Origin of the sequence: Chengkuizengella axinellae (assembly GCF_030730905.1) — a bacterium.
Lineage (GTDB): Bacteria > Bacillota > Bacilli > Paenibacillales > KCTC-33759 > Chengkuizengella > Chengkuizengella axinellae.
In genome coordinates this window covers 1-45,391 of the sequence record NZ_JAVAMP010000023.1, presented here as the reverse complement: position 1 = coordinate 45,391, position 45,391 = coordinate 1, and the positions used below count along the sequence as shown (strand labels likewise).

The 45,391-nt window shown below is 32.9% G+C and carries 42 protein-coding genes; 22 read left to right on the top strand and 20 right to left on the bottom strand.

Annotated elements, in window-relative coordinates:
- Window positions 1–623 precede the first annotated feature (623 nt).
- Window positions 624–1,442, top strand: coding sequence for a hypothetical protein (locus tag Q5Y73_RS23530; RefSeq protein ID WP_305994371.1), 819 nt, complete (start codon window positions 624–626; stop codon window positions 1,440–1,442).
- Window positions 1,443–1,663: 221 nt separating this feature from the next.
- On the top strand, window positions 1,664–2,746 hold the full coding sequence (locus Q5Y73_RS23525) for a hypothetical protein (protein ID WP_305994370.1): 1,083 nt from the start codon (window positions 1,664–1,666) through the stop codon (window positions 2,744–2,746).
- A gap of 690 nt (window positions 2,747–3,436) precedes the next feature.
- On the opposite strand, the gene Q5Y73_RS23520 is transcribed toward Q5Y73_RS23525, so the two are convergent.
- The 4 genes from Q5Y73_RS23520 to Q5Y73_RS23505 form a co-directional block, all read right to left on the bottom strand.
- Window positions 3,437–3,859: a hypothetical protein gene (locus Q5Y73_RS23520; RefSeq protein WP_305994369.1), complete on the bottom strand. Its 423-nt coding sequence runs from the start codon at window positions 3,857–3,859 to the stop codon at window positions 3,437–3,439.
- Window positions 3,840–4,313 carry a MerR family transcriptional regulator gene (locus Q5Y73_RS23515; protein WP_305994368.1) on the bottom strand — a complete coding sequence of 158 codons (474 nt, stop codon included), beginning with the start codon at window positions 4,311–4,313 and terminating at the stop codon, window positions 3,840–3,842. The genes Q5Y73_RS23520 and Q5Y73_RS23515 overlap by 20 nt, the downstream gene beginning before the upstream one ends.
- Before the next feature lie 202 nt (window positions 4,314–4,515).
- Window positions 4,516–5,052 carry a putative immunity protein gene (locus Q5Y73_RS23510; RefSeq protein ID WP_305994367.1) on the bottom strand — a complete coding sequence of 179 codons (537 nt, stop codon included), beginning with the start codon at window positions 5,050–5,052 and terminating at the stop codon, window positions 4,516–4,518.
- A gap of 284 nt (window positions 5,053–5,336) precedes the next feature.
- Window positions 5,337–6,749: an NAD-dependent succinate-semialdehyde dehydrogenase gene (locus tag Q5Y73_RS23505; RefSeq protein ID WP_305994375.1), complete on the bottom strand. Its 1,413-nt coding sequence runs from the start codon at window positions 6,747–6,749 to the stop codon at window positions 5,337–5,339.
- Window positions 6,750–6,947: 198 nt separating this feature from the next.
- Between Q5Y73_RS23505 and Q5Y73_RS23500 the strand changes: the two genes are divergently transcribed.
- From Q5Y73_RS23500 to Q5Y73_RS23490, 3 genes are all read left to right on the top strand, one after another.
- A complete protein-coding gene (locus tag Q5Y73_RS23500) occupies window positions 6,948–7,610 on the top strand; it encodes a hypothetical protein (RefSeq protein ID WP_305994366.1) in 663 nt (220 codons plus the stop codon).
- A gap of 264 nt (window positions 7,611–7,874) precedes the next feature.
- Window positions 7,875–8,873: a hypothetical protein gene (locus tag Q5Y73_RS23495; RefSeq protein ID WP_305994365.1), complete on the top strand. Its 999-nt coding sequence runs from the start codon at window positions 7,875–7,877 to the stop codon at window positions 8,871–8,873.
- Window positions 8,874–9,121: 248 nt separating this feature from the next.
- Window positions 9,122–10,180, top strand: a complete 1,059-nt coding sequence (locus tag Q5Y73_RS23490; RefSeq protein WP_305994364.1) for a Glu/Leu/Phe/Val dehydrogenase dimerization domain-containing protein — start codon at window positions 9,122–9,124, stop codon at window positions 10,178–10,180.
- Between the two features lie 48 nt (window positions 10,181–10,228).
- On the opposite strand, the gene Q5Y73_RS23485 is transcribed toward Q5Y73_RS23490, so the two are convergent.
- On the bottom strand, window positions 10,229–11,005 hold the full coding sequence (locus Q5Y73_RS23485) for an aminotransferase-like domain-containing protein (protein WP_503366725.1): 777 nt from the start codon (window positions 11,003–11,005) through the stop codon (window positions 10,229–10,231).
- Window positions 11,006–11,231: 226 nt separating this feature from the next.
- On the opposite strand from Q5Y73_RS23485, the gene Q5Y73_RS23480 reads away from it, so the two are divergent.
- On the top strand, window positions 11,232–12,623 hold the full coding sequence (locus Q5Y73_RS23480; RefSeq protein ID WP_371320269.1) for an LVIVD repeat-containing protein: 1,392 nt from the start codon (window positions 11,232–11,234) through the stop codon (window positions 12,621–12,623).
- Window positions 12,624–12,716: 93 nt separating this feature from the next.
- Here Q5Y73_RS23480 and Q5Y73_RS23475 read toward each other — a convergent pair whose 3' ends face one another.
- The 5 genes from Q5Y73_RS23475 to Q5Y73_RS23455 form a co-directional block, all read right to left on the bottom strand.
- Window positions 12,717–12,962: a helix-turn-helix domain-containing protein gene (locus tag Q5Y73_RS23475; RefSeq protein WP_305994363.1), complete on the bottom strand. Its 246-nt coding sequence runs from the start codon at window positions 12,960–12,962 to the stop codon at window positions 12,717–12,719.
- Window positions 12,911–13,273: a hypothetical protein gene (locus Q5Y73_RS23470; RefSeq protein WP_305994362.1), complete on the bottom strand. Its 363-nt coding sequence runs from the start codon at window positions 13,271–13,273 to the stop codon at window positions 12,911–12,913. Before Q5Y73_RS23470 ends, Q5Y73_RS23475 begins: the two co-directional genes overlap by 52 nt.
- A 206-nt stretch (window positions 13,274–13,479) precedes the next feature.
- The gene (locus tag Q5Y73_RS23465) at window positions 13,480–14,112 is read right to left on the bottom strand and encodes a hypothetical protein (RefSeq protein WP_305994361.1); all 633 of its coding nucleotides are present in this window, start codon (window positions 14,110–14,112) and stop codon (window positions 13,480–13,482) included.
- A 93-nt stretch (window positions 14,113–14,205) separates the two neighbouring features.
- Window positions 14,206–15,261: a matrixin family metalloprotease gene (locus Q5Y73_RS23460; protein ID WP_305994360.1), complete on the bottom strand. Its 1,056-nt coding sequence runs from the start codon at window positions 15,259–15,261 to the stop codon at window positions 14,206–14,208.
- Window positions 15,262–15,419: 158 nt separating this feature from the next.
- On the bottom strand, window positions 15,420–16,040 hold the full coding sequence (locus tag Q5Y73_RS23455) for a hypothetical protein (protein ID WP_305994359.1): 621 nt from the start codon (window positions 16,038–16,040) through the stop codon (window positions 15,420–15,422).
- 472 nt (window positions 16,041–16,512) lie between these two features.
- Here Q5Y73_RS23455 and Q5Y73_RS23450 point away from each other — a divergent pair, with 472 nt between their 5' ends.
- From Q5Y73_RS23450 to Q5Y73_RS23435, 4 genes are all read left to right on the top strand, one after another.
- Window positions 16,513–17,667, top strand: a complete 1,155-nt coding sequence (locus Q5Y73_RS23450; RefSeq protein ID WP_371320268.1) for a sensor histidine kinase — start codon at window positions 16,513–16,515, stop codon at window positions 17,665–17,667.
- 2 nt (window positions 17,668–17,669) lie between these two features.
- Window positions 17,670–18,335, top strand: coding sequence for a response regulator transcription factor (locus Q5Y73_RS23445; protein ID WP_305994372.1), 666 nt, complete (start codon window positions 17,670–17,672; stop codon window positions 18,333–18,335).
- A 65-nt stretch (window positions 18,336–18,400) separates the two neighbouring features.
- Window positions 18,401–18,622, top strand: a complete 222-nt coding sequence (locus Q5Y73_RS23440; protein ID WP_305994358.1) for an SHOCT domain-containing protein — start codon at window positions 18,401–18,403, stop codon at window positions 18,620–18,622.
- Between the two features lie 679 nt (window positions 18,623–19,301).
- The gene (locus Q5Y73_RS23435) at window positions 19,302–19,829 is read left to right on the top strand and encodes an NAD(P)H-dependent oxidoreductase (protein ID WP_305994357.1); all 528 of its coding nucleotides are present in this window, start codon (window positions 19,302–19,304) and stop codon (window positions 19,827–19,829) included.
- Between the two features lie 55 nt (window positions 19,830–19,884).
- Here the strand turns inward: Q5Y73_RS23435 and Q5Y73_RS23430 are convergent, their stop codons facing one another.
- Together Q5Y73_RS23430 and Q5Y73_RS23425 are read right to left on the bottom strand one after the other, a co-directional pair.
- Window positions 19,885–20,241 (bottom strand): winged helix-turn-helix transcriptional regulator, encoded by a 357-nt coding sequence (locus Q5Y73_RS23430; protein ID WP_305994356.1) that lies wholly within the window; start codon window positions 20,239–20,241, stop codon window positions 19,885–19,887.
- Between the two features lie 231 nt (window positions 20,242–20,472).
- Window positions 20,473–21,996, bottom strand: coding sequence for a multicopper oxidase family protein (locus tag Q5Y73_RS23425; protein WP_305994355.1), 1,524 nt, complete (start codon window positions 21,994–21,996; stop codon window positions 20,473–20,475).
- A 185-nt stretch (window positions 21,997–22,181) separates the two neighbouring features.
- Here Q5Y73_RS23425 and Q5Y73_RS23420 point away from each other — a divergent pair, with 185 nt between their 5' ends.
- On the top strand, window positions 22,182–22,715 hold the full coding sequence (locus Q5Y73_RS23420; RefSeq protein ID WP_305994354.1) for a hypothetical protein: 534 nt from the start codon (window positions 22,182–22,184) through the stop codon (window positions 22,713–22,715).
- Window positions 22,716–22,856: 141 nt separating this feature from the next.
- On the opposite strand, the gene Q5Y73_RS23415 is transcribed toward Q5Y73_RS23420, so the two are convergent.
- Entirely contained in the window at window positions 22,857–23,363 is a 507-nt protein-coding gene (locus Q5Y73_RS23415) for a QcrA and Rieske domain-containing protein (RefSeq protein WP_305994353.1), read from the bottom strand.
- Between the two features lie 245 nt (window positions 23,364–23,608).
- On the opposite strand from Q5Y73_RS23415, the gene Q5Y73_RS23410 reads away from it, so the two are divergent.
- Entirely contained in the window at window positions 23,609–24,244 is a 636-nt protein-coding gene (locus Q5Y73_RS23410; RefSeq protein WP_305994352.1) for a plastocyanin/azurin family copper-binding protein, read from the top strand.
- 78 nt (window positions 24,245–24,322) lie between these two features.
- Here the strand turns inward: Q5Y73_RS23410 and Q5Y73_RS23405 are convergent, their stop codons facing one another.
- Window positions 24,323–24,733 carry a rhodanese-like domain-containing protein gene (locus Q5Y73_RS23405; RefSeq protein WP_305994351.1) on the bottom strand — a complete coding sequence of 137 codons (411 nt, stop codon included), beginning with the start codon at window positions 24,731–24,733 and terminating at the stop codon, window positions 24,323–24,325.
- Window positions 24,734–24,986: 253 nt separating this feature from the next.
- Here Q5Y73_RS23405 and Q5Y73_RS23400 point away from each other — a divergent pair, with 253 nt between their 5' ends.
- The 4 genes from Q5Y73_RS23400 to Q5Y73_RS23385 all read left to right on the top strand — a co-directional run bounded on the left by Q5Y73_RS23400 (window position 24,987) and on the right by Q5Y73_RS23385 (window position 28,451).
- The gene (locus tag Q5Y73_RS23400; RefSeq protein WP_305994350.1) at window positions 24,987–26,480 is read left to right on the top strand and encodes a multicopper oxidase family protein; all 1,494 of its coding nucleotides are present in this window, start codon (window positions 24,987–24,989) and stop codon (window positions 26,478–26,480) included.
- 167 nt (window positions 26,481–26,647) lie between these two features.
- The gene (locus Q5Y73_RS23395; protein WP_305994349.1) at window positions 26,648–26,893 is read left to right on the top strand and encodes a DUF2933 domain-containing protein; all 246 of its coding nucleotides are present in this window, start codon (window positions 26,648–26,650) and stop codon (window positions 26,891–26,893) included.
- 23 nt (window positions 26,894–26,916) lie between these two features.
- Window positions 26,917–28,104 carry a F510_1955 family glycosylhydrolase gene (locus Q5Y73_RS23390; RefSeq protein ID WP_305994348.1) on the top strand — a complete coding sequence of 396 codons (1,188 nt, stop codon included), beginning with the start codon at window positions 26,917–26,919 and terminating at the stop codon, window positions 28,102–28,104.
- Window positions 28,105–28,280: 176 nt separating this feature from the next.
- On the top strand, window positions 28,281–28,451 hold the full coding sequence (locus tag Q5Y73_RS23385; RefSeq protein WP_305994347.1) for a hypothetical protein: 171 nt from the start codon (window positions 28,281–28,283) through the stop codon (window positions 28,449–28,451).
- Between the two features lie 167 nt (window positions 28,452–28,618).
- On the opposite strand, the gene Q5Y73_RS23380 is transcribed toward Q5Y73_RS23385, so the two are convergent.
- Together Q5Y73_RS23380 and Q5Y73_RS23375 are read right to left on the bottom strand one after the other, a co-directional pair.
- Window positions 28,619–28,792 (bottom strand): hypothetical protein, encoded by a 174-nt coding sequence (locus Q5Y73_RS23380; RefSeq protein ID WP_305994346.1) that lies wholly within the window; start codon window positions 28,790–28,792, stop codon window positions 28,619–28,621.
- A gap of 58 nt (window positions 28,793–28,850) precedes the next feature.
- Complete coding sequence (locus tag Q5Y73_RS23375; protein ID WP_305994345.1) at window positions 28,851–29,810, bottom strand: hypothetical protein; 960 nt, start codon at window positions 29,808–29,810, stop codon at window positions 28,851–28,853.
- 175 nt (window positions 29,811–29,985) lie between these two features.
- Between Q5Y73_RS23375 and Q5Y73_RS23370 the strand changes: the two genes are divergently transcribed.
- Window positions 29,986–30,753 (top strand): alpha/beta hydrolase, encoded by a 768-nt coding sequence (locus Q5Y73_RS23370; protein ID WP_305994344.1) that lies wholly within the window; start codon window positions 29,986–29,988, stop codon window positions 30,751–30,753.
- 60 nt (window positions 30,754–30,813) lie between these two features.
- Window positions 30,814–32,652 carry a glucosaminidase domain-containing protein gene (locus tag Q5Y73_RS23365; protein WP_305994343.1) on the top strand — a complete coding sequence of 613 codons (1,839 nt, stop codon included), beginning with the start codon at window positions 30,814–30,816 and terminating at the stop codon, window positions 32,650–32,652.
- Here Q5Y73_RS23365 and Q5Y73_RS23360 read toward each other — a convergent pair.
- Window positions 32,649–33,533: a LysR family transcriptional regulator gene (locus Q5Y73_RS23360; protein ID WP_305994342.1), complete on the bottom strand. Its 885-nt coding sequence runs from the start codon at window positions 33,531–33,533 to the stop codon at window positions 32,649–32,651. The genes Q5Y73_RS23365 and Q5Y73_RS23360 overlap by 4 nt on opposite strands.
- Before the next feature lie 110 nt (window positions 33,534–33,643).
- Here Q5Y73_RS23360 and Q5Y73_RS23355 point away from each other — a divergent pair, with 110 nt between their 5' ends.
- Window positions 33,644–34,924, top strand: a complete 1,281-nt coding sequence (locus tag Q5Y73_RS23355) for an adenylosuccinate synthase (protein ID WP_305994341.1) — start codon at window positions 33,644–33,646, stop codon at window positions 34,922–34,924.
- Window positions 34,925–34,989: 65 nt separating this feature from the next.
- On the opposite strand, the gene Q5Y73_RS23350 is transcribed toward Q5Y73_RS23355, so the two are convergent.
- Entirely contained in the window at window positions 34,990–35,451 is a 462-nt protein-coding gene (locus Q5Y73_RS23350; protein ID WP_305994340.1) for an SRPBCC family protein, read from the bottom strand.
- 349 nt (window positions 35,452–35,800) lie between these two features.
- Between Q5Y73_RS23350 and Q5Y73_RS23345 the strand changes: the two genes are divergently transcribed.
- The 3 genes from Q5Y73_RS23345 to Q5Y73_RS23335 all read left to right on the top strand — a co-directional run bounded on the left by Q5Y73_RS23345 (window position 35,801) and on the right by Q5Y73_RS23335 (window position 39,970).
- The gene (locus Q5Y73_RS23345; protein ID WP_305994339.1) at window positions 35,801–36,508 is read left to right on the top strand and encodes an ABC transporter ATP-binding protein; all 708 of its coding nucleotides are present in this window, start codon (window positions 35,801–35,803) and stop codon (window positions 36,506–36,508) included.
- Window positions 36,508–38,856 (top strand): ABC transporter permease, encoded by a 2,349-nt coding sequence (locus Q5Y73_RS23340; RefSeq protein WP_305994338.1) that lies wholly within the window; start codon window positions 36,508–36,510, stop codon window positions 38,854–38,856. Before Q5Y73_RS23345 ends, Q5Y73_RS23340 begins: the two co-directional genes overlap by 1 nt.
- A 130-nt stretch (window positions 38,857–38,986) precedes the next feature.
- On the top strand, window positions 38,987–39,970 hold the full coding sequence (locus Q5Y73_RS23335) for a sodium:calcium antiporter (protein WP_305994337.1): 984 nt from the start codon (window positions 38,987–38,989) through the stop codon (window positions 39,968–39,970).
- A 231-nt stretch (window positions 39,971–40,201) separates the two neighbouring features.
- Here Q5Y73_RS23335 and Q5Y73_RS23330 read toward each other — a convergent pair whose 3' ends face one another.
- Both Q5Y73_RS23330 and Q5Y73_RS23325 read right to left on the bottom strand, forming a co-directional pair.
- The gene (locus tag Q5Y73_RS23330) at window positions 40,202–42,694 is read right to left on the bottom strand and encodes a M4 family metallopeptidase (RefSeq protein ID WP_305994336.1); all 2,493 of its coding nucleotides are present in this window, start codon (window positions 42,692–42,694) and stop codon (window positions 40,202–40,204) included.
- Between the two features lie 410 nt (window positions 42,695–43,104).
- Window positions 43,105–45,012 carry a glycosyl hydrolase family 18 protein gene (locus Q5Y73_RS23325; RefSeq protein ID WP_305994335.1) on the bottom strand — a complete coding sequence of 636 codons (1,908 nt, stop codon included), beginning with the start codon at window positions 45,010–45,012 and terminating at the stop codon, window positions 43,105–43,107.
- Between the last annotated feature and the right edge of the window lie 379 nt (window positions 45,013–45,391).

Sequence of the window (45,391 nt, the reverse complement as noted above, 5' to 3'; positions counted from 1 at the left end):
TTGTGGAAGATTGGATAAGGAATAACACCTATCATTTTCGACGCCCTGTAGTAAGGGTTTCCCTCATGTGCATATCCAATAAAATAGGTTTGTAATATGAAATAACATGAAAATAAGCTAACTGAAAGGAGCCAGTCTATAGATCGTGCGAACATAAAAATAAAAGAATCAAAACAAAACAAAATAGTCTATTCCTCGTAGGTCAGAAACACTGAAATTTGTCATACGTTTTCCACTATATAGTGGGGATTAAAAATAATAGATTTGTATTAAGGGACAAAATATGGTTTCTTTTTCATTTAATATATTTAATTTTCTTATAATTGTGAAAATTAGTATTTATTACATAGGACTATACTAATTATAAAATCTGTAATATAATAGATACCTTAAAGTGGAATAAATGTATTTATTTGTAACAGTGGAATATCTTAGGCTAACTCTTCCATTTAATTAAAAAAAGAAGAGGAGGTGAATCGAGAAAAGAATTTCTCCTTTTTTTTTAGATTTTCAAAGATAACTAGAGATTAGTAAATTTGATAATCTACAAAATAATGGATTAGGTTTATTGGTTTACCTACTAAAAAACTGAAAATAATAATATAATATGAGGTGAATAATTCATGAAAAAAGCTTTAAGTTTGGTTGTTGCGATCGGTTTATTTCTTTCTATTACCAATGTCTATGCTATAAATAATTCTATAACTATACCAGATAAGATGGAACCAAATACAATCATTACTTTTGATGAGGATTTATCTATTCAAGTAGAAGATAGGCAGCCTATTCAACTTAAAGTTGGAATTGAATCCAATGATCCAATTGAACTTGGAATTGTATTATCTGACGAGGAGATAGCAGAATTAGAAGCTAAAGTTAAAAAAATTAAAGAAGAAGCTAAAGATTTGCCCCATTACAAAGTAGAAACTGTACTACCCACACCTTTTCCGGGAATGAAAGTGACCTATGGCTCTGACGGTAAAATCAGTCATATTTTAAACCCAGATGGCACCGAAGTCAGAGTCCCATTAAAAACCCACGATTATCCAGGAGTAGGTGAACGTGCGCAGATTGGAACATATGAATACGACGGTGACCAAAAAATTACAATAACTAGTGGTAGTGTTCTTGGAGAAGGGACATTTACAGTTTTTAGAGCTGGCGTAGGTGGCAGCAATGATGAAGGAAGAGGTTCTAGTGGTAAAATCTTAGAAGCAGGTGATGTTGCTACAAAATGGGAGTATGACAATCCAAATCACAATACTCCAATTGATGCTAGAGCATTAGACACGAATATTTTTAAAGTTGTGTATAAGAATGATATTGGAACTCTTCCCCATGCTGTTCTAGATATTTATTTCTGGGGTTATAATAACCAGTTCTTTGGATATATGTATGATGATTATTTATCTTTTCCAGGTAGATATTATTATGAATACTAAAAATGATCTTTAATAACTCTAAATGTGCAAAATAGTTTAATACTTCATCCGTAATTCTTCCATTAGAATTTGTAAATATATTTATTTAGAATTAAAACCTAAATACAAGTTATACTAATCTCGCATACAATATCTACCACATATTGTATGCGAAGTTCAACAAAAATTTTAAAGACTTAATTATTTAACCTACTATAAAAGATTGGAGAAAGACAAGGATTATGAAAAAAACACAACTGTTATTATTATCCATATTTATAATGATTAGTTTTGTTGTAGCTTGTGAAAAAGACAACGAAGAAGTTAGTAAAACTCAAATAAAAGAAGATAGTCATTCACAGGAAGAAAGCAATAAACAAGAGCAATTAGAAGAAGACTACATCTCAGCAACTGTAACTGGATATAATAACGGGGTAAACGCCGATAACGGCATGACTACTCAAATTTGGCACTTTGACCCAGACGGTGAAACAACAAAAAAAGTATTTGATTTTGAAACATCGGCGCAATACTCACTTGGATATTTTGATCGAAAAAATAATGTAGTGTATTATGTGAAACGAGTTCATACAGAAGATAGTTACGGTGACCAAATTTTTACTACCGATTTAAAAACGGGGATAGAGACTCAATTAACGGATCAACTCTTTGCAGTCAATCGTATCATTCCAGTGGAAGATCAAATCTTTATAGTCGCTGCAAGAAAAAATGAAAGAGAAGATAAACTCGGATCTATAGATAAAAAAACCAATGAAATTACTTTTTGGAGAAAGGACGAGGATAACTCTGTAGCTAGTATTGCTGTAGATAAAATAAATAAAAAGGTATTTATTAGTGCTTTTTCAATGGCGGATAGGGATGAAAGTTTTAAAACTCAAGGAAATGGTAATTATCAAATGGAGAAATATACAATATATCAAGTTGATTATGATTTACAAAATACTAAAGAAATATTTGCAGAAAACTGGCATATCAGATCCATCATGACAAATGGAGAGAAAATAACCGCATTAGCTGACAAGAAATACAATAATAGTAAAGAACCTTCCATGATATACGAATATAACATTAAAACAGGTGAATCAGCTTTAGATACATGGACTGCCCAACGATTAAGGTCACATAGTTCTGATTATTCCTCAGATGGAAAGAAAATATATGGAATTTCTATAGTAGATGAACATCGAGGGATAGCTGCGTATGATGTAGAATCGCAACAAATGGAATTGCTTGTTGATACGATAGAAGGAAACTTTATCAATAATATTCATGTTGTAAAAAATGAAATAAAAAAAGACAATTAAAAAGTTCAGAAATGAAATAAAGTTATTCCAATTCTAACTGCCAAATTGGGGTAAAATATTAAATTAGTTGATTATATTTTATCCCGAATTATTAAATGAATAATTATAATATAGAGTTGTTAAATTATTTTCTGAGAAGACTTAAACATAAATCCTTTAAAAAGCTTTAAAATATTATTATTGCTTCTTATTTTATCTTCTCATCCCTCCTTGTATGATCAATTCTTTCTTCTTTTTCTCTCCTCCAATTTTTTAAACGTTGGAACGACTGATACACATGCCCGAAGTGGTGCAATCATAAACATATAAAACTCGTAAGCTATTTGAATGTCATTACCAAACATCTATGATAGCAGGAACACTCATGCATAAGACCAAGCAACCTCTAATAGTTTGTTTGTCATCAAAGGATTAAATTTCATTTTATATGAATTGATCTTCCACAATATGGCCCCATTCATAAAGAAAGACGCTTCTCTGTTAGAGAAAAGCGCCATACGCTGAATACTAGTAAATCCCCTTTCCTCCCACTGGCTTCAAGGTGCTGATTCTCTCCATACCCACAATAATCTTTGCACACTTGATGGGCAGTTTCATTGCTCCACACTTCATAAACAAATGTATCGCATCTTATTTACAAATATCGTGACTTTATTTTTAGCCACATTCGACTTATCTGTTACTGTAGTGTTAACCATCGGCCTGTTTTTTCTTCATTGTTGTGCCTAGTATGATCAAGGCAACATAGATTACTATGGCAATCGAATCTATAATCGTATCCGTAAGAGCCAATACGTCAAGTAATGCCGTTACACCTAGAATGACCATCAGTCGCACGATCAGGATCGCCGAGATCATCCATACGGCAAAACGGATCTTCGATCGCTCACTTTGGAATGACATGTAAATGAATGCGATGCCGAAAACCAGATTTTCCGCCGTTATAATGTGCCAAACATACGTGAATACCACTCGAGAATCCATGGATATCGCCCTAATGTCGAGCATCGGCAGCACAGTGGAATGCCCGTTCCATGCATGCGTGACGGCAACCAGCATCGCAAGAACGCCAGCAATCAGATAATAAAAATTCCTAACCTTGATGTTGATCACAACCCTCCATAGAAATTCCCGGTTCATTCTCTCGGATATCCTTGTAAAGCTCGCGAACGAATTCTGCTAACCGTTGATCGCTTTCGTTATTAAAATCCCTTAACGTTTCGGCTGCTATATTGAGTAACCGACTGACCTTTACCAGATGGTTAATCTTTTTGCGTGTTTCTGCGTTCTTAGCATCGAGAAATGCAGCAACCTCTTCGCAGTAAGTGGAATCGATATTTTCCATCTTTCGGAAACGCAATTTCCCCTTGATTTCTTCAAGAGTAAAGTCCGCATACCGCATGATATGAATATTCATCAAGTCAATGAGGTCATCCCTCGAATACATGCGATACCGATTGTCTTTCCGAAACGGCGAGACGATCCCAATCCGATCATAATACCGAAGTGTATCTTTGGACATCCCAAGAATCTGCGAAACCTCTTGTATAGAATAAAGTTTTTCCATGAATCTAGAATAACATTTGAGTTGACTCCAATGTCAAGTGGTTTTCTGATTTCTTTATATAGTTTGAGTATTATTTTTAAAGATATTTTGATTGTATTATTAACAATAATATTTATCTTATTGTTAATAAACTTTATTACGTAATCTGGCCCCATTCATAAATATAGTCGCTTCTCTTATTCTTCTAAAGCAACTATTAATTTCATTCGTAGTCTAACATCAACTCATTTAATATTTTTAATTGTCTTTTCCTCTCTTTTGTTGCGGTCTCTTGTGAATTATTTGATAAAGAATTTATTAGCTTAACTACGTAGTCACTACAAACTAATGCATGTCCTCTCATATGCCCTGTTGCAATTGCTTGGGCAAATGAACGTGCAGCAAATTTACTTACTTCCGATTTAGACTCCTTCGCTAATTCATTTACGATAAATCCTACTTTTCGCAAATCGTATGCCCTTATACTCCCTTCTATACGTTTTTCAAGTGTCTCTATCCCTAACTTTATGCGCTCATCATTCTTCAGGTGATTATCGAGGTGAATTAAGTATTTACTTGCAATTTTTAAGGACCATTGTGCGAGACTTTTTTGTGACAATTTTTCAAGAGTTTCTTCAATCTTATTCCTTATTTCTTTGTTATCCACGATTTTTATTTTTGGCTTACTATATGTAAATTCTCTTTGATTTTCTTTTAATTTTTGCTCATGTTTGTTCCAAGCGTAATCATCTATTTTCATAAAAGCTTCACCCTTTCGAGATATTCCTATATAAACTTCCAATTGTTGAATCTCATCATGTTATTATTAACATAACACCCCCCTTTTGAACAATGCATATCGTATTATGAGGTCAGGTCAACCAGAAATAACTGGCTAATCTCATAATACGATATGGCCCGATTGTCTAATTTGAGAATCTAAAAAAACTCATGAATTACACACTAATTCATGAGTTTACATCAAACGTTCTTTTAAATCTTTCCTTTAAAACCATATTTATCACGTTCTACATACTGTAAAATTCACTTTATCCCTAAAGAAATATATTTGACCTCTAAAAATTCTTCAATTCCATAGTGACCGCCTTCTCTTCCTAATCCACTTTCTTTTACACCACCGAAAGGTGCCTGAGGTACAGCAGGCATTCCATCATTTAAGCCGATAACTCCATATTCCAGCTGTTCACTTACCCGAAGTGCTAGATTTATATTTTCAGTAAATACATAAGCTGCTAATCCGTATTGTGTATTATTCGCCCTATGAATAACTTCTTCCTCGGTTTTAAAAGAACTAACAGGTGCCAATGGCCCGAATGTCTCTTCAATCATACATAACATCTGATCTGTTGCATGGCTAACAATTGTTGGTTTAATAAAGTTTCCTTTCAGGTGCTCAATTTGCTGTTCACCATATATGATTTGTGCTCCAAGATCAGTCGCATTTTTAAGATGTTGATTTACTTTTTCTATAGCATCCGAATCAATTAAGGGACCAATATTTACACCTTCATCCATACCATTACCTATCTTTAGTTCATTCACTGCTGTTTTGAATTTCTCTATAAACTTGTCGTATATTGTTTCTTGTACGTATATTCTGTTTGCACAAACACAGGTTTGTCCAGTGTTTCTATATTTCGAAGCGATCACACTAGTGACAGCATCATCTAGATCTGCATCTTCGAATACGATAAAAGGGGCTTGCCCTCCAAGCTCCAAGGAAACTTTTTTTACGGTTTCTGAGGCTCCTTTCATTAGTAACTTTCCAATTTCTGTTGAACCTGTAAAGGAAATTTTACGAACACGAGAGTCTTTCAACCATGTTTCCCCTATTGTTTGAGGTTGTCCCGTTACAATATTAAATACACCTTTAGGTATACCGGCTTCATGAGCAAGTTCTGCTAACTTAATCGCTGTAAGTGGGGTTTGTTCTGCAGGTTTGATAATGACAGTGCAGCCAGCTGCTAATGCAGGTGCAACCTTTCTTGTGATCATAGCCGCAGGAAAATTCCATGGGGTTATTACTGCAACAACGCCAACAGGTTGTTTAATAACAAATAGCCTTTTATTCGAAACTGAAGCGGGAATGGTTTCACCATATATCCTTTTTGCTTCTTCTGAATACCATTCCACAAAACTATTAGCATAAATTGCCTCACCTAAAGCTTCATTGGTGGGTTTTCCTTGTTCTTCGGTCATAATAGCTGCTAATTCTTCTTTATGCATTTCTATTAATTGGTGCCATTTTTTTAATACTTGAGATCTTTCCACTGCCGTTCTTTGAGACCAAGTTTTAAATGCCGTATAAGCAGCATCAACAGCATAAGCTGCTTCTTTTGTTCCGCCGTTTGGTACAAACCCAATGACTTCATTAGTTGCGGGATTTATGACATTAAATTGTTCTTCTGTCTGTATCCAATCACCATTTATATAAATAGATTTTTTTATCAAGCCGTTCCCCTCCTTGTTTTTCCATATTATAACATGGACATTAGGACTGTTGGGTAAATGGATTATAGCAATTGAAAGTACTTTGGCTAATAACGTAAGTACAATCAAATTTTTTATGTTAAAATAGGAAGAATATAAGTTAAGCGCTTTCCTTGATAACAAAAAATAGAAGGAGTTTTTGATATGAAAGATTTTGATAAAGAGTTGTTCTTAAAGTATGTACCCTATATATATTTTGATAAAAATGAGCCTTTTTATCCTGATAGAGTGGGGATAAACATTTATACACAATCGGATGCTGAGTTGGCTGCTTCTCGTCGAATTTTTATGAATGAAGAGATTCAAATGGTTATTGAATATGCAATTTATTGGGATTTTGATATACAACATCTTTATGAGCTTGAGCATGTATTTGTTTATATTAATCATGAAGGGGAAGTCGTAGATTGTGAAGCTAGTTTTCATGGATTTCGAGTAAAAGGGTTGTTGAAGTCAAAGGCTAATTTATTTCAAACTCATATTCAGCTTTATTCACAGCCAGGCAAACACGCATTTTTTCCTAGACCTGAATATTTTGAATTGGTACCAGACTTATATCGAGCGACAAATGAAGAGGCAGGAAAGGATGGTTTGCTTGTAACTAAGAGATTTAGAGGAGTTTATAGTTCAACTGCAGAGATAGACGAGAAGGTTAAAGAGTATTTGCAGAATTATAGATTTATACCTTCAATGGAATTTGAAGTCTATACATGGGAAGAAGATATCTTTATATCTTCTGAGCAGTTATATAAAGAAATCCCTGAACGGATTCAAGCTTGGGTACATAAACTTACTGAAGAGGAATAGTTGTTTGATTTTAATCTATAAACAACTGTTTTAAATATGGTCATACACCATTTTTAGTATATTAGTGGATAAACATCTATACCATGTACATTTGAAGTGCATAGAATAATGTAGGAGTTTTAGTTTCTTATTTATTTAAACGCTGAACGAATAATTGAGATTATTTTTTAATTCATAGGGCACTCCAATATCCTTGGAATGCCTTATTTTTGTGCAACTTTTTAAACATAAATCCGTCTAAAGAACGAAGGGGGGATGGACAAAATGAAAAACATGATTTTTAGATTTGCATTACTTTTAATATTCCTTATTTCAGGATGTATGGAGCAGAGTTCAACAGACAAATTAATGGAGAAGACAAATCCGATGGGAATTAAAATAGGTTCGAACCAGATAGAGAAAGAATTGGAATCTAGTTCAGTAGAAATAATGATTGAGGGACCGAATCTAACTGAAATAACTATGGAAGCGAATCGGATTGAGAAAGAACGGGAATCTAGTTCAACTGAAATAGTGATTGAGAAATCAAATCCAACAGATATAAAGATAGAACCGAGCGATGTAGAGAAAGCATTAGAGGTCAACTCTGTAGAACTAGTATTTGAAAAACCAATTGAAATTCCCAAATTTAATGGAGATGTAACCATTGATTGGATAGACTTTGTAAACATCAATGATAGAAAATATGTTGGCACTTCTGGAGTAATTATCGCTAAACCTTCGTTGGTTAATGAAAATGATGTTGTAGGTGAAGTGGAATTTAAACTGGAGGGGGTTGTTAAACGTTTAAATTATAAAATTAAGGATGGGGATGCTGCGTTTCTAAGTGCAGGTACTAAACTATATTCAATCGTTGGTTATGAAGATGAGACTGTTATAGCAGCCAAAGATGATCGTTATATTCATGGTTACAATATATATAATGAAAACAATCAGAGTACTCTTTCAAAAAAATTCAGTCAGATTTTAAAGCTGGATATCGAAAAAATTGAAATTTATAAGTTTTCTAATTTGGAAACTCCCCTCCAAACGTTAGAGGGGGGAGCTATTAAGAGCTTTATTTCATTATTGGAAAATGGAAGAGATGAACCAGACTATCCTGGTGTAATAGAAGTTGAAAATTCAGATTATTATCATATTGCGTTTTATACAGGTGGGGCTTTTGCTCATACAAAAACCTTGATATATGATGGAGACAATTATTTGTTTCATTCATGGAGTACTAGTGTAGTTTCAAATGAAATTGAGCAATTTTTAAAGTAAAAGCTAGTACATATGAATTAAATAGAGGAGGTGTATTCAACTTTGTTTGAAACACCTCTTTTTTGTGTAAAATGATTATCAGATGTTTGTGATTTTAACCTTTGACAAAACGTCAATGAAACATTACGCTGTAAGTAAGGTTAGTAATAAATTATCAAAATTTCTTAACAGAGTTATTCTATGAAAATCAATCATTTTATTTCATTTTTATTTTAACTCATTAGTATGAATGAAACGGGGGAATACAGTTGGAAATTTTTAAGTATATGGAGAATTTCGACTATGAACAAGTTGTGTTTTGTCAAGATAAAAAATCCGGTTTAAAAGCTATTGTTTCAATACATGACACAACACTTGGCCCAGCATTAGGTGGATCAAGAATGTGGCCTTATGTTAAGGAGGAGGATGCTATCCTTGATGTATTGCGTTTATCTAGAGGGATGACATATAAAGCAGCTGCAGGTGGATTGAACCTTGGTGGTGGAAAATCGGTTATCATCGGAGATCCTAAAACAGATAAAAATCCTGAAATGTTCCGTGCGTTTGGTCGTTTTATTGAGGGTCTGAATGGAAGATATATTACGGCTGAGGATGTTGGGACAACAGAAGAGGATATGAATAATATACATAAGGAAACAAATAATGTGACTGGTGTAACACTTTCATCAAGAGGCGCAGGAGGTAATCCTTCCCCTTCAACAGGTTATGGAGTGTTTAGAGGTCTTAAAGCAGCGGCTGTTGAGAAGTTTGGAACAGATAGCTTGGAAGGAAAGGTAGTAGCAGTTCAAGGTTTAGGCAATGTAGCCTATGCATTATGCCAGCATCTACACAAAGAAGGAGCTAAATTAGTAGTAACGGATATTAATAAAGAGCGTGTGAATAGAGTAGTTGAAGAATTCGGTGCTAACGCTGTCGACCCAAAAGATATATATGGAGTTAACTGTGATATATTTTCACCTAATGCATTAGGTGCTGTTATAAATGATGAAACGATCCCTCAATTAAAAGCTAAGGTGATAGCTGGAGGTGCAAATAATCAATTACAGCAGGATAAACATGGGGATAAGCTTCATGAATTGGGTATCCTCTATGCTCCAGATTATATTATTAATGTTGGTGGCCTTATTCATGTGGCAGATGAATTAAAAGATTCCTTTAAGCTTGAACGTGTGCTTAACAAAGTAAAGCATGTTTATCAAAATATGCAAAAAGTGATAGAAATATCAAAACGTGATCAAATTGCCACTCATTTAGCGGCAAATCGGATGGCAGAAGAGAGATTGGAAGCTGCAAAAAAAGTAAAATAATTTAGTATTGTTAAAGGCAATTTATCTTTTTTGTAGGATGAAGTGCCTTTATTTAACTTTAATAGTTGCACTTGCAATCAGTTGGGATAATCTCATAAGCCCTTTTTCTAATTGTTCTAAGGATGCATAAGAATAGGACAAACGAAGGTGATGTTGGTCATTTCGATCATAAATATATCCTGGGTTTATTAAAATATTTTCTTTCAGTGAATGTTTAAATAGTTTGTGCATTGATATCTGTTTTTTGATATGAAGCCAGATATAAAAACCACCTTGAGGTATTTTCCAATCTGCAAATTCTTTATAATATTTATTTAGTATTTGAACCGTAAAATCTCTGCGTGATTTTAATTCATTTCTTACTTTTTGAATATGTTCCTCATACAATCCACTGGATAACCATTCTGCAACCACAAACTGTGAAATCGAGCTTGCTCCATAATCCATTTGCATTTTGATATCAGCCAAACGATGAATGACAGGTTCTGGGCCTACAATCCAACCTATACGTAAACCAGGACCTAAAGTTTTAGACATGCTTCCCAAATATAAAACAAGTCCTTGATCATCTATTGCTTTTAAAGGATTAGGTTTTTTTTTATCTAGCCACAAATCTCCATAAGCGTCATCTTCAATGATTGGCAATCTTTCTTTTTTACAAATTCGAATTAATTCTTCTCTTTTGGTTTTCGACATCAATATACCAGTTGGATTGTGAAAGCTAGGAATGGAATAAAGTAACGATCCGTTGTACAGTTTATTTAATCTTGAAATGGATTCAGTTATCAATCCATCATCATTCATAGGTATTTCTAGTAGATTCATACCTGCTGATTGCGTCTGATCATTATTTTAAATAAAATATCAGCATTTGTGATGTGGGGAACAGCCATTTATATTATTTCTGTATTTATTTAATCCTTTTTTAATAGTTCTAAATCACTAAAACTTTACATACATAGTAATAAAATATCATTTTTTGTAATAAAAATACTAAAAGATGATATAATTTAATGGTTACAAAATTTTTCTTTAATTGGAGGTATGTTCTTTGGTAGGTAAAAAATGGGTTAAAAGTATTTTGGTTAGTTTACTTGTATTCTCTATAGTTATTCCTGCTCAAGTGTTTGGACATGATGAATTGGGTGATATCTTTCTAGAAAAAGGAGAGAGAACGAATTATAATGATATCTCTGCTACTTTACTAGAAGGTAGTAAGAACTTGAAGTTTTTAAAAGAAGTAGCTGCACCTGAAATGGCCATAGTTAGAGAGGATGGTTTGGAAAACTCATTTGGTGATCTTTATGCACATAAAGGATATGCTTACGTTGGAACACATACAGCGAATGGAGGGAATGGTGGAGTAAGAGTTTTTGATCTTCAAGATCCTGCTAATCCTGAAGAAGTAGCTGTGTTTGCAAATAATGACTTCCCAATGACATGGCAGGAAAAAGTCATTGTGAAATCTGTTAACACCCCACATTTTAAAGGTGATCTTGCCGTTGTTTCAGTTCAGCAATTGGATCGAGGGCACCCAGATTCAAAAGGTGGATTTTTACTATATGATGTAACAAATCCTGTTGAACCTCAGAAACTAGGTTTTTGGGAAGTTGCAAAGAGTACTTTAGGAACTCATGAATTATATTTAACGACGCAAGGTAATCGAGCTATTGTATTAGCTGCTAGTCCTTATACAGATTATTTTACACAGGGTGAGAGTCGCGATTTCCAAATTGTAGATGTTAGTGATCCGACTAATCCTGAGACTTTATGGCAATTTGACCCTAGGACTTTACCTGAAGTAGATGAATCATTTGACGGTTATTTCTGGGATTCTCCTGATGGTAAAGTAAGAGCTGTATTTAATCACAGTACAATGGTAGATGAAACAGGTAAATACGCTTATATTTCTATGTGGGATTTAGGGACACTAATATTTGATATTCAAGACCCAGAGAATCCTACTTATCTAGGACGTACAGACTTCGCTGCTCATCAACAAGGCTCTGCTCATTCCTCAGCTATAGCAAAGGGCGGTACAGTTTTAATTGAAACTAGAGAAGTTTATGTTCCAGTAAAAGATGGATATGAAGAGTCCTATGGATATACCCGTATTTTTGATATAAAAGATAAAACAAATCCAGTTTTATTAAGCGAATTTAAGACAGATCTAACTACGGATATTCCTCCTACTAATAATGTTACTTTTGCTAAGACAGTACATGATCCAAAAGTAAGAGGAAATACACTTTACCTTTCTTATTATGCTGGTGGTATCATTGCTGTAGATATTACCGATGCTAGCAATCCAACAGAAATCGCACGTTACACGCCTGAATATTCTGATATTTGGGGAGTTTTTGTAGATAGAAACTATATTCTTGCATCAGATATAGGAAGCGGATTAAAAGTACTTCAAAAAAATAATAGTAATAACGAATAAGATAAAGGTAAGAAAGAGGCCTAAATAATGGGCCTCTTTTTTTTGAGACAATCCGATAGGAGTTCTTGTTCCATTTTAAGAATTTATAAATGTTCACTTATTGGTATTTTTTTCACCTTCATTATCATTTTTAAGTATAAGTGATAGAAATTCCGTAATAATCGCTTGTATAGCATCGTCTTTTGGCATTTTTATATATTTGGCTAATACTAAAATATCCTTTTCAAATAATTTTAAAATTTCATTCATACTTTGTTTGTCTCCAAGCTTTGCATTTTCAATTAGGTCTAAGAAATATCTATCTTCTGCCGTATACTTTGAATTGCTTTTCTCTTGCATTTGTTCACCGCCTGTTGACTTATTTTAAGTTCAATTGCTAGTTCTTTTTCTGTAAAACCATCCATATATATTTTTTGTAATATGTACTTTTCTTTGTTTGAAGAAAGATAGGATAAGAGCTCAAATAGATAAAAACGGGTAATGATATCTGAAGAGTCGGTTTGCGTCATATATAAACTTTCATCGTATTTTACTAACCACTCTTTCCTTTTACGTATTTTTGCTGCATACTGTATTCTCCAAGCTGTGCGCTTCAGTAAAGTTCTATAGTGATCTACTACACTTACATCATCTTCCAAAATTAAACTCATTTCATCATCATCTCCTACACCAATATATTTTTTCATAAATAAAGGAAAATTTAATTCATTTTTACAACAAAAATATAGAAAATTATACAAAAAATTCTACATTATTCATAAATGAATAGGAGATGTTCAAAGACGCTTATTTTACTGATATTTATGATAGGAAAATGATTGGAGGATGGAATGATGATCTAAGAAGGAGAATATGGTTAATATTTGCGTTCAATTTTATCTAATATAAAAGTTCCATTATGATAGGTGATTGACTGATGACAATAGTTTTGATCAAAATCAAGATTAATAGCTTGATTGGTCATATTGTTAATCACTTGTCCATTATTAGTATTTGAATTCATGAATACAGTGATTTTTTCTTCTGGAATCATTGTAATGGTATTTGAAAAGAACATTTGCTGTGCACTAACAATATTAGGTTCCGCATTTATTTGTCCATTTACTATGACTGGTTGAGCTAAACCAATTGTAATTTCTTCTTCATCAAATGGTGAAGATCGGACATATTCAACTGTATAAGGATACGTATCATTCAAATTTAATAATTGAAATGTGCCATATTTGAATTGGAGTGTACTTCCATTAGGTAATATCTGACTTAGAGATTGTTTATCTATAATAGAACCAACTGCTGTGTTTGCTCTACTGGCATAAACTGCATATTCATTTCGCCAACATATCGTGTTTCTTTCAAAAGCTCCGAAAGTAATCCATGCTACTTGTATCACATTACTAAGAAATTCTTTAAGAATAACTACTTTTTGCTGCATTTTGTTTACATACTCTACATCATCTTTTGAAAAGTTAATAGTTAATTGATTGTACATAGTAAAGCTCCTTTGTTACTTAGACGAAGCACATTTACCAATAGTTAGGAATTGTGCTCCGTCTTATGAAATGCTTGTTAGCACGAAAGAAATTTAAATTGTACTATAAAGAAGTTGTTCGAATGAATATTCAATATTAGATACTCTACTAACTGAACGAGCACAGCTGAAACGGTTTGAATCTGGATTTTGTATAAATAAACCGTCCCATTCATTCACAGCAGATAAAATCCCGTCATCTCTATATTTGCCCATAAATACAATTCGATCCCCTTCTAACAAGTATCTAAGATTTTTCAGTCTTGATACACATCCACCTTCCGTACCACCAAATTGATGAATAGTGAATTCTGAAGGTTCCATCGTACATCCTTTCAGAGGTTGATCTAGCCTTACTTTATAAGAGGACCAATAGTTTTCTCCATCCTGTGTAATTGTATCCCCTTTTTCCAATACAATACCTTCAAAAGCAACATCAGAAGCTTGAAGCGCATCATTTGGATTGCTGTAATCTTCTTCCATGAGTGTGTGGGTCAGGTCTTGTTCTGGCGCTAAACCACTAACTGCTTCTCCAACTGGATATAGATATACGGTTTTAACAGGTTTTGTATCTAAAGAAGTTGGTGTTGGAGATAATAGAAAGTTATTAAATGTGCTGAAGGCAGAATCATACATGACAGAAACATTTTTGCTTTTATTATGATCAAGACTTAATGCGTGTCCGATTTCATGCATGGCAATCGCAGCAGCTCTTTCATCTGTATATTTATCTTTTTGTATATAGGCCATATTTAAATAAGCGACATTCCCCTTAATTTCTGACGTTACTTTACCATCAACTGTTTCCTTTACAGCGGTATTATTGATTCCTACCCAGTCTAGATTTGATTTATCTTCGCCTCTTAAAAATAGATTCACATTGTTTACATCATAACTTTCTTCAAAATCAACATAACCGTCTAATAGATCTGTCCATTTTTGAATGGCGGTTTTCCACGCATTCTCAAATTTTTCTTTGTACTTTAAATCTAGTTTTTTTGGTTCAAACATAATAGCATAATAAATTTTAGCCCTACTATTGGTTTTTGATATTGTAGGATATCTCATATTGTAATAAGGAGTTGGACTTCCTTTAATTGGTTCTGGCATTTAATATCATCCTTCCTATTAATTGAATAATGAATGTGTAGGGCTACTGTATAGAATCTATGATTTTCGAGAGAGTATTTATATTAAATAAAATGACAAAGCTCTAAATGATAACTGTTTCAAAAAGTGATCAGAAAGGGATATAGCTTGTTCACATTTTAACTATCTTTAACAAATGTACCGTTCTGATAAGTAATGGATTGATTATTGTTGCTTCCGCTAAACTCTAAAGTTATCGCCTGACTTGTAATTGTGCTTAATACCTGCCCTGTTTGAATTTGCGATTGCATAAACACTGTAATTTTTTCCTCTGGTGTCATTTTAATGTTATCTGAGAAAAGGACGTTCCCAGCACTTATAATTTTTGGATCACTACTAATGTTCCCGTTTACTGTAGCTGGTTGAGCTAAACCAATTGTGATTGGTTGCTCATCGTATAATCCAGCTTGAATATAATTAACATTGTACGTGCCTGGATCTCCTTTTTTGTTAATAAAATCAAATGCCCCTTGTTTAAAATTAAGTTGGCTTCCACCAGGCAATAAGCCAGTTTCCGATTGTTTGTCAATGACTGCACCAGCTTCGATATCACTTCTACTTGCATATACTGAATATTCTGGGTTCCAAGATACCGTGTTTTTCTCAAAGGCTTCAAAAACCAACCAAGCGACATCAGCTGAACTGCCTGGTAACTGTTTTAATACAATCACTCTTTGATTCACGCAGTTGACTAATTGAACATCCTCTTTTGAAAAATTGACCGTTAATTGATTACTCATAATTTATTCCTCCTATTTTTATTGATTTGTTCCCCTCTCTTCTCACAGGTTTAACAGCCCTACATGTATGAAGGTGAAAAAGGTACTGGATATACAACTATCAATGAAAAGTTATAGAAAAATTGGGGGTTATTTGTTTGAAAATATGCTCATTTCCTGCACATTCGTTTGTTAAACTTAATAGGGGTATGAAATACTATACTTAAAGTAGGTTTTGTGTTTTTGTATTTAGTGGGAGTTGATTGTTATAAAAAAACTATCTTATAAACTCGGAGTTTTGTTTTTTATTTTCATACTTTTAATTGAATCCATGCTTTTTTTATTTCTTTATTTCTCGATGATTAGTGAAAGAGTTCAAAGTGAAAGAAACAACCTTATCGCTCGTGGAATGAGTCATCGAGATGTTCTCGAGAAGAACTTTGATTCCTTAACAATCAAACATGTAGCTTTAATGGAATCGGAGGCGGAGACGATGGTCGTAATTACAGATGATCAATTTGTTTTACTAGAGGCTTCAGATGATGTTACAGAAGAAATAGAACATTTTATTAGTAAAAGTAAGATTTTAGATCTTACTCTACAAGGAGAACTAATTGAATCTAGATGGAGAACTGAACCCTATTTAACCACAATAAGTCCCATTATCATTGATAATCGTTTAAATGGGTATGTATTTATGTTTTTAAAAACACAACCGATCAGAGATATGATCCAAAATTTAACGATGCAGTTTTTCATCGTAGGTGCCATAGCAGTAGTAATTTCCATTGTCACCACAATCTTTTTATCTAAGTTTATTACAGGTCCATTAATCCAAATGAAAATAGCGACAGAAAAATTAAGTAAAGGAAAAAGCGATGTCATATTAGATACTTTTCGAGAGGACGAGTTGGGAGACCTTTCTCGTTCGATACAAAAGCTATCTAATGATTTGAAGCGTCTAAAGAAAGAAAGATCAGAGTTTTTATCAAGTATTTCACATGAACTTCGGACACCACTGACTTATATAAAAGGATATGCTGATGTTTTAAAAAGGCCCAGCCTTGCTTTAAAAGAGAAAGAAGATTATATATCCATTATTCAGGAAGAAACCGAAAATGTTACAAACCTTGTTAATGATTTATTTGACCTTGCAAAAATGGATCGAAATGAATTTTTGATTAAAAAAGAAGTTGTGGAATGCTGTGAGTATTTTCAAGAGATTATTACTATTTTTAAACCAGCTTATGAAGAAAAAAATGTGATGTTAAATTTCTCCTGTGTTCCAAAAATATTTGTAAACATTGATCGAACTCGCTTTGGTCAAGTGGTTCATAATTTTTTAGATAATGCTTTAAAATACTCCCCATCAAACAGTAATGTACAATTGAAAGTACAAATGGAGAATCAACAAGTAAGAATACGAATCTCTGATGAAGGTGAAGGTATTCCTAAGACAGATTTACCAAGGATTTGGGATCGTTTATATCGTGTGGATAAATCACGTTCTCGTACAACTGGAGGTAGCGGATTAGGTTTAACGATAGCAAAAGAAATTATAGAAAGACATGGGGGAAGTGTACATGTTGAGAGTACGATAAGTAAATGTACAATCTTTTCCATTTATATACCATTAGAAAGGTTATGAAAATCATGAAAGTATTAATTGTTGATGACGAAATAAGAATGCAGCGGTTATTGAAGTTATACTTGGAGCCAGCAGGATTCAAGTGTGTAACCTCCGATAATGGAGAAGATGCAATTCGGCTACTTGAAAAAAATTCATTTGACTTAGTACTCCTTGATATCATGATGCCTGAGCTAGATGGATGGGACACAGCGAAATTAATTCGTGAGGTTTCAAATGTACCGATCATCATGCTTACAGCTCGTGATCAAAGTGCTGAGATGGTGAAAGGTTTAAGGATTGGGGCAGATGATTATATTACTAAACCATTTGATGAGTCTGTTCTAATAGCTCGAATAGAAGCAGTTTTAAGAAGGACACATCATTTACAGAAGGTGGAGTTTAAAGGGTTAATATGGGATGAAGAACAACATGAATTAAAGTATAAAGACATCAATATTACATTAACACCAATAGAATTTGAGATGATTGGTTTGTTTTTAAAACATCAAAAAATGGTTTTCAGTCGTGATAAATTAATTCAAACCATTTGGGGATTTGATTCAGATATCGAAGGCCGTACCGTAGATTCTCATTTAAGAAATATTAGAGAGAAATGTAGGAAAGTTAATTTCCCTATTGATGAACACTTAAAAACGGTTTGGGGTGTAGGTTATAAGTGGGAATGAGTTTCCTCAAATATTTCTGCACAATTTTTTATTAAAATAACTGTATAGAAAGGAGATGATATTTTATGCATTGGTTTGATGAATGTGCTAGTTTTCAAGGAGGAGGAATGATGATGATCGGTATGTTTCTTTTTTGGGGTGCACTAATCTTCTTAGGTTTTTATTTATTAAAAAACTATATCAATGGAAATAGCGGATCATCTCGTCATATGAATATTTTGAAAGAAAGATTAGCTAAAGGCGAGATAAGTGAAGAAGAGTATGATCGATTGAAAGAAAAATTGTAAAATGAATAGAAGTAGGAAACTATGATTTTGCAACTTCGATATAACGATGCTTACTTTTTTATATGAAAGATTGATAATAAAAACTCATGAATCAGAAAGAGATTCATGAGTTTTTTTAACTTTAATCTTTCTCAATTGGGGCTTTTTGATGGAGAATATAGATCAAACTTTTTTATAATATCAAATACTCAATCTCAAATCTAGAATCTATTATGATCATTCTTTTTTCAAAATGGATTCTTTTGTCAATAGTACTTACATTTAGGTAAGTACCTGTACTAATTGTGCATACTTACATATTTGTCGTGTTTAATTTATAATGGGGACTCGCCAACATTTCGCATTTATCTTAACTCTGTTTTAATAAATCCTTGATTGTAAACGGTATGTTCATTAAGTATATGTAAACAACGTATTCGTCTTGACAATGAGCTTCACAGCATCAAATTATAAACACGTGAACCGATGTCCAATAGGACACGGTTTATCCAAGCAATGTTATCTGATGCCTTCTCATTATCAAGACACCACTACGTTGAATTGGAAATTTTGTACGCCAAGGAAATCTCTAGGTATAAATAAGCTGTTTCTTTACGTTACTAAAACATGATCTTGTGCTCATTATATAGATAAACGCGGAATGTTGTCTGTACCCCATAATAAAATTTAGGAGGATTACATGAAGACTCTTATTGTCATAGCACACCCCAGTATAGAAACATCTACTGTTAATAAAAGATGGGCTGAAGAATTAAAAAAATATCCGGAAGAGTATACTGTCCATGAGTTATTTAAAGTTTATCCTGATGGAAAAATAGATGTAGAAAAAGAACAAAAATTGGTTGAATCTCATGGAAATCTTATTTTTCAGTTCCCTATTTTTTGGTTTAATTGCCCACCTCTTCTTAAACAATGGATGGACGATGTTTTAACTTACGGATGGGCCTATGGTTCAGAAGGAGATAATTTAAAAAATCGTAAGCTTGCTTTTGCTGTATCTGCAGGAATAAAAAATGAAGATTATAGTGAAAATGGAAGATATCAATTTACACTTGAACAGATTTTAGTTCCATTTAAAACAACTGCTATTTATTGCAAAGCAGATTATCGTTCGTTCTTTGCATTTTATGGAGCAGAATATGAACCCTCCAAGAGTGAAATTGAAAAAAGTGCCCATGATTATATAAAATTCCTTAAGAAGGTATAACACACATAAAAAAGTATTCTCTGAATCAGAGAATACTTTTTTAGTGTTATACCTTCTACTCGGTTACTCCGGAGACTAACAAACGGTTTTTCTCTCCCCACTCGCACATCATATCTAATAACGGAATGAGTGAAAGTCCTCTTTCAGATAAAGAATATTCAACTTTTGGAGGTATTTGGGGAAACTCTTTTCGTATAATAAGATCATCTCTTTCAAGTTCTTTCAACATGACACTTAACGTTTTAAATGGAATTATATCAATACACCTTTTCAACTCATTGTGACGCATAACTTTATTTTCAAAAAGCCAATATATAATAATCATTTTATATTTACCGCCTATCAAGGACAATGTATAACCAAAAGCAGTATCTTTTAACTTAATACCAGATGGAACACATGTCTCACTCACCTTACATCCTCCTTCTGATCAGATAGTATTTTCTCTAAATAGCTATACTTAATAATATATCATAATCATAAATCGCTTGTCGAAATTTGCTTAACGTTACAGAAAGGATTCATTTGGTGGAATGATTGATAAATGGATGGTGGACGAGTGGATTTTGATTTCTCTAAGGTTTCATATGCTTTCTGACTACCGTTAGTTAAATTTTTCTTGCAAAATTCAATCACCAAAATTTTAATTCAGAAGGTAAGGTACAGTATAATCATTATATTTCACTGTTGTTTTCATTCCGCCTTCAGCATGCAGCAAGTCATGACAATGAAACATCCAGTGACCAGGATTATCCGCTCTAAACATAATTTCGTACTCCTCACCTGGTAATATGTTAATAACATCCTTTATTAAAGCTTGCTCTAGAGGGTTTCCATTTTTTGATATAACTTGAAATGGATGTCCATGTAAATGCATGGGGTGGTCGTATATGCTTTCATTTATCATTTTTACTTTAACAAGATCACCTTCATTGACCTTTAATGGTATCGTTTCTGGAAAAGCTTTTTCGTTAATTGTAAACTGTAAACCCTCGCCCCACTTAACATCTGCATTTAAAATCATTTCATATTCGAATGTTGGAATATCATCTTTTAAGAATAATGGATCCATGGTTTTATATTCTGTAGGTCTTAATATATCCTTTTTATAATCTATTTTTTGAGGTGCTGCATGATTAGAACCATCAATGATTATGGGTACTCTCATATCAGAAGAGGCAAAATCTAAGTCTGCACTTTGTAGATACCAAAGACCTTTATTTTCAGCTTCGAATTCAATATCAATTCTTTCACTTGGTGCGATTTCTAAAATATTTGTTGTAAGGATTGGGTTCTGAATATCGCTTGCATCAGCAGCAACGATTTTATAAGACTGTTTGCCAAAATCTAACCAATGTTTCATATAACCAGAATTAATGATACGCAGTCGAACAGTTTCACCTTGGTTTACCAAAATAGGCTGAATATCTGGAAAAAGTTTTCCGTTTACAGTAAATGCGTTATATAACATCTCTGTATCTGAGTCTCCGAATGATGGACTTATATCTAATGTTGTTCCTAAAAGAGGGGTATCTTCTAACTGGTCGTAGTTTACTTCTTGATCATCATTTGTCAAAAAGGTATTGATATCTATCGGCAGTGACCATTCGTCTAACATTAATACAAAATCTTGATCATACGATATTTCTTTTTTTTCTATAACAAAGGCTCCGTATAAACCTTTGTCTACTTGATTTGCGCTGTCTTGATGTGAATGGTACCAATAGGTCCCAGCTTTATTTGCAATGAATTCATAGGTGAACATTTCCCCAGGTTTTACAGCATTTTGTGTAAGTCCTGCTACTCCATCCATCGTGTTCGGCAATACCATACCATGCCAATGAATGGTCACAGGTTCAGGTAGTGTATTATGTAAATTTACTTTGACTGTATCTCCTTCAGTAACTCGAATTTCTTCCCCTGGAACAGTTCCGTTATAAGTCCAGACTTGTTCCATTGTACCTTTTCCAAAATCCCAATCTAATACTTTTGTTGCAATATTAAATTCCTTTATAGGTGGGTTTGAGTCTTCTTCTGTTTCCCTAATGTATAAGTTTTGCTCAACCTTGTTTATTTGTGGCAGTGTTTCAGCTTTAAGAAGCTGCAGACCTACTAAGATAGAGAGTAATGCTATTGTGAAAGCAATCAGTATATATCGTATTTTCATTAATAAACTCCCAGTAATCAAAATTAGATTTTATAAAGAACAGTAACAGATAAATTGGGAGGAATTGTGCAGAATCGTGATAAAATTTTCTTTTTGTTTTTCTTTGAATGGAAGTGAAAAAATATGGCTTACTTTAAGAGTCATAGCATATTGTGTACAAACTGTTTAATTTGGAGGGAAAAGCATTGACTCAAAGCTTATTATTTATAGTGTCTTCTATTGTGTTTTTTACCTTGTTTTTATTTATTTTCATGTTTAAGAAAAGAAAACAAATTTCTTGTATGACAGGCATGATGGTAGCAATGACAATTGGAATGATCGTAGGTCTAGAGGTTGGAATTATCGTTGGTATTATATTTTTAGATCTATTTATCTCAACTTTAGTGGGGATGATTATAGGAATGATAGCAGGTTTTTTATTAGGTTCTCCTATAAGCATTATGGCTGTATTAGATGGGATATTATCAGGTTTAATGGGGGGCATGATGGGTGCAATGTTAGGGGGAATGATATCATCTAATTATTATAATTCTATTGTGAGTGTGTTTTATATAATTTTTATAGGCGTTTTTTTAATATTAATTTATATGGTACAACACGAAACAAAGGTTACAAAAGGGGTAATAAATAAATTTTTTCATCATCCTGTTTTGATAGCATCCATGTTTTTTGTGTTTTTTTACCTCTTTAAGCAGCTTGGTCCTATTTTTTATAATTAAAGAATCCAACCTCTTAGAGAGTTGAATTTCTTATATTTCTGTATGGAATTTTACCCATATTATAGTTGATCGAATTGTCTCAATTTGTACTAAACAAGGATATGTCTTAATGTTTCCCTTGTTTAGTACAATAACAAAACTTCATGTTCGTTCAGTAGGGCTTAGGACAGGAATGTAAACTTCTCCATCTTTTATATAGGGTTGAAAAACATCAAGAGGTCTAGGAGGAGGACCTCCAATATTATTTCCGAATTCATCATACTCTCCTCCGTGACATGGACAAAAGAAGGTAATTCCTTCTTTTTTTTGATCTTCTTTTGCAAAGGATGCAGTACAGCCAAGATGAGTACAAATAGGAGACATGATCATCATTTCATTATTGTTTTCTTCCATTTGAATAAAAACAAATCCACTGCGTTCTTGAGTAACCCAACCGTCTTCAATGGTTACAACATAATCTACTTTTTTAGGGAAAGGTCCTTTCTTCAAATCTTCAAGAGGTCCTAAGTTTGCCATTGCACTCGTATTTATATTTTCACCATCACTACAAGCAGTTAAAGTGAGTGGAATAGCAGACAATGTGATTAAACCTAAAGTTCCTTTTGCAGAATTTTTGAGAAATTCCCGTCGGTTTTGTTTTGAATTCATGTGACAGACACCCTCCTTTTAAATGAATATCTTGCAGTATAGCAAACATGTATGAAGAAACGATGCAATTTCTTATAATTTTTACTGCATAGTCAGGTTTATTATATTTGAAAAGTTAATATAGAAAAAATCTTGCAGTAGATTTATTTTAGAAATTGTTTTATATTTTAATAGATTATACTCTTACCTAGTATACCTATATGTTTTATTTGAATTAGAAAATTTAAACGATGGGGGATTGTATTATGAAAAAATATTTGGTGTTTTTAGGATTATTTATTATTATTTTGGCTGGGTGTTCACCTAACGATGAGCAATCTTTAGAAAAAGATCCTAGCACTGTACAACAAGAACAAGAACAACAAGTAGAACAACAAGAACAACAAGAACAAGAAGGATTACAAGAAGTAGATACTAATGATGCTACTGTATCAGAAAAATCCCAAGAGCCAACAGAAGTAGAAAAAGTAGAAGATTTAACCATTGAAGTGTCAGCATTTGAAATGGGTTATGATCCAGATAAAATCACCTTAGTAGTTGGAAAAGAATACGAACTAGTTTTAACAAATGATGGTAAAATTTTTCATGATTTAACTGAAAGTAACTTAGAGGTAGAAATTACTTATATGAGTGAAATGGCAGATCATTCAGATGAGCTATCATTTATAGATCAATTTTTCGGTATTCAAACTGTTTACGCTGATGAAGGTCATGATAAAAAGAAAGATGATGAAATGAATAACATCCATATGAATGCCAATGCAGGACAAACGGTAAGCATTAAATTCATTCCAAAAGAAACTGGTGAATTTGAATTTTATTGTACTGTACCTGGCCATAAAGAAGCAGGAATGGTTGGGGAATTTATTGTAGAATCATAAAAATAATAGCATGAAGTATTAATTTAAAGGTGCCTGGTCGGATACTCGATCAGGCCTTTTCTAAAGGATAGTACCTCTTTATTTTAAGAAAATAGGACCTGACCACCCTGCCATTCCACCACTTAAGTTAGCAACATCTGAAAATCCATTTTTGATTAAAAACTGACTGCTGCTTTCTCCCATATTCCCAGTATGACAGACAAAAATGATTTTTTTATTCTTGTCTAATTCCGTAAACCGTGTTGTTATTTCTGCAAATGGTATATTTACTGCACCTGGAATATGCCCTTCCTCATATAAAATTTCCTCTCTCAAATCTACAATTACTGTATCTAGTCCATTCAATTCATTTATTAATTGTTGTTGGCTCATTTGCTGCCAAGTAGGCGTTTGATCATTTGAAGTATTTGTATACCAGCCTAATGGAATTCCTACAAAGAGGATGATTAGAGCTACTGAGAAAGTAAATAAAGTAACTGTTTTATTCATTTAATAACTCCTTTTCCTAATCCAATATGATTATAAAGTTAAAGTGTGGAGAAATGATGCAGATAATAAAAAGACGTAATTAAGTAATGTTAAATGAACTCCAGGACATTCTTCTCAAAACTTTCTGCACAATTCCTCGCTAATATAATATTAGAAAGGGGATGGATAAATTGCATTTGATAGATGAAGTATCAGAAAAAAAGTATGCTCAAATGCAAGTGGAATAACAATGAGTATAAAGAAGATATGGAAAATGAAATATATTATAACTCTTTTAATTTTAGTTACGATTATAGGTATCATAGCAAGTTGTCAAGTAAAGGATCAAAACAAAAGTGCAGGATTAGAGGGGATAAGTATTTTGGATATTCCTCTAGAAAAGCCAGAAATGGAAGAGAAAATCAATTTTTTTGAATTGGTTGCAAAAAAGGCAACATGGAATATAAAAGGAGAATCAATAGAAGCATGGACTTATAATGGAACCGTCCCAGGGGAAGAGATACGTGTAATAGAAGGTGAATGGGTTGAGGTGAATTTGAAAAATGAGTTAGATGAACCTGTGACTATCCATTGGCATGGCATGGTTTTACCAAATGTGATGGATGGTGTGGCGGGTGTAACTCAAAATGCCATACAGCCTGGAGAGTCGTTTACGTATCAATTTAAAGCTTTGGAAGCAGGCACATATTGGTATCATTCCCATCAAAATGGTTTTGAGCAAGTTGACCGTGGACTTTATGGTGCATTCATCGTTGAACCAAAGGAGAAAAGTTATGATAAAGACTACGTTTTAATGTTGGATGAATGGGATGTAGGTGAAAATAATAGAGGGATGATGAATTCCATGATGGGGGATGGCAGTACTCCAGGAGAAATGGATTCACAAATGATGTATCAAACTTTCACAGTGAATGGAAAAAGTGCTCCTAATATTAATCCAATTGATATTAATGCTGGTGAAATAGTAAGGTTACGAATCATTAATGCTGGTTATCAAAAACATGTTTTATATTTGAATGATCATTCTTATCGAATAGCAGCTATAGATGGCAAAGAGGTAGAGGGAAATTCATTAACTACGGATGTATTTATCATTGCTCCTGGAGAAAGAATTGATTTGGAATTTACGGAAACTGGAACGATGGATTGGTTTATAGACAGTCCTAATGCTGTAGAAGAAGCGAAAGATATCTTGATTCCAGTTAATATTGCTGGTGTTGAGGAGGAAAATTATGCTTCATATAGAGATGCCAGCCAATTAAAAATTATGGATATATCACAGCAAGGGAAAATGGACTCTATTATAGACCCCAATCAAGAACCTGATATCGAATATACAATGGACCTTTCTGCTGGAATGGGGATGATGCAAGGAGGAATGACTTATACTATTAATGGAGAAACATTCCCTGATACAGAACCTATTCAAGTAAAAAAAGGGGATCTTGTTAAAGTAAGGATAACGAATAACAGTATGTTAGATCATCCGATGCATTTACATGGTCATTATTTTCAAGTGATTTCTAAAAATGGACTATCTCTTGAAAATCCTTTAGTTAAAGATCTTATTAACGTAGAACCACATGAACAGTATGAAATATTATTTATTGCGGATAACCCAGGAGATTGGTTGTTCCATTGCCATGATCTTCTCCATGCAACTGGTGGAATGGTCACAGCAGTGAAGTATAATGGATATTATTCATCGTTTGAACTAGGTGGAGAATATCATAACGAACCTGAGTGATATGGAGAAAGTTGAGTTTAGGTAACTAATGTTTCTTCAAACTTTCTGCAAATTTTATTGTTATAGTGAAAATGATACAACCAATATGAAAATGGACTTGCCGCGAACGGTGAAGTCTAAATAATTTTCTATAGAAGTATGAATAATGTAAAATAGGAGGAGAATGTATGGACTGGTTATCATTGCTTATATTATTGATTTGTCCTATTATGATGATCTTTATGATGAAGGGAATGCATGGTGGCCATGGACATAAACATGCAGAAAAAAACAATAAAGCAGCTTGTTGTCATGGAAATGAACAGCATCAAAATAATGATGCAAATTTAAATGAACTAAATGAAATAAAAGAACAGAATAAGAAACTTGCACAAGAAATTGAAAATTTGAAAAATACACACGCAGTTGAGTAATTTTGAATAAAGGAGATTAATGAATGAAGCTTAACAAGGTTTTTACTTTGTTTTTACTAGGAATGACAATATTGCCAGCCATCGCTGCAGCCCATGGGGGGGAAGAAGAATCTACAACAGATTCAATGATTTCATTATACTCCTTTTTCGGTTTCGGATTCCTTTTTCTATTATTTATCATTTTATATTTTATTAAACAATATAAAATAAACACAATGGAAAACTCAAAAAATCAGGAGGAACGGAAACAACGAAAAACATTGAAAAACCATGTAAAGTGGCTGCGTATAGGCTGGATCATATCCATAGTGGGTGTTGTAATTAGTGTTGTAGTATTTTTCAACCCAGGTGGGGAAAGTAATAATGTGACTGAGTTTGGACACATTCATGGTATGGGATATAACTCGGAAGGAGATCACCTTGTACTAGCAACACATACGGGTCTAAAAGTTTATGAAGATGGCAATTGGCGTGATGGTGAGGGAGAAAATCATGATTATATGGGATTTGCGAAAACAAATGATGGATTTTATGCTAGTGGACACCCTGCACTAGGATCTCAATTAAAAGATCCATTAGGTATTGTGAAGAGTACAGATGAGGGGAAAAGCTTAGAACAACTAGCCTTATATGGTCAAGTTGATTTTCATACGACAGGCATTTCCTATAACAAACAAACATTATATGTAATAAATCATGTGCCAAATGAAATTATATCTAATCCAGGTTTATACTATACAAAGGATGAGGTACAAACATGGACACAGAGTCAAATGGCAGGCTTCCCAACAGAGATAGTCCCAGAAGGGATAGCTGTTCATCCTAATGATAATGGTATTGTAGCGTTATTTAATAGAAATTCGGATGGATTATACCTATCTAGAGACAATGGAGATTCTTTTGAAAAATTATTTGATGGATTTCAAGTATTAGGTGCTTATTTTGATTTTAATGGAAAGTTATGGGTTGGCACATATGCTGGTCAAGCTGGACTTCAACAATTGGATCTTGATTCAGGGGAAATCACCCAAGTGAGTGTTCCTGATATGACAGAGGATACAATTCAATATATAGCTCAAAACCCTACAAATACTGAAGAAATAGTTATAACTACTTATAACAACATTGATATGTATAAAAGTAATGATGGTGGACAGACATGGAGTATGATTGCCGATAAGGGAAAACCGATACAAACAGAGAATGAGTAAAGCAGCTTAAAAAACATAAAGCTAGTAATACACCTTTTGTGAAGTGAATATATCACTTTCACAATTGGTGTATTTTTTGATTTAGGTGAACATCCAAATAGAATAGGCTCACAATAAAACAGTCCTAAGAATAAATTATAGAATAAGATTGTATGTTCGAGGTGATACCGTTGGCAATGTCTGAAGTGTATAAGAGGTTATTAAAGGGTGAAAAATTCAAAAAAATTAGTGATCTTAATTTAAAGGAATTGGACATTAAACAGCCCTCAGAATTAGTTGGCTCGAATCCTGTAATGAAAGAAGCTGCCAGAAAACATGCTAGTTGTTTTAAACATAAAAAAAAATAAACTCACATTTGAATTTGAGTTTATCACGTTCTCATGCTGTAAGACTCCCCCCTTTTTCATTTTTCAAGGGGGAGTACCAAGAGAATCGTTTACATCTAAAATCAGTCACGTCCTGTGACTAACGATGCATCAGTACATCCAGTACTAGTCTGAAAGCAAGATTCTCTTTATTTAAATCCCATAATTTTTTTTACAAGCGGTTCGTCTTTATTCACATGGACTGTTTTTACGATTTGCCCAGTAGCTATGTATTTTGAATGATTTGAATTATGATTTCGATTAGCTAGCTTTTTTAATGCGCGTCTTTTGATATCTGACGTTCTGATTGGAGTTCTTGACATCGTAATCACCCCTTTATTTTATGATATATAGAAACTAGTTATAACGTCAAGGGAATTATTAGCTTTCTGAAGGAGGATCTGTTAAAGCAACCATATACTCGATATTTTCAATGTTTTTACTGATATTGTGATGTAATAATTCAATCAGATGTTTATCTAATACATCAAATTCATAAGTATAACTGCTTAAAATCGTAACCATTTCTTGTTCATGAAAAGAGTAGTACATGAGCAGATAGTTTTTTCTGAATAAATTTTCGTTGTTTATTTTGTTTCTAATCATCACTTTTTCAGTTTCTTTTGATTCTTGTATTAAAAGATTGAATTTGTCAGGAAAGTCTTCCAAAACAATCTCATACACGAAATGAGCATCAAACTGCTTTTGATAACCTTCTTTAATTTCCATTAAAAAATGTTCCAGCACTTCATGAAAATCAATGGAAGGAGTGGAGGTTTCATCATTTAAAAACTCTAACGTTGTTGCTTCGGCATCTTTACTAGATAAATAAGCCATTAATTTAGCTTTCCCCCCTGTTATTTCTATCGTTTGAATGGCTGCTTTTTCTACATTCTCCACTTCAATCTCCATCCGAAATAATTTGATCCTCTTTAGTCTTCTGAATCCAATAGGAATGACCAAAAAGACAAATATCCAAATCATTAATAAAAAAATGCCTCTAAAAATAATGCCATACAAATCTGATTCTATAATGGAGTTTAAAAATGAATACCAAGGGCTATTTTTACTTGAACTTGTAACGTTAACTTGTATTTGAGTCTCCGAATCTATTTTCAAAGGTTCCTCGTTCGTATTTTCATATAGCTGCGTATTTTCCGAAAGCAAGAAAAAAGAAAATGGATCTTCATTATAAGTTTTAAATCCCAGCAAAACTGAGGAAATCATCATCCATCCAATAATGAGAGTAATACCAATTGCGTATAAGTAAGGGATGAATGAATCAACCCACATAAAAAAAGTCCGATTTTCATGCTGTAATGTTTTTTTGATTTTAAACATTTCGATCCCCTCGTCCAGATCTAAGTCATTGGCTGTATTAAATTTAATCTATGTCTTATAAATATATTCAAATGTAAAAGTATCATTCCTATCTAGCGAACTTTCATTTATATTATTATTAGAATGAATCTATTATGATTCCTTTTTTATTATAAAGATAGAGGAGAGGTTTATTATGTTAGAGATTTTTTCAATCCATATAACTCCATTTAAACAAGATAGAATCATTAGAGTATATTTACCAAAAGGTTATCATGAGGATAACAAATCTTATCCAGTTTTATATATGCATGATGGGGGTAATGTATTTAACGATGATGATGCTGTCGGAGGGATTTCATTAGGACTGGAGGAATATTTGGATAAAAATAGAGTAGAGTTGATCGTAATCGCTATTGATTCAAAAACAGGTGAAGAACGAGTAAATGAATATTGCCCTTGGGTCAATGGTGAATATAGCAAAGAAATATTGGGAGAACAAAGTAACTTGGGAGGTCAAGGTGTCCAGTATGTTGATTTTATTGTAAAAGAACTGAAACCTTTTATAGATAACAAGTATCGTACTCTCAAAGATAGCAATTACATGGCAGGTATATCATTAGGGGGATTGATTTCAACATATGCAGCTTGTCAATATCCAAAACTATTTACCAGAATAGCAGCTGTTTCTTGTGCATATTTTCGTAATCAAGAAGAAATTGAAAAATTAGTAGAGAAGTCAGATTTATCATTAGTAGAAAGATTTTATTTAGACTGTGGTACGAAAGAGTCTAATAAGGATAAAAAAGTAAGTAAACTATTTCTTGATTCGAATCAATCTGTATATGAAATCTTAAAACATAAGATAACAAAGAGCAGATTTGAAGTCATTAGGGATGGTCAGCATAACTATGAATATTTTAGAAAAAGGTTTCCTGAAGTTTTAACTTATTTACTGGGGTAGATGACGAAATTTTCCTTATTATGTATAATGTTATTAAAAACTGTAGTTGGAGGAGATTATTTGAAAAGTAGTTTGTGTAAAATTTTTTATTCATTTTTAATAGTTGCTTTATTAGCTGGTATAACTCAAGTTCAGGCTGAATCTCATCAAAATGAGAAAGGTTTGGAGAAGTTTTCCATTTATTCGGAATCTGGATTGAAGTTAAAAAGATTTCACGTTGCATTTTTACTTTATGAGGAATTGAACCTACAAACTATGAATGGAAAAGAGCTTAAACTTACTGATGTAGATAATAAACATAAGTATTTTAATGAAATCAAAGCAGTGATGGATTATGGATACTTTCAGGATATAGTGAAGGGTGCACAATTTAAACCAGAGGCAGAAATGACCCGAGCTGAGATAGCGGCTGTTTTTACAAGAGTTTATGATATCAATAATCGTTCAGCTGTTCCTTTTGTATTTTCAGATGTAACTCCAGAACACTGGGCTTACGATGCTATTCAATCGATGGCTTCCAATGGAATTACAACTGGTGTTGGAAATGGGATTTTTGCTCCAAAACAATCAATAACGATGAATCAGTTCTCAGTCTTTTTATCACGTGTAAAGGATAAAGATTTAAGGAAGCTAGATTACTATATTGGTGTAGTTGAAAATGGTATCTTAACGATTAAAGATGAGGAGTATGGTAGTTTTGATGCAGCATTTGAAAATGTAATAGATGAATCTCAGGTTATATTGGAAAATAGAAACATTGTATGGATGAAAGAGGGGATCATACGAGCACTTGATTTGAATCATAATACGGTTTCTATTTATCGTTCTGATATAGGAAATAATAGATTAACCTATGTGAATGCTGCAACAGAGATGGAGTTTGTGGGAATAACGAATAATTTGAGTAGAGTAGAAATACTAGTTAATGGTGTTCGAGGTTTTGTTAATATAAATGATGTGAAGCTCATACCAAAACAGTTAATTCAAGAACGATCTTATTATTTGGTTGAGAATAATCTATTGCATCATTATATTTATAATGGTGAGGCATATGAAGGTCCTTATGTTGTTGGGGAAGCTCCTGAATTTTTAAATGAGGGAGAAAAGGCATATAGTATGGATGGATTTTCTTTTAATAATGACATTGCTTATTCATATTTTACTTATTTATCTTTGAGAACAAATACAAATTATAGTGCGGCTGAATTAGACTCATTCTTAAATAGTGAGTTGGAACCTGATAGTCCATTGATTGGATTTGGCCATGTATTTAAAAAAGCAGAAGAAGAATTTAATGTTAATGCTTTATTTCTGATGTCTCTTGCTATTCATGAGAGTGAATGGGGAACAAGTAATATAGCAACTATGAATTTTAATTTATTTGGTAATAATGCAATAGACAGTGATCCTGTAAACAGTGCTACACAATATGATAGCTTTGAAGATAGTGTCATGTCAGTTGCAGCAGACCTCTCAAATAGATTTATGACACATGGGGATCATACGACAGGTTATTACCACGGAGCGTTTTTAGGGAGTAAAGGTGCAGGGATCAACGTGATGTATGCCTCTGATCCTTATTGGGGGCAAAAGGTTGCAGGTAGGATGTTTACGATTGATAAATATTTGGGAGAAAAAGATATTCATCAATATAACCTGGCGATAGTAGATTCACATACAACATTCCTAAGAGTTCGTCTTGATCCTGGTTATCGTAATCAAGCACTAGAAGAACGATATGAAGAAATATATCAATATCCAATAAATGGTATATCGATGGTTATCATGGATGAAGTGAAAGTAGATGGAGAAACATGGTACAAAATCATCTCTGACAATCAAGATTATGAGTTTGGTTATGTGCATAGTGATTATGTTAGAATGTTAGAAACATACTAATTATAAGATATCAAATCTATAAAACGTTTCGCTGTGGTAGAAAGCGGGACGTTTTTTAATGAGACAATTCCTACTTTTCTAGGAGGAATTGGTTTCTCAAGTTTAATTTCAAATACTCTTGAGTTTGCGAGTTCATTACAAATAAAGTTTCTGATCACACATGCAATTCCCAATCCAGACTTAGAGAAATCGACTAGTAAATCTAAACTGCCAAGTTCGATCTCGGGATAAATCATTATACCATTCTCTTTAGTAAAGGAATCAATATACTTACGAGTGTTGCTTCCTTTTTCTAGTAATATGACAGGATAATTAATGAGTGTCTCTAACGAAATAGGCTTTTCAGCAAGATGTTTATACTTATTTCCAGTAATAAAACAATCCTCGATATGCAATGTTTCAATGATATTTAAATTTTTGTCTTCAATAGGTAGGTTTACGATGCCTAAATCTATATTCCCTTTTCTCAACAATTCAATTGTTTCTGGAGTGGTACGGTTAGTCACTTGAATATGTATGTCAGGATAACTTTCATTAAACTCCTTCAAATAAGGTAATAAATAGTGTTTTATGAGGGTATCTCCAGCTCCGATTTTAATTTCTCCATCCATTAACTGCTGCATTTCTGCAATTTTTCTTTCTCCAGTTTGGATGAAATTGTATGCTTGTTCGATGTATTTATAAAGCACCTCACCTTCTGAAGTAAGCTTAACTCCTTTAGATGTGCGAAAAAACAACTGTCCACCTATTTTTGATTCTAATTGTTTGATAGAGTGAGTGACAGCTGGCTGAGTAATAAAGAGTTCCTCAGCTGCTTTGGTAAGACTTCCTGTTTTTGCAGTAAAATAAAAAACGCGATACCATTCCATATTTAAAACCATACTATTAGTCTCCTTTATATCTTATATAAATAATATTCATTTTTTTTATATTACTATACTCATTATAATTAAAAATAGGAAATGATTTCAAATGTAAAGGAGAAATGATAATGAGTGTAACAGCTGTAGTAGGGGCGAATTGGGGAGATGAAGGAAAGGGTAAACTTACCGATGTGCTTGCTGCTCAGTCAAATTATGTTGTTCGATATCAAGGTGGAAGTAATGCAGGACATACGATAATAAATCAGTTTGGGAAATTTCAGTTACACATGCTGCCATCGGGTGTTTTTTATCCTAATGTCGTAAATGTGCTTGGTCCAGGAGTTGCATTGAATATCGTTGACTTTTTGCGTGAACGTGAGGAGTTGATAGCAAGAGGTGTTCCTGAACCTAAAATATTTGTGTCTGATCGGGCACAAATCGTGCTTCCTTATCATAAGTTATTTGATCATTTAGAAGAGCAACGTTTGGGAAAAGAGAAATTTGGTTCAACAAAAGCTGGAATTGCTCCATTTTATTCTGATAAATATTTGAAAATTGGAGTACAGGTAGCAGATTTATATGAACCTTCATATCTTAGGAAACGAATAGAATCATCTTTAGTGTCAAAGAATGTACTGCTGCGAAATTTATATGGAAATCCTGAATTTAAAATCGATGATTTACTAGAGGAACTGTTAAAGAAAGCAGAGCAACTTAAACCATTTGTATGTGATACTACTCATCTTTTACAAAATGCAATAAATAAAGGTGAACCTATTTTAGTTGAAGGACAGCTTGGTGCATTGCGAGATCCAGACCATGGCATATATCCGTACTCAACCTCTTCTTCTACACTTGCTGGTTTTGCTTCTGTAGGAGCAGGTGTGCCCCCTTATGAGATTAAAAAAATTGTAACGGTAGTAAAAGCGTACTCTAGTTGTGTAGGAGCAGGTCCATTTGTTTCAGAAATACAAGGAGTAGATGCGAATGAACTTAGGGAGAAAGGAGGAGATGCAGGAGAATATGGTGCGACAACTGGACGACCGCGTCGAATGGGGTGGTTTGATGGAGTTGCAACTAAGTATGGATGTATGCTGCAGGGAGCAACTGAAATTGCACTAACTAATCTGGATGTGCTTGGATATTTAGATGAAATTCCAATTTGTACAGCCTATCAGGTTGATGGAGAATCTACTACTCATTTCCCTGTGTCTGCAAAACTAGATCAAGCAAAGCCAGTTTTCGATAAATTACCTGGGTGGAAGGAAGATATTACAGGGGTAAGGACATTCAAAGAACTTCCAAAACATGCTCAAAACTATATATTGTATATCGAAAAAATAATAGATGTCCCTGTTAAATGGATTTCGGTTGGTCCAAAACGTGATCAAATCATTGAAAGAGATTAAAATATAGCAAGTAAAAAAAGCTCCAATAACTAGGAAAGCACTAGTTTTGGAGCTTTATCTTATTCCTATTTACAACATAAAATCCCTTCACCAGATTCCATGTTAGATTTAAGGCTTGAAAGTGCTTGTTCCCAAGCTTTCACATGCCACATTTTAGCGCTTTGCCAATCATCCGTATCTAGCCAGCCAGAATGCTCCAATGTAACATTGGTACCACCATCCTTTGATACTAATTCAATTTTAACAGTTGTCAATTGTTCTTGCCCGTTCATGAATTCTGCAAATTCATCTGGACCTTTCCATTGAATTTCTAGTAGATGGGGTTCCTCGTATTTTATAATCTTACAACCTATCGTACTCATACTATTTTTGTTGGAGGGATCGAAATAAAGCTCGAATTTTCCATTTTTTTCAAGTTCAATTTCTGCTGCGGGTGCAAACCACTTTGTAATTCTTTCAGACTTAGTCCATGCTCTCCACACTAAATCGAGATCAGATTGAATATAAATTTCTTGTGTAATTGACATTATAAAGTCCTCCTTCCATATATAAAAATTTCCTTATTCATTATTATATCTTATAAATACAGATATGGAATATTCTAAATTTCTATTTATCATTGGTGAATATGAGTATCTAGACCAAAGTCTAGTTCATAACTAGTCAATAGTATGTTTTAAGTGATTCGGGATTACTCTAAAATAATATTAGGCAATTTCAAACAATAAATGGAACAATTATGAAGTTTGAATAACTACCCATCTTATTAGATCAAAGTTCCTGATGCATCGAGATATGATTTCCCATATGCGGAGTGTTCTATATTGATGTTTTTTTTGAAAGTGCCTTACTATATAAAAAGGAGCCATAAAACAAGTGAATAAAAATTTAATTCGGTTTGAAAGCGTCGCCAAAGAGTACACTTTAGGAGAAATTCCCATAAAAGCTCTAGTTGATGTGAATTTTAACATTGATGAGGGTGAATTTGTTGTTATAGTAGGTACAAGTGGAGCAGGTAAGAGTACAATTTTAAATATATTAGGTGGTATGGATACTGCAACTTCAGGCAAAGTAGTTGTAGAAGATAAAGATATTACAAAATTTAATGAAAAAGAACTAACAAATTATAGAGGTGAAAAAGTAGGTTTTGTTTTTCAATTTTATAATCTAATACCTAATCTTACAGCCTTAGAAAATGTTGAGTTTTCAGTTGAAGTATCTAAAAACCACTTAAACCCAAGAGATATACTAGAAAGAGTTGGATTAATTGATAGAATCAATAATTTCCCTTCCCAACTTTCTGGTGGAGAGCAACAAAGAGTTGCAATAGCAAGAGCCATAGCTAAAAATCCACAGCTTTTACTTTGTGATGAACCAACAGGTGCTTTAGATTATAACACTGGAAAATCAGTATTAAAACTGCTAGAAGACATAAATAAAGAAACTCAAAAGACTATTGTATTAATAACACATAATTTAGCTATTGCCCCGATGGCTGACAAAGTTATTAAAGTTAAGAGCGGCACAATTGAAAGTATTACTATAAATAAAACTAAAAAATCTATAGAGGAAATAGATTGGTAATGGGTAAATTACTATTAAAACTACTTAGGGATTTAAAAGAATTTAAGGGGCAATTTATATCAATTACATTAGTAATCGCTGTGGGTGCATTTTTCTTTGCTGGATTCTCGACCTTCTCAAAAAATCTTAGTGAATACTCTTCAAAATATTATGAAGATAGTAACTTGACTGATTTATGGGTTTACTTTGATAGCATATCACCTGAAGATATAAATATATTTCGTCAAATTGATGAAATAAAAAATATTGAAGGACGTTATGTGCTAGATGTTAATCAAAAGTTTGACGAAGTAACAACTACTTTAAAACTACATTCAATCCCTGAAAATAATAAAATAAATAAAATCCAAATCATTGGAGGGGGGAGACCAACAAATTTTCAATCTATTGTAATAGATACAGACTATGCTAAAGAACATAACTTTTCTATAGGTGATGAAATAGAAATAAGTACTCCATTTAATGATATCCTCTTAAAAATTAGTGGTTTTGGTGAAAGTTCAGAATATACAATTAAATCTAGAGATACTTCAGACTTCCCCCCCAATCATAAGGAATATGGAATAGCATATGTTTCAGAAAGTACTATGGCTTATATTACAGGAAATAATAACTATAATGAAGTTCTCATCGATGTAGATGACCCAACAGATGCAGAATTAGTTGAAAGTAAAATAATAGAAACTTCAGAACAAACAAATTTTTTATACACTCTAAAAAGAGATCTTAATTTAAGTTATAAACAATTTACTGGAGAAATAAAACAACAAGAAGAATTAGCAAAAATACTTCCGCTGATCTTCTTTTTAGTAGCTGCAGTTATAACTTTTCTAACGGTTTCTAGGCTGGTAGATTCTCAAAGAACTCAGATTGGAATTATGAAAGCTCTTGGAAATAATAACTTAAAAATAATATCTCATTATCTTGGTTATGCAATGATTACTGGACTAGTTGGTGGAATTATTGGCTCAGTATTAGGTTCAATTTTTTTACCAGAAATATTTATGGATCAAGTAAGAGCCATAGTGTCATTACCAGGATTTAGAATAAATATATACTATGAAAACATAGTATTAGCCTCTTTGTTTTCTGTTTTCTTTGGGGTGATTTCTTCGTATTTATCTTGTAAAAAGATATTGAAAGAGAGTGCTTCTTCAGGAATGCGAGCGAAGCCACCTAAAGAAGTTAGGAGCACATCACTAGAGAAAAATACAAAATTATGGGAGAAATTATCGTATGGAAATAAGCTTATTTTGAGAAATATTCTCCTAAATAAAAAGCGAGCAATTTACAGCTCTTTAGGAATTGTATGCTGTGTAAGCCTATTAATACTTTCATTTGGTTATTTAGACTCTAGAGAATTATTAATTGACAAACAATATAATGAAGTACATCAATATGATTTGAAAGTAGTATATAATACACCAATTGAAGATAGAAATAACCTAGGTATTCCAATAAACTCTTTGTACTATAATACCCTAGCAGAAACAAATGTAGTTATAACTAATATTGATGAAGTAGTTGACAGTAATTTAATAATTACTAGTAAAGAAAATAATTTTATTAACAATTATGATTACAATGGAACTTTGTTGCCATTAGATAATCAAGGTGTAATCATAGCAGAAAGATTTGCCAAAAATTATAATTTATCTAAAGGCGATACTCTAAGTTTAAAGTTAATAGGTTCTGAATATAAGGGTCGAACAATAGACGTGAAAATCTCAAATATTTCTGTCCAATATATAAACCAAGAAATATTCGCTACTCCTGAATTATTAACTAAATTAGGTGTTAATTTCCCCCCTAGCACTCTCTTGATTAAAGCACAAGATAGTATGGATATTGATAATATATATAACACATTCAATACAATGAATAATGTGAAGGAAGTAAAATCAATAGATGAAGTACAAAAAATTACAGAAAGTGGATTGCAAAATTTATTCAATATGATTGTTGTGTTGATTATATGTGCAGTAGTTTTGTCCTCAGCAGCAATTTATAATATATCTATAATCAATATTACAGAAAGAATAAGGGAATTAGCAACTTTAAAGGTGTTGGGCTATCATAGAAATAAAATAAATAAACTTATCTTTATAGAGAATATATTAATTACTATATTTGGTATTGTAGTAGGGATTCCAACTGGTATTGTTTTATATATATCTATTATTAAGAGATTTACTTTAGACAATATGGTATTCCCTATCATTCTCAGTTTAGACTCAATACTGTTCCCAATAATTATAACTATATCGGTTACTATTTTATGTACTTTATCCTTAAGAAGAACGGTAAAAAACATTAATATGATTGAATCTTTAAAGAGCATAGAATAACTGGCGGAGATTTTCTTAAAATCGAAATTATTTAAGTTCTATGATAAAATTGGCATAGGTATTTTTTGGTTGGAAATAATATACATAGGTACAGTTATACATTAAATTTCCACAGACTAAGGATGATGTTATGGTTTATTTGCTTTTTTTCATAGCGGCAACTTGTACGATTTTTTTAGCGGTAAAGCTTTCCAAATATGTGGATGTTATTAAAGAAAAATCATCCATCAATGGTGTATTGTTAGGACTTATGCTTGGAGGAGCAACCTCATTGCCAGAAATCACAACAAGTGTGACTTCCATTATCATTAATAATCCAGATATTGCAACGGGAAATGTGTTAGGCAGCAATTTGTTTAACTTCATGATTTTAGCAGTAGTAGATATCATCTTTCGAAAGAGTAAAATATTTAATTATTCAAATAAGCAAAATACGATGACGAATTTACTTGTGATGGCTCTTTTAATCATGATTTCGGCGTCTATGTATTTTAAAGTTTCTTATCATATATTTGGAATTGGATTGGATTCTATAATTCTTGTGATTGTTTACAGCTTGGGAATGTGGTTCATTTCCAAAGTGGAAAATGAACCTTCAGCTCAACCTGTTAATGAGTCTGAGTCACAAAAATATGCAAAATTCACGCTTAAAAGGGCTTTGATTTCGTTTATTGTAGCAGCGATATTTATTTTAGTATTTGGATCGATACTAACAGTTTCGGCTGATAAAATTGCTACACTCACTGGTATTGATGCTTCTTTTATTGGAACCTTTTTAGTAGCGGCAAGTACAAGTTTACCTGAAGCGGTTTCCATCATCGTTGCTGTTCGTTTGTTGAATTATAACCTGGCTATAGGTTCAATATTAGGAAGCAATACCTTCAATATTTTAATATTAATATTTACAGATGTTTTATATCGTAAGGGCAGTTTGTTATATGTTTCTAGTCCAAGTCATATCTATACGGTGCTTGGGACAATTGTACTTGCCGTAATATGTATGTATGCATTGATTAGGAAACAATCTAAAAATGGATTTACTTATTTATTACCGAGTATATTGGCAGTGATTAGTTATTTTGTTGTAAGTTATTTGATGTTTATACAAGCCTAAAATTTAAACCTCCAAAATCACAAAGTGATTTTGGAGGTTTTTTTGAAATTGATTTTTTAAAACTTTAAAACGTTAAAGAGATTTACGGTGAAGAATTGGCTTGAATCCCACAGCAGATTTCTGTACTAAGTATTGATATATAAGTAATAAAATTGCTTTTATGAGATAAATCAAGTACTTTCTTTAATCTCTAAATATAACGAGGGAATGTTATACTTAGTTTATGTTTAATTATTCTTCAATCGTTTTCTCTGGTCCTTTTTCTGGAGCAACATAATCCGCTGGATTCATTTTGTCTGCTTCTTGAATTTGATCAAGAGCTGTGTTTTCTTTTGTATCATCCAAGAGTCCGAAAGTTAAAGGTGCGTCATTAAAATAAGCCACTTGGTCAATTGTGAATCCATAGTCAGTAATACTGAAATCAGTTTCTAAGGTAGCACTGATTTCATCACCATCTACAGTAACCCAAAAAGCGCTTTGAGTTCCGTCATAACTAGCTACTATATTTCCATTTTTATCTTTTATATGAACAAAATCATAATTTGATTCAGTTTCTAATGCAGAAAAATGAATAGCAACTTGTTGTGCACCAGCTTTTGTATAAGTGTATGTTTCTGTGTGATTATTTGGATAAGGATGTGGTGTATCATAACTTACATTCTCATAGAACCATTGTCCACCTGTTTGCTCTTGTGGATAGGATGCACTTAAAACATAATCATTTGTACTGTTTGCACCGTTGTATCCAAAAACTTGAAGATAGAATGTGTCGGCACCTGATGCTGTATATTGAATAGACTCGCTTGATGTGTTTCCATTAATAGATTGTTCTAATTGAACTCCATTGCTATTTAATAAATAAAGATCATAATCTGCTGGTAAGCTTGTTAAGTTTACAGTGATGTCACCTGCTCCGCCAGTTGTAAATGTATAATAATCTACATCACTTGAGGAGGAGATATATGAAATATAGGACTCTCCGCTAGAAATTGGATGAGCATTGCTTAAAGTACCATTTGGCTCAAAAGTATCATCATTAGGTGTTGTGGTAGTATCACCAATACCTACAGCAGAAAATCCATCTGCAACTGCAGTATATTCTACTCCATTTTCGCCATATAGGTCAGATGCTGATTGTAATAGAACATCACGTGCATCATCAAATTGCGAAAACTGTGTTAAATAAGAAGTTAATGCTCTGTAATAAATATCACCAGACTTTTGGAATCCAATATCTGTAGCAATATTATAAAAAGCTTTGTTTGTTATTCCACTGTTGTAATGTACTCCTCCCCAATCACCTTCTCTAGTGTTAGGCATGATCACAAATTCATCCATATGAGCAGGTTGTCCATAAAGGGTAGGGTCTTCCATGCTTCTTATAGCACTATTTTGTGAAATAAATATATCTTCACCTAACAACCATTCTGTTGAACCTTCATAAGCAACTTCTACTAAGATACCGAATACATCTGAGAAGGACTCATTTAATGCACCAGACTGTAATTCATACTCTAAATTAGCAGATCTTTCTGTAACAGCATGCGTTAATTCATGAGCAACAACATCTAGAGAAGCGGATAAAGAGGTTGTAGATCTGCCATCCCCATCCCCATAAACCATTTGAGTACCTGTCCAAAAGGCATTTTCAACATTGTCTCCTAAGTGAACACTTGAAATGATGTCAGCACCATTGTTATCATAGCTGTTTCGGTTATGCTCATCTAAGTAATAATCATAAACGACCCCCGCATAAAAATGGGCATCAACTGCTGCTCGTTGGCGTGAGGAATCAAATACATTATTATCGTCCGTTACATAAACTCCTGGACTTGGATTGAAGTCATCTAGGGGTGTCATGGTATTTTCTGCATCATAAGTTTTAATTATGCCATCCATTGGTTTAGTAGTATCATATAAATAATACAAACCATTGGATAAATAAGTATTTAATGTTTTTGTATCTCCAAATACCCCAGTACCACTCCCCGTTTCAGCAGCATGAATAATTCTATTGACTGACTTCAGTACCTTACCTTTTTTTGCATCAATATAGAAAAATTCTCTTCCGATATATGGTTCAACAAACTGCAGCTCTACAACATAGACCGGTTGCCATTTATCCTCATGTTTATATAAGAACAATTTTGAGGTAGGTTCAGCTGTGAACGTATTCTCATCTGGAGTAAAACTTAGATTATCCCCTGCAATATCGATTGCATCTTTATTAGATAGTTTTACAGCGTTTTTCCAATTTTTCTTTTCAAGTTTTGGCTCAACTTGTCCATTCATAGCAGTGACGATTCCATGTTCATCAGTGTGAACTATTAATTCAGCACCATATACTGGAATTCCATCTACAGATTGCTGTGTGCGATAATGCGTCATACCCAACTCATCAGTTTCTGTAGATTTAATATCAAATTCACCAGCATCCAAGTTAAAAATATCTCTATTTTCATCGAGGAAATCTACTATATTGATGTTTTGATCTGATAATTCTCCAGATATAAATCTAGGAATTCCTTTCTTTTCGTCCCATGAAACTTTGAAGTTTTCATTAGCTTTTTTTGTTTTCTCACTCATTTTTTCAAGTTTTTGAAGCTGTTTTGATTTATCATCCTTGGTAGATTCTGCGTTTACATTGTTTGTAATAGGTATGAGTAATATGCCTAGAATAAGTGATAATGATAATACGAATGACACCAATTTCATTTTTTTCATAATTTTCACCTTTCTATTAACTTATTTTTTGAAATCATACTTATCTACTAAACTTCTTACAGCCCTCCTTTCAAACTTTAAAAATGACTTTCTTGTTATCATCACCCCCTTGAAAAAATATACATTTATTTTAATATTCTGAAAATTATGAATAAAACCCCAAAACTTCATGAGTCATATAATATAGTATACATATATCTCAAATCTTGTAAATAAGTATAAATAACTATAAATTTTTGTGAATAAATTCACTTTAATATGGTAATATAGTAAAAATTTATTGGGTGAAATAGAAAAATGTTTATAGAATAAGAAAATATTTATCAGCTACCTCCCAGTTAAAATAAAAAAACGAATCTGAGATGCTCAGATTCGTTTTAAAAATATTTTTTGAAAAATATTTTTTTCAGTTATTTTGTTTGAATGATAGTGTTCCAAAAACTAGCTGGCTCTTGACCAAGTCTCCAAGCAGCAACTCCCCCTAGAGAATATTTCTTAGCTAATTCCAACCTTGCTTCCACTGTTTTTTCATCTTCTAACCAGAATACATAAGTAAATCCATCTTTATGATACTCTATTTTATATTGATTGAATCTTTCATCCCAAGTTGAAGTATATTCATTTTCCTTCAATAAGTCTTCCACTGCATAAGAGTAAATAGCACGATTGCCTACTAGATTTCCATTGCTGTCAAATTTCCACTCTCGTATATAAAAAGGAATTCCTAAAATTAACTGATCTCTAGATATTCCATACGATAAAAACTCCTCAATTCCTTGTTCAGCCCACTGAAGACCTGAAACAGATCCAGCTACTTCACTGCCACTCCAGTGTTGGTCATAGGCCATGATCATAATGTAATCTACAATTTTTGCTAACGCTTCATGATCATATGCTGTTTTATGATTCCATGCTACACTGCCTCTTGGTAAATCAATAGAGATGATAAGGTTGTTTTTATGGGCAGCATCTGTAATCTTTTGTACAAAAGCTGTGTATGCATCCCTATCGCTAGCGTATACGGATTCAAAATCAATGTTTAGTCCATCTACACCAATTTTGACACTCTTGTTTATAAGATCATTTATGAATTTGTTTTGTGCAGCTTCATCAGCTAAAAATGCAGATGTTAATTTTCCATCGAATTGGTTGTGTACTAATGGGTGTACTTCAATCCCTTTCTCATGCAACAATTTCACTGTTTCAGCATCAGAAGTATCTTCAAATTCTCCAGTTGCATTGCTTAATTTAAACCAAGTTGGAGAATCCACATCTAAGCCTACAGCTTGATCAACATGCCCCATAATTGTAGCTCGATTAGATGTTCCGTTCCAGCCCCAAAATGTAAGGCGTGAACTATTGTCCCATAACAATTTTCCTCTGCGATCTATAATTTTGGTTTGTTCTTCGGATAATGCAAATTGTAAGGCTTCTTGAATCGTGTTAAATTTCTTCAAACTATTGTCTTGCTGAAGTACTTCATAGTTAGGATCATTAAACCAAATTTCTTTTCCATGATGCTCGATAGAAGTTCGCACAAAATTTTTAGCGAAAGGGATTGCCTGATCTAAGTGATAAAAAGCATTTATAATCCTGTCGCTTTGTTTCACTATGATGGTTTTCACGTTTGAATATACTTCTTGTTTCGTTTTTGTATTCACGATCAGCGAATCTTCTATTTTTAATGCTTCACTAATTGCGTCTTCAAGATATGAACTTTTAATAGATTTTTCTAATGAAGGTGCAGTGATTTCATATATTGGATCTTGATTGCGAAATTCTTCTTTTTTCTCTTGTGAGACGTTGTCCCAAACCCATTCATTTGATTGGAGGTCTATGATATGAGTATTTCCCCATTTAGAAGCTTCTTTTTTTGCCTCCTCTAAGGTTTCAAAGGTCCATTCTGGTAAAGTTTTATCTCCTTGATAAAGCACAAAGTTAGGAAAGTTATTCCATACTATTCCAGTTTTATGAAGGTTCTTGATAATCGCTTTATCATGTTTCTGTGCTTCTTGTAATGCTTCATCATAAGAATTGTATTTTTTCTGGAGAGGATTTCCATTTGCAATGACCTCAAATTGAGGAAAATTACTATATACCCACTCACGAGTAGTGACGTCCTCAACGTAACTGTTTGAAAAACTGTTCGCATAATTTTTAGCCTGATTCAGACTAGAGAATTCTTTAAGTAGGCTGTCATTTTGATAGACACGGTATTTCGTAGTTAAATCTTGTGCCGTTACGTTAGAGAAGGGGATAACTTGGAAAAATAAACCGAAAGCAAGTAACAAAGTTAAACATTTTTTGATATAGGTCATCTATCATTCCTCTTTCTGTTGGATTCTATTAAATTAGACGAATGATAGGTGAAAGAGTTGCGAGGAATTTTGTAGAAAAATATCATTTTTTGAAAGATGCTTAATTGAAAAGCTAAATTCATATATTCGAATATTGTTATCATCTTTTTCATGTTCAATCGATTTTATTTATACTACTGACTAAAATATTCATTTAGTCTAATGAGTGATATTATTATATAATGAACATATATAGTAAAATAACCCACCCAAGAAAAGACAGCGGTTTCAAAACTAACTCCACGACTTGTGTATTCATGTTAAATTGAAGTAGGAAAGTTCATCTTTCTTTCAATAACAAATGAGGAGGATTAGTGTATATGCAGACTGAAAAGCAATA

Excerpts from the sequence above, each read along its gene's own strand:
- Q5Y73_RS23530 (WP_305994371.1), top strand. The coding sequence starts at position 624 with ATGAAAAAAGCTTTAAGTTTGGTTGTTGCGATCGGTTTATTTCTTTCT.
- Q5Y73_RS23525 (WP_305994370.1), top strand. The coding sequence starts at position 1,664 with ATGAAAAAAACACAACTGTTATTATTATCCATATTTATAATGATTAGT.
- Q5Y73_RS23515 (WP_305994368.1), bottom strand. The coding sequence starts at position 4,313 with ATGGAAAAACTTTATTCTATACAAGAGGTTTCGCAGATTCTTGGGATG.
- Q5Y73_RS23510 (WP_305994367.1), bottom strand. The coding sequence starts at position 5,052 with ATGAAAATAGATGATTACGCTTGGAACAAACATGAGCAAAAATTAAAA.
- Q5Y73_RS23500 (WP_305994366.1), top strand. The coding sequence starts at position 6,948 with ATGAAAGATTTTGATAAAGAGTTGTTCTTAAAGTATGTACCCTATATA.
- Q5Y73_RS23495 (WP_305994365.1), top strand. The coding sequence starts at position 7,875 with ATGAAAAACATGATTTTTAGATTTGCATTACTTTTAATATTCCTTATT.
- Q5Y73_RS23485 (WP_503366725.1), bottom strand. The coding sequence starts at position 11,005 with ATGAATCTACTAGAAATACCTATGAATGATGATGGATTGATAACTGAA.
- Q5Y73_RS23475 (WP_305994363.1), bottom strand. The coding sequence starts at position 12,962 with ATGCAAGAGAAAAGCAATTCAAAGTATACGGCAGAAGATAGATATTTC.
- Q5Y73_RS23470 (WP_305994362.1), bottom strand. The coding sequence starts at position 13,273 with ATGAGTTTAATTTTGGAAGATGATGTAAGTGTAGTAGATCACTATAGA.
- Q5Y73_RS23465 (WP_305994361.1), bottom strand. The coding sequence starts at position 14,112 with ATGTACAATCAATTAACTATTAACTTTTCAAAAGATGATGTAGAGTAT.
- Q5Y73_RS23460 (WP_305994360.1), bottom strand. The coding sequence starts at position 15,261 with ATGCCAGAACCAATTAAAGGAAGTCCAACTCCTTATTACAATATGAGA.
- Q5Y73_RS23455 (WP_305994359.1), bottom strand. The coding sequence starts at position 16,040 with ATGAGTAATCAATTAACGGTCAATTTTTCAAAAGAGGATGTTCAATTA.
- Q5Y73_RS23450 (WP_371320268.1), top strand. The coding sequence starts at position 16,513 with ATGGTCGTAATTACAGATGATCAATTTGTTTTACTAGAGGCTTCAGAT.
- Q5Y73_RS23440 (WP_305994358.1), top strand. The coding sequence starts at position 18,401 with ATGCATTGGTTTGATGAATGTGCTAGTTTTCAAGGAGGAGGAATGATG.
- Q5Y73_RS23435 (WP_305994357.1), top strand. The coding sequence starts at position 19,302 with ATGAAGACTCTTATTGTCATAGCACACCCCAGTATAGAAACATCTACT.
- Q5Y73_RS23425 (WP_305994355.1), bottom strand. The coding sequence starts at position 21,996 with ATGAAAATACGATATATACTGATTGCTTTCACAATAGCATTACTCTCT.
- Q5Y73_RS23415 (WP_305994353.1), bottom strand. The coding sequence starts at position 23,363 with ATGAATTCAAAACAAAACCGACGGGAATTTCTCAAAAATTCTGCAAAA.
- Q5Y73_RS23410 (WP_305994352.1), top strand. The coding sequence starts at position 23,609 with ATGAAAAAATATTTGGTGTTTTTAGGATTATTTATTATTATTTTGGCT.
- Q5Y73_RS23405 (WP_305994351.1), bottom strand. The coding sequence starts at position 24,733 with ATGAATAAAACAGTTACTTTATTTACTTTCTCAGTAGCTCTAATCATC.
- Q5Y73_RS23400 (WP_305994350.1), top strand. The coding sequence starts at position 24,987 with ATGAAATATATTATAACTCTTTTAATTTTAGTTACGATTATAGGTATC.
- Q5Y73_RS23395 (WP_305994349.1), top strand. The coding sequence starts at position 26,648 with ATGGACTGGTTATCATTGCTTATATTATTGATTTGTCCTATTATGATG.
- Q5Y73_RS23390 (WP_305994348.1), top strand. The coding sequence starts at position 26,917 with ATGAAGCTTAACAAGGTTTTTACTTTGTTTTTACTAGGAATGACAATA.
- Q5Y73_RS23385 (WP_305994347.1), top strand. The coding sequence starts at position 28,281 with ATGTCTGAAGTGTATAAGAGGTTATTAAAGGGTGAAAAATTCAAAAAA.
- Q5Y73_RS23380 (WP_305994346.1), bottom strand. The coding sequence starts at position 28,792 with ATGTCAAGAACTCCAATCAGAACGTCAGATATCAAAAGACGCGCATTA.
- Q5Y73_RS23375 (WP_305994345.1), bottom strand. The coding sequence starts at position 29,810 with ATGTTTAAAATCAAAAAAACATTACAGCATGAAAATCGGACTTTTTTT.
- Q5Y73_RS23370 (WP_305994344.1), top strand. The coding sequence starts at position 29,986 with ATGTTAGAGATTTTTTCAATCCATATAACTCCATTTAAACAAGATAGA.
- Q5Y73_RS23360 (WP_305994342.1), bottom strand. The coding sequence starts at position 33,533 with ATGGTTTTAAATATGGAATGGTATCGCGTTTTTTATTTTACTGCAAAA.
- Q5Y73_RS23355 (WP_305994341.1), top strand. The coding sequence starts at position 33,644 with ATGAGTGTAACAGCTGTAGTAGGGGCGAATTGGGGAGATGAAGGAAAG.
- Q5Y73_RS23350 (WP_305994340.1), bottom strand. The coding sequence starts at position 35,451 with ATGTCAATTACACAAGAAATTTATATTCAATCTGATCTCGATTTAGTG.
- Q5Y73_RS23340 (WP_305994338.1), top strand. The coding sequence starts at position 36,508 with ATGGGTAAATTACTATTAAAACTACTTAGGGATTTAAAAGAATTTAAG.
- Q5Y73_RS23335 (WP_305994337.1), top strand. The coding sequence starts at position 38,987 with ATGGTTTATTTGCTTTTTTTCATAGCGGCAACTTGTACGATTTTTTTA.
- Q5Y73_RS23330 (WP_305994336.1), bottom strand. The coding sequence starts at position 42,694 with ATGAAAAAAATGAAATTGGTGTCATTCGTATTATCATTATCACTTATT.
- Q5Y73_RS23325 (WP_305994335.1), bottom strand. The coding sequence starts at position 45,012 with ATGACCTATATCAAAAAATGTTTAACTTTGTTACTTGCTTTCGGTTTA.